The sequence below is a fragment of the Streptomyces sp. NPDC092369 genome (assembly GCF_044755245.1).
In the GTDB taxonomy this organism is placed as follows: domain Bacteria; phylum Actinomycetota; class Actinomycetes; order Streptomycetales; family Streptomycetaceae; genus Streptomyces.
In genome coordinates, this window is record NZ_JBIVQP010000002.1 from 704,130 (window position 1) to 759,676 (window position 55,547).

The following is a 55,547-nucleotide window of genomic DNA, read 5'->3' on the forward strand; positions in this document are numbered from 1 at the left end:
CACAGCGGCGCGACCCGCTGCGAGATCACCATCGGCGGCGTCCTGGACCGCGCCAAGCTGACGGTCACGGACAACGGCATCGGCGCCGCCACAGACGCAGACACCGCCACCGGCACCAGCACCGGCACCGAGGCCATCGGCTCCCCCACGGCCGGTGCCGCCGAGGGCATCGGCGGCACCGGCCTCAAGGGCCTCACGGAACGCCTCCGGGCGGCGGGCGGCTCCCTGACGGCCGGTCCGGCACCGCGCGGCGGCTTCACCGTCACCGCCGAACTCCCTGTGGAACCGGCCGACTTCACGTCCTTCGTGGTGACCGAGGCCGTGACTACGGTGCCCAGGGCGCTGTGACCACCCAGCTGACGTCGTCCGCCCACGAGGTGGCGCTGTCGAAGGCGTTCGACCCGCCGTTGCTCGCTATGTAGACGTTGTAGTTGTAGTGCCGCAGATATCTGGTCGGGTAGTTGTACGACGCGAACGACGTGCCCGTGCCGCTCTTCCCGGTCCCCGCGCAGAACGTGGCGTCCTGTCTGAACTGGGCCGTGCCGACCATGGGTTGGCGGTAGAGCTGGTAGTTGAAGTGGCGCAGGAAGTCGCCCGGGTAGTTCCGCGACTCGAACGAATAGCAGGCGCTGTTGGCGAGACCCCGGCGCACGATCCAGGTGGCGTCGCCCTTGTCGAGGGCCGAACTGCTCGACGTGATCGCGGAGACGACCGCCGCGTTGTTCTGGTGGCGGATGTAGTCGGCCGTGCAGCAGGCGGTCGTCGCGCGCAGCGAGATCTCCGAGCCGGCCGTCAGCGTGCCGGTGCTGCCGGTGGATCCGCCGTAGCCGACGGAGACGATGTTGGCCTGCACGGAGTTGTCGGCGGCGTCGGTCGGGATGCCCGCGGTCATGACGCCCTCGAAGAACGAGCCGATGGAGCCGTTGCTGTTGTCCCCGCCGGTGCCCAGGACGATCGCGCCCTCCTGGTGCATGGGTGAGTACCCACTCGTGGTGGGTTCGCCCCCGGAATAGGTGGTCGTGAGACTCCCCGACTGCGCGTTGCCGTATTTCAGCGCGAAATGGTTCTGGCCGTTGTTCTTCAGCAAAGCGGTGACGAACGGTATCGCCCCGGTACCGGTGTTCGCGGTGTTCTTGCTGTACCCGGCGTCCGACTGGAACAGCCCGTTCTCCAGGTCGGCCTGCACCCAGGGTCCCTGGCCGTAGCAGGGCGAGAACCAGCACTCGGTGCCGAAGTTGATGGCGTCCATGTGCCCGTTGCCGGTGTCCAGGTTGTTGGTCTCGGCGTTGCCGTAGTCGAAGCAGCAACTGCCGTTCACATGCGTGCCGGACGTCACCATGTACATCCCCTCGGCCGCGCCGTTGGTGGCCACGCCCGAGGTGGAGTTGTCGCGGTAGCCCATGCCGGCCGAGATCTCCAGGCCGTACACCTGGTGCCCGCCGGCCGTCACCGGCAACGCGTCCGCGGGCGCCCCGACATCGGCCGCCCCGGCGCCGCCCGCGCCCTCGATCGTGAGGTCGTTGTGACGTGCGGACTGGTCGTAGATCTTGGTGATGATGCAGGTCGTACCGGCACAGAACGAGTCCTGCGCCGCCGCGTCGGCGTATCCCCCGGCGGCCAGCAGCCCGATGTTCGCGGTGCCGCTGTCGGAGGCCCGCTGCACCTGGTAGAGCGAGCCGTTGTACGAGGAGTAGAGCGCCCTGACGAGACTGTGCGCGGCCACGCAGGGGGTGCCGGCGGCGGCGTAGATGTCACACGGCAGCGACGACGCGGCCTCGGCCTGCGGGACGCCGACGGCGAGCGCGACGACGGTCGCGAATACCGACAGCACGGCCAGGACCGCGGTTCTGATTCTTGGGAGCACAGTGCACCTCTTTCAACGCCTTGTCGAGATATCGAACTCCGTTCGACCGACATACCGAACCTGTTCGCGATCGAAATTGCGAAAGTTTTCGAAATCGGCAGTGTGCGGGAATTGCAGGGGTGATCGCCGAATGCCGAGGTGATTGTTTTCCCGCGACCGGAAGCCGTCAAGACGCGCGGAGTCGAACCAGGACGAGTTTTTAGGAACGGCCGGTGACCCGTACGGGCCTTACCCTTGCCCGGTGGATGAGATGCCCAAGGACCACCGGCCCGCCAAGTCCATCCGAGTGCTGCTCGCCGAGGACCAGGGCATGATGCGCGGCGCGCTCGCCCTGCTGCTCGGCCTGGAGGCGGACATCGAGGTCGTCGCGCAGGTCGGCGCCGGTGACGTGATCGTGGACACCGCGCTGATCCACCGCCCCGACGTCGCGCTGCTCGACATCGAACTCCCGGGCATGAGCGGCCTCGACGCCGCCGCCGAACTGCGCGACCAGGCCCCCGACTGCCGCGTCCTGATCCTGACCACCTTCGGCCGCCCCGGCTATCTGCGGCGGGCCATGGAGGCCGGAGCCGCCGGTTTCCTCGTCAAGGACGGCCCCGTGGAGGAACTCGCCGCAGCCATCCGCCGGGTGCTGACCGGCGAGACCGTGATCGACCCCGCGCTCGCCGCCGCCGCGCTGAGCGCCGGGCCCAATCCGCTCACCTCCCGCGAGTGTGACGTACTGAAGGCCTCGGTGGACGGCGCGACCGTCGCGGACATCGCCGGCAAGCTGCATCTGTCCGAGTCGACGGTCCGCAACTACCTCTCCTCCGCGATCGGCAAGACCGGCACCCGCAACCGGATGGAGGCGATGCGGGAGGCCCGGCAACAGGGGTGGCTGTGACGCGGGGCGTCAGCTCAGCGCCGTCGCCCCCCGCGCCATCACCCCAGCCCCGTCAGCTCTGCGCCGCCACCCCCGCGCCATCCCCCGCACCGCCACCCCCGCGCCATCACCCCCGCACCGTCACCTCGGCGCCGCCACCCCCGCACCATCGCCCCCGCCCCCTCAGCTAAGCGCCGTCACCTCCGCCGACTCGAACTCCGTGCCCTTCGGCGCCACGCACACGAACCAGTTGTACGGGGAGCCCTCGGCCGAGCGGATCGCCGGCTCGACATTGTCCGTCGCGTCGCTCGTGGGTGCCTTGGTGAGGGAGATGCCGTCGCCATCCTTGATGTGGCACAGGACCCGCTCGGCGGTCTTGGACACCGAACCGATGCCCAGCCGCACGGGGTTGTCGGCACCGGGCACCAGTGGCAGCGCGCCCGATGTGAGGTCCGTGTCCGCCATGGCGTCCGACGCGACGACCGTGTTCTCCAGCACCGGCGAGGTCGTGTCGCCGTAGCCGCGGTACACGAAGTACGCCACCTTGCCAATCAGGTCGGATGCCTTGCGGACGTCCGGCGCCGACTCCTCGTACTCGGCCATCGCCGTCAACTGGGCCTGCGCCTCCGCCTCGTCACGCGGCGCGCCCCAGACGTCGATGAACACCTTCCACTTCGTGCCCTGGTCGGTCCCGGTCGCCAGCGTGGTGCGGTGCGGTGCGTCCTGGAACGCGGCCGGCGTCGGAGTCGGCCGCTGTGTCACCGCCGGCGCCACCTGGTGGCCGTCCCCCGGCAGCCCCGCCAGCGCCAGCGTCGCCGTGGAGCCGACGATCGCCAGTGCCGTCGCCGTGGCCACCGCCCAGCGCCGGGCCCGGCGTCGGCGCCCGCCCCGGATGACCGCCTGGGTGGGGGCTATACCGACCTCGACCCCGTCCGCCGCGTCGGCCAGCAGAAGGGCGATGTCCCTGTCCGTCATGGTGTGACTCTCCCGGTCCGCGCTCATCACTTCCGCCGCCCTTCACCGCTCGTCACCGTGTCCGCCAGTCCCGGTATGGCGCGGAGTTTCGCGATCCCCTTCGCCGCGTTGGACTTCACCGAGCCGACCGAGCAGCCCATCGCCCGTGCCGTCTGGGTCTCGGTGAGGTCCTCCCAGTAGCGCAGGACCACCGCCTCCCGCTGCCGTGGCGGCAGCTTCGCCAGGGCCGTCAGCAGGGCGCCGCGGTCGTCGGCCTGGGCGATGCGGTCGCCGGTGTCGGCCACCTCGCGGGCCAGGCCCGAGTCGTCCCTGGGCGCCAGGAACTCCTTGAGTCGCTTTCGGTGCCTGCGCGCGTGCGCGTTGATCATCACGCGCCGTACATACGCCTCCGGGTCATCGGCCGAGTCGACTCTGCGCCAGGCCACATAGACCTGTTCGAGCGTCGACTGGACGAGATCCTCCGCGGCGTGCTGCTCCCCCGTGAGGAGAAATGCCGTCCGCAACAACCGCGGCCAGCGGCCGACGACAAAGCTCTGGAACTCCTCGTCCCGAGCCTGCTTGCGATCCCCCATGGGCACCTCCTAGATGTTCAAAGGAGTCCATGGACCACTCGAACCGTTGCCTCACTCAGCCGAACTCGTCGAAATCACCTCGGCCGAGTCTCCCCCCGACACCCTGCTCACCGGTGGTTTCCTCCTCGGCAGCCACGCCAGCATGAGCACCGCCCCCGCGAGCAGCACCCCCGCACTCGTGCGGAACACGAGCGCGTACCCCTCGGTCAGTGCCTCCGGCGTCAGGCTGTCCCCCGTCCGTGCCGCCGCGATCGTCGACATGACCGCGAGGCCGAGCGAACCGCCCATCGTGCGCGAGGTGTTGATGAGCCCGGAGACCAGGCCGGCCTCGCCGGGCGCCGCCCCCGACGTGGCGAGCGCGGCCAGCGGGGTCGCGGTCAGGCCCGCGCCCAGCATCATCAGGATGCCCGGGAACATGATCTCGGTGAGGTAGTCGCCCCGCGCTGTCATCGCCGACTGCCAGGCGAACCCGCCCGCCGCGATCAGGGTGCCGAGCGCGGCCACGTTGCGCGCGCCGAGCCTGGGCATGAAGCGGGGCGCGGACTTGGAGCCGATCAGTACCGCGAGCGAGCTGGGCACCAGGGCCAGACCGGCCTCCAGGGGGCTGTAGCCGAGCACGTTCTGGGCGTACAGGGTCATGAAGAACCACATGCAGAACATCGCGGAGCCGGTCAGGAACATCGCCCCGTTCGCCGACGACACCGCCCGCGCCCGGAAGAGTCCGAGCGGCATCAGCGGAGCCGCCGTACGCGCCTCGACCAGCAGGAAGAGCGCGACCAGCGCGATGCCGGCGAGCAGGGGTATCAGGGTGGCGGCCGCCGTCCAGCCTTCGCGCTCGGTCTGCGAGATGCCGTAGGCGAGGGTGGCGAGTCCGGCCGTGACCAGGACCGCGCCCGGCAGGTCGAGGCGCCGTCCGTCGCCGTTGCGGCTCTCCGCGAGCCACCGGGAGGCGCCGGCCAGCACGACCGCTCCGATCGGCACATTGATCAGCAGCACCCACCGCCACGAGAGCCCGTCCACGAGCGCTCCGCCGACGAGTCCGCCCGCGGCCCCTCCGCCCGCGCCCACCGCGGTCCAGGTCGCGATGGCACGCGCGCGTGCGGCGCCCTCCGGGACGGCAGCGGTGAGGATGGTCAAGGTCGACGGCGCGAGGACCGCGGCGCCCAGCCCCTGCACGGCCCGGGCGACCAGCAGCTCCGGCCCCTCCTGGGCGAGCCCGCCGCCCAGCGAGGCCAGCGTGAACAGGGCGAGCCCCACCAGGAACATCCGCTTGCGGCCGTACAGGTCGCCGGCCCGGCCGCCCAGCAGCATGAACCCGGCGAAGGCGATCGCGTACGCGTTGACCACCCACTGCAGCCCCTGCGCGCTCAGTCCGAGGTCGGTCCGCATGGACGGCAGCGCCACGTTCACGACGGACACGTCCAGTACGACCAGGAACTGCCCCGCGCAGGCGAGCGCCACCACCAGCCAGGTGGGCGGTGCGTTGCGGCGGGTTATTCGGGTGGCGTCAGCGGCTTCGAGCATGGGTGTCATACTCTCAACCCGCTTGCGCCCCTTGCATCGGGATTTCGCCGCACCCGTCCTGGACCTCTGGTCCTAGGGCCTGGAGACGGGCTTCCCGCCCACCCGCACGGCTGGTCGGCCGCGCCGACAGGCCCGGGTGCCATCGCCGTATATCCGATGACATTGAGTGTCATCACTAGGATGAGCGACATGGGTCGATGGATGCCGGACGCAGCGGGCCGACTGTCGCGGGCCGCGCTCGAGCTGTACGAGGAGCGCGGGTTCGAGGACACCACGGTCGCCGAGATCGCCGAACGGGCCGGTCTGACGAAGCGGACGTTCTTCCGGCACTTCCCCGACAAGCGCGAGGTGCTGTTCCCGCTCTCGGCCCGGATCCACCAGACGATCGTCGACGCCATGGCCGCCGCGCCGCCCGAGCTCTCGCCGCTCGCCGTCGTCCTGGAGGGGTACGGCGCCGCCGTGGACATGGTGAACACGGCGCATGCGAACGCCCGGCGCCGCCGGGCCGTCATCGTGGCCAATCCGGAGCTTCAGGAACGGCAGCTGACCAAGTTCGCCCAGACCAGTACGGCCGTGGCCGAGGCGTTGTGCGAGCGCGGTGTCGCGCCGCGGGCCGCCTTCCTGACCGCCCTGGCGGGTGCCGCCGCCTGGCGGGCCGCGCGCGAATGCTGGATCGAGGGTCCGGAGACGCAGGACCTGCACGCCCTGCTGCGCGAATGCGCGGAGGAGCTCAGGGCCGAGGTCGCGGCCCCGCTCGCGCCGTAAGCCAGGACGGCCGCCACCGCCGCACCTATCCCCACCACCGCCGTGCCTCTCCCCACCACTCCCGTCACCCATGACACCTGGTGTCATCACTGTTACGATGACACCAGGTGTCATCACTTGCCATGGGTTCGACCGAGAGGGTGCATCGCGTATGTCGGAAACGTTCGACGAGGCAACCACGCTCAAACGGCGAACTTTCGTCGCGGCGTCGACGGCGGTGGCCGGCCTCCCCCTGCTGACCTCGGATCGCCTGCCCGCGGCCCCCGCCGCGCCCACCCCGGCCGACCAGCTCTCCACCGTCCGTCTGACGGTCAACGGCGAGCAGCGCACCGCCCGGGTCGACAACCGCACCTCGCTCCTCGACCTGCTCCGCGAGCACCTGGACCTGCCCGGCACGAAGAAGGGCTGCGACCAGGGCGCCTGCGGAGCCTGCACGGTGCTGGTGGACGACCGGCGGGTGAACGCCTGTCTCACCCTCGCCGTGATGCACCAGGGCGCGGACGTCACCACGATCGAAGGACTCGCTCAGGGCGATCAACTGCACCCGCTGCAACAGGCGTTCATCGACCACGACGGCCTGCAGTGCGGCTACTGCACGCCGGGGCAGCTCATGTCGGGCGTCGCCTGTATCGCCGAGGGCCACACCGGCTCCCGGGCGGAGATCCGCGAGTGGATGAGCGGCAACCTCTGCCGGTGCGGGGCGTACACGAACATCGTCTCCGCCATTCAGCAGACGGCAAAGGAGGCATGACCGCATGCATCCCTTCGCCTTCAGCCGGGTCTCCACCACCGCCGCCGCGCTCAACGCCGGTGCCGGAAACGGCCGTTACATCGCCGGCGGGACCACACTGGTCGACCTCATGCGGGAGACCGTCGAGCGCCCCGCGCACGTGGTCGACATCAACGCTCTGCCGTACAAGGACATCACCGTCACCCGACAGGGGCTGCGCGTAGGCTCCTTGGTCCGGATGAGCGAGCTCGCCGCGCATCCGGAGGTGCGCGCCGGCTACCCCGTCCTCTCGCAGGCGCTCGAACTCGGCGCCTCGGCCCAGCTGCGCAACATGGCCTCCATCGGGGGCAACATCATGCAGCGGCCCCGCTGTCCGTACTTCCGGGACGTCCACTCCGCGTGCAACCGCCGTGACCCGGGCTCGGGTTGCGACGCCCGGGACGGTGACAACCGTATGCAGGCGATCCTGGGGACGAGCACCCACTGCGTGGCAACTCACCCCTCCGACCTGGCAGTTGCCCTCGTGGCGCTGGACGCCGTGGTCGAGGTGCGCGGTCTCGACGGTCCTCGCTCCATCCCCGTCCAGGACTTCTTCCTCCGCCCCGGGGACACACCGCAGAAGGAACACTCGCTCAGGTCCGGTGAACTCATCACCTCCGTGACCGTCCCCGCGGGAGCGCACACGCGCCGCTCGGGCTATCTGAAGGTCCGCGACCGGCAGTCCTACGAGTTCGCCCTCGCGTCGGCGGCGGTGGCGCTGGACATCAGGGGTGGCGTGGTGCGGGGCGCCAGGGTGGCCGTCGGCGGTGTGGCGACCGTGCCGTGGCGGCTGCCCAGGGTGGAGGAGGCGCTCGTCGGCAGGCGGCCGGGGCGCCGGACGTGGACGGACGCCGCGGCCCTCGCGGCCGAGGGCGCCGAACCGCTGTCCGAGAACGCCTTCAAGGTGCAGCTGGTCGAACGGACCGTGCGCCGCCAGCTCATGACGATCGGAGGACAGTGATGGCGACGACCGTCGTCGGGCAGCCGCTCTCGCGCGTCGACGCCCGCCGCAAGGTGACCGGCACGGCCACCTACACCGCCGAGCACCGCATCGAAGGCCTGCTGTACGGCGTGATCGTCAACAGCACGGTGACCCGCGGCACGGTGAGCCGCATCTCGGCGGACGCGGCGCTCGGCCACCCGGGTGTCCTGCGCGTCCTGACCGACTTCGGCAGCCTGCGACTTGCCCACCCCGTCGACCGGATCGCCTTCTACGGCCAGCCCGTCGCGGTCGTCGTCGCCAAGACCCTGGAGGCGGCGACCCACGGCGCCTCGTTGGTTGAGGTGACGTACGAACGGCAGGACGCGGTAACGGACTTCGACGCCCCCGGCATCCCCTCGCAGACACCCGCCGACGAGCCCGACTACAGCCGCGGCGACCCGGCGGGCGCGCTGGCTTCGGCGCAGGTGAAGGTGGACCTGGACCTCACCTCCGCCCGCGAGAACCACAACCCCATCGAACTGCCCTCGACCATCGCCCAGTGGCAGGACGGGCGCCTGACGCTCTGGGACAAGACCCAGTGGTCACAGGGCGCCGCGCGCACGGTGGCCGGCGCGCTCGGCATCGCGGTCGGCAACGTACGCGTGCACAACGAGTTCCTGGGCGGCGGGTTCGGCAGCGGAATCCAGACCTACGACCACGTCATGCTGGCCGCGTTCGCCGCGCGCGAGGTCGGCAGGCCCGTCAAGGTCGTACTGACGAGGCGGCAGTTCTACTACGGCACCGGGTACCGGCCGGCCAGCCGGCACCGGATGGCCCTCGGCAGCAACGCGGCCGGGCGTGTCAGCGCGCTCGTCTACGAGGTGCGGATCGAGAACGCGCGCTACCAGTCCTACACGGACGGCCTGACCGACCTGCCGCAGTTCCTCTACGGCGTCCCCAACACCCGTACCGCCTACCGGGTCACGCCCGTCGACGTCCAGTCCCCGTGCTCCATGCGAGGTCCGGGCGTGGTGCTCGGCAACTACGCCCTGGAAACGGCGATGGACCAGCTCGCGCACGAACTGGCCTTGGACCCGGTCGAGTTGCGGCTGCGGAACGAACCGACCCAGGACGAGGTCTCCCGACTCCCCTTCTCCACGCGGAAGTTGCGTGAGTGCTACGAGACCGGCGCACGCCGCTTCGGCTGGTCCCGGCGGCACGCCAAGCCTGGTTCGCGCACGGACGGCGACCTGCTCATCGGCATGGGGATGGCCACCGCGAGCTATCACAACAACCGGCGCGACTCCAGCGCACGGGCCCGGATCCACGCCGACGGCAGCGCCGAAGTCTTCGCGGCCTCCGCGGACATGGGCCCCGGCACCACCACCTCGGTCATGCAGGTCGCCGCGGACGCCCTGGGGCTGCCCGCCTCGGCGGTCACCTTCCGGCTGGGCGACTCCAGTTACCCCACCGCGCCCCTGCACGCCGCGGCCACCACCATGGCGAGCGTGGGGTCGGCCGTGCACACCACCGGCAACGCGCTGCGGGCGGAGTTCATCCGCAGGGCGGTGGCGGACCCCGAGTCGCCGCTCCACGGCGCGAATCCGGCGGATGTCCGTGTGAGCGACGGCCGGCTGTCGGCCACCGGTGGAGGCCGGGACAGCTACCGGGACATCCTGCGCCGCGCGGGTCTGCCCAGCCTCGACGTCACCGGCAGCTGGGGCCCGGGCGACGCCGATTCGAAGATCTCCACCTACGGCTACGGCGCCGTGTTCGCCGAGGTCTCCGTCGATCCCCTGCTGGGTCTCGTCCGGGTACGGCGGATCTTCGCGGCGTACGACGTGGGGCGGGTGATCAGCCCCAAGCTCGCGCACAGCCAGGCCATCGGCGGCATGGTCGGCGGCATCGGGATGGCCCTCCTCGAAGGCACCGTCACCGACCACCGCGACGGCCGCATCGTCAACGCGAGCCTCGCCGACTATCTGGTGCCGGTGAACGCCGACGTCCCCGACCTGGACGCCGCCTTCATCAACACCGAGGACCCGCAGGCCGACCCGATCGGCGTGAAGGGACTCGGCGAGATCACCATCGTCGGGGTGGCGCCCGCCATCGGCAACGCGGTCTTCAACGCGACGGGCAGACGCCTGACGGACCTGCCGATCCGCCCTGAGGCGCTGCTCTGACCCGCGTGGACGCCCTCGCGGCGCGGTGACGCGGACGCGGTCCTCCGCCAGGACCTGGCGGAGGATCAGATACCCATGACATGGTCAAGAATTGATTAGAGGCGCGAAGCAACGGAATAGTTGCCCATGCATACGAGGTTTACCAGGCACTTATCTCTCTGGAGGCCTCACCTCATGACCCACACGATCAACGAACCGCCCGCCCGGGCAGCCAGCGGGGCCGTGGTCCCGGTGCTCGCCTTCGCGGGCATCGTTGTCGCGGTGATGCAGACCCTGCTCGTCCCGGTCATCAAGGACCTGCCGCAGCTGCTGGACACCGCGCCCAGCAACGCGACCTGGGTCCTGACCTCGACGCTGCTCTCGGGCGCCGTCGCCACCCCGATCATGGGCCGGCTCGGCGACCTGTACGGCAAGCGGCGGATGCTGATCCTCAGCCTCTCCGTCATGGTGGTCGGCGCGCTGGTCAGCGCCCTCACCAGCGACCTGCTCACGATGATCGCCGGCCGGACCCTGCAGGGCTTCGCGATGGGCGCGATACCGCTGGGCATCGGCCTGATGCGCGACATGCTGCCCCGCGAGAAGCTCGGCTCGGCGATGGCCCTGATGAGCTCCTCGATCGGCGTCGGCGGCGGCCTCGCGCTGCCCGCGGCGGCCCTGGTCGCGCAGCACATGGACTGGCACGCCCTCTTCTACGGCGCCGCCGGCCTCGGCGTGCTCGCCATCGGCCTCACCCTCCTCGTCGTACCGGAGTCCCCGGCGCGCGCCGAAGGCACCTTCGACGTGCTGGGCGCGGTCGGCCTCTCCGCCGGACTGGTCCTCTTCCTGCTGCCGATCACCAAGGGCAGCGACTGGGGCTGGACGTCCACCACCACGCTCGGCCTGTTCGCCGCGTCCGCCGCCGTCCTGCTCCTGTGGGGCGTGATGGAGCTGCGCCTCAAGGCCCCCCTGGTCGACCTGCGCACCACGGCCCGCCCGGCCGTCCTCTTCACCAACCTCGCGTCGATCATGGTCGGTGTCAGCTTCTACGTCGTCTCGCTCGTCCTGCCCCAGCTGCTCCAGCTCCCCAAGGCGACCGGCTACGGCCTGGGCCAGTCGATGGTCAGCGCCGGCCTGCTGGTGGCACCCCTGGGCCTGACGATGATGTTCACGGCCCCGGTCTACGCCCGCCTCTCGGCGAAGTACGGCCCCAAGGTCACCCTCATCCTCGGCATGATCATCATCGGCATCGGCTACGGCGCGGGCATCGGCCTGATGAGCGCCGCCTGGCAGAGCCTGGTCATCGCGGTCGTCCTCGGCGCGGGCATCGGCCTCGCGTACTCCTCCCTCCCCGCGCTGATCGTCGGCGCGGTCCCGGCCTCGGAGACGGGCGCGGCCAACGGCCTCAACACCCTCATGCGTTCCATCGGTACGTCGGTGTCGAGCGCTGTCATCGGGATGGTGCTGGCGAACACCGCGAACAACGTCAATGGTGTCGCGATCCCGACCATGCACGGCTTCCGCGTCTCCTTCCTGATCGCGACCGGCGCGGTGGCGATCGGCCTGCTGATGGCCCTGTTCCTGCCCAAGCCCAACCGTGCCCCGCAGCTGAACTTCAGCAGCGAGGAGAAGACCAACCTGGAGCGCGCCGAGCAGATCCTGCGCGGCTTCCGCGGCCGGGTCCTGGACGCGGACGGCTCCCCGGTCGCCCGCGCCAAGGTCACGCTGATCGACCGCCGGGGACGGCAGGCGGGCGCGACGGTCTCCGACGAGGAGGGCGGCTACGTACTCGCCGTGCCGTCCGGGGGCGCGTACGTCCTGGCCGCACGGGCGGTGGGCCACGGCCCGCTGGCGTCGTCGGCGACGCACGGGGGCGAGGAGCGTCCGGTGGATCTGGACCTGTCGCTGCCTTCGGAGACGGTTCCGGCTCCCTGACGCGCGCCCGCTCGCTGATGGGACGCGGGCCCAGGAGAGCACCCCGTACGCCTGTCCGCACCCCCTGTCGCCTCCGCGGCAGGGGGTGCGGCAGCATGGGCGCCCCGGACACCCGTACGACCGAGAGGACCCTCATGCCCGCGGCCCCCAAACCCGAGATCCTGGCCGCGTTCGAGGCGGCGAAGGGGTTCATGCCCGTGGACGAGGGGCTCGCCCTGTACGGGGCCGCCGTCGAGGCGGGCGCGCTCGGGCTGCCGCTCCTCGAAGTGGGCACGTACTGCGGCCGTTCCACGATCCTGCTCGCCGACGCGGCCCGCGAGACGGGCGTCACGGCGCTCACGGTCGACCACCACCGCGGCAGCGAGGAGCAGCAGCCGGGCTGGGAGTACCACGACCCGGAGACGGTCGACTCCGAACTCGGCCTCATGGACACCCTGCCGACCTTCCGCAGGACCCTGCACCGGGCGGGCCTGGAGGACCACGTGGTCGCCCTGGTCGGCCGCTCCCCGCAGATCGCGAAGTTCTGGAACTCCCCCCTCGCCCTCGTCTTCATCGACGGCGGCCACACCGACGAACACGCCACCGCCGACTACGAGGGCTGGGCCCCGCACGTCGCCGAGGGCGGCCTCCTCCTCATCCACGACGTCTTCCCGGACCCCAAGGACGAGTTCACCGGCCAGGCCCCCTACCGCGTCTACCTCCGCGCCCTTGAGTCCGGCGCCTTCACGGAACTCCCGCCGACGGGCTCGCTGCGGGTGCTGCGGCGCACGTGACGCGGAAGCCGACTCAGGAGAGCCGCGCCACCGCCGTCCCGTAGAGCGCGGCCCGCTCCGGCGTCAGGTACCGCGAGACCCGGACCAGGAACCGGCCCCGGACGTAGTCGTACTCGGCGAGCGCGGGCATCGACGTGGTCACGCCCCGGATGTACTCCGCGCGTGCCTCCGCGTCCGCCGCATCCGCGAACACCTCGACGGCACCGCCCCGTTCGATGTCACCGGGACCCGCCCCGGTGACCTCGTTGGCGGCGACGAAGCTGTCCGAGAAGGTGACCTTGGACGTGTACTCATGGGGGCGACCGAGCAGGTGGTTCGGATCGTCGGCCGCGGTGACGGTCCCCGTCATGGTCGCCGTCCCCACGCTCCGGGACAGCTCCTGGAACACGGTCCGCGCGGTCGACGGCGCCCCCTTCGCCGGGCCGCGACCATCGGTCGTGGAGGCGGACGTGCCGGTGACCTGGCTGCCGCAGGCGCTGAGGGCGGCGAGCAGGAAGAGACAGGCCGCGGTGGTACGAGTGCTGTGCATCCACCGATGCTGACGATCCAGCCGCCTCCGCACGTCTGTGTAGCGGACCTGTGACGCTGTGTTCCCTTGTCCGTCGGGGTGTTCGGGCGGAGGCGGGACGGAACGCTCCCGGTACGGGGATCCCGACCACGCGTACGGACGGCCGCTAGGGTGGCTTCCGTGTCGTACGTAGGCCCGGACTTCGATCCTCCCCAGCCCCGCCGTTCCCGGCGCCGTCCCCTGACCGTCGCGTTCGCCGCGCTCGTGCCGGGGGCCCTGCTCGGATGGCTCGTGTACGAGGCGGTGGGGGGTTCCGGCGACGGCGGTGGGTCGGATCAGGCGGGGGTGGCGACGTCCAGCACCGCGTCGGCCTTCAGCAGCCCTGCCTCCGACTCCGCCTCCGCGCCCTCCCCGACCGACCCCGCGACGGACGACGACAAGCAGCCGGGGTCGAGTTCGACGCCCGGCACCTCCGCGCCCGCCGGATCGACCCCGCTCAGGGGCAAGGTCGTCGTCATCGACCCGGGGCACAATCCGACCAACTTCGAGCACACGGCCGAGATCAACCGCAAGGTGAACATCGGCACGAACTCGAAGGAGTGCGACACGACGGGGACGTCCACCAACTCCGGTTATCCGGAGGCCCGTTTCACGCTGGACGTCTCGCGGCGGCTGGCAACGCTGCTGGAGAAGCAGGGCGCCACCGTGAAGTTCACGCAGGACGGGGACCGGCCGTGGGGGCCGTGCGTGGACGAGCGGGCCGAGATCGGGAACAAGGCGAACGCCGACGCGGCGATCTCCATCCACGCGGACGGCGCCGCCGCAGGCAACCGCGGCTTCCACGTGATCCTGCCGGGCTCCGTGCACGCCGGCGCCGCCGACACCCGTAAGATCGTGGCCCCTTCGGCCGAACTCGGCGAGCGCGTCGCGGGCAACTTCCTTCGTGCCACCGGCAGCGCCCCGTCCAACTACATCGGTGACGGCACCGGACTGGTCACGCGCACGGACCTCGGGGGTCTCAATCTGTCAACGGTTCCCAAGGTGTTCATCGAATGCGGGAACATGCGCGATAGCAAGGACGCGGCACTGCTCACCAGCGGCGCCTGGCGACAGAAGGCCGCGCAGGGAATCTCTGAGGGAATCGTGAGTTTCCTGCGCGGTTCCTGATCGGCGGGCGGATCCCAGCGGACACCCAGGTCGGGTGGGCGATAGGGTCTACCGACGACGATGACGACCTACGAAGGACCTGAAGTGAATATCCGCTCCCTCACTCGGGGCGACGGCGTGGTGATCGGGGCAGCGGTATTGCTGTTCATCGCGTCGTTCCTCAAGTTCTACTCCGCCGACGGATTCAACCTCGACGCGAACGCGTGGGAAAACCTCGGCACGGGCCTCGGCGTGTACATGGGCGGAGTCATCGGCGCCGCCCTGATCGTCGTCAACCGTGCGCTGCCGCAACCGCGCAAGGTCCTCGGCCTGGACCTCGGCACGGTCGGTGTGGCGTTCACGGTCCTCGCCGCGTGGGCGATGTTCTGGACGCTGGTGGATGTCCCGGAGGGCGCGAGCGCGGCCATCGGTCTCATCCTCGGCTTCCTCGCCGCGCTCATCCTGGCCGGCGGCGCCATCGCCACCCCGCTCCTGCCCCCGCTGCAGGCGGCCCTGCTCCCGGCGCCCAGCCCCGCCGCGCCCCAGCCCTACGGCGCCCAGCCGCCCGGTGGTTACGGCTACCCGGGCGCGCAGCAGCCGCAGCCGGGCCAGCCCCAGCCCTACGGCGGTCAGCCGCAGCCGGGTCAGCCCTACGGTGGTCAGCCGGCGCCCGCCGCCCAGCCGCCGCAGCCGGCCGGGGAGTTCGCGCCGTTCTGGTTCGCCGTGCCGGTGCCGCGCCCGCTGTTCTCGGAGGACGGTTCGCCGTCGCCGATCGCCGAACTGGCGCCCGGCACGTGGTACTTGGCCGTCGAGCAGCGCGGTCCGAGCCTGGTGGCGCAGACGCAGGACGGCCGTCGTGGCGTACTGCAGGACACGAGCGGTATCCAGCGCGGCTGAGTCCCACCGCGGAGTTTCCCGACGGCCCCTCGCCCTTCCCGGCGGGGGGCCGTTGTCGTACAGTCGCCAGCGGTCACCCGGTATCTGACGGATCGTCAGGAGGCAGGCATGCGGCTCGGTCTGGCACTCGGCTACTGGGGGCGCGGCCCCTCCGCGGACCACGTACCGCTCGCCCAGGAAGCGGAGCGGCTCGGCTACGACTCCGTGTGGACCGCCGAGTCGTGGGGCTCGGACGTCTTCACGCCCCTCACCTGGATCGCCGCGCAGACCTCAAGGATCAAGCTGGGTACGGCGATCGCCCAGATGGCGGCCCGCTCCCCCACCACCACCGCGATGCACGCGCTCACCCTCGACCACCTCTCCGGCGGGCGGGTCATGCTCGGGCTGGGTCTGTCGGGGCCGCAGGTGGTGGAGGGCTGGTACGGGCGGCCGTTCCCCAAGTCGCCGCTGACCGCGACCAGGGAGTACGTCGAGGTCGTACGCCAGGTGCTGCGCCGGGAGGCGCCGGTCGAGCTGGACGGCCGCTTCCACTCCCACCCCTACCGCGGCGCGGACGGCACCGGTCTCGGCAAACCGCTGAAGCCGATCACCCACCCGCTCCGCCCCGACCTGCCGATCCTGCTCGGCGCCGAGGGCCCGAAGAACGTGGCCCAGACGACCCGGATCGCGGACGGCTGGCTCCCGTTGTACTGGTCGCCGAGCCGGCCCGAGGTGTACGGAACGACCGACTTCCCCGAGGGCTTCCTCGTCGCACCCATGGCACAGGTGAAGGTCTGCGACGACGTCGCCGAAGGCCTCCTCCCGGTCAAGATGATGCTCGGCTTCTACATCGGCGGCATGGGCCACGCGGCCCGCAACTTCCACGCCGACCTGATGGCCCGCATGGGGTACGAGGAGGAGGCCCGCCGCATCCAGGAACTGTTCCTCTCCGGCCGCCGCGAGGAGGCCGTCCTGGCCGTACCGGACGCCTTCGCCGACGAGATCTCCCTGGTCGGCCCCCGCGAACGCATCGCGGAACGACTGGAGTTGTGGCGCAAGGGCCCGGTGACGGACCTGCTGGCCCTGGCACCCGACCCGCACACACTGCGGGTCCTGGCGGAACTCAACTCCTAGGCGCCGAGGAACGGGGGCGTCACTCGGGCGGCATCGAACGGGTTTCCTACCGTCCGGGTTTCATATGCGATCCGGCGGCAATCCGGAAACCATGTCTCGATACAGAAGCGGCAATCGGGCCGGCGCGGTCATAGCGATCGTCGCCGACGTCATGGCCCTCATCCTGGGCCTGTGGATTCTGATGTACCTCCTGGACGCCAACCGGGCCAACGACCTGGTGCAGTTCGTCCACAACATCGCCTACTGGCTGGCCGGCTGGTCGCGCGACCTGTTCACCTTCGACGAGGCGTGGGCACGCGTGGTCGCGGGCTACGGACTGGCGGCGGTCGTCTACCTCTTCATCGGCCACGCCATCGCCGGACGCATGCAGCGCCACTGAGACGACAACGGCCTGACGTCTCAGTCGCAGCAGTCCGGGTCCAGCCCCCTGGGCAGGTGTTCACCGCCGAACACCGCGCAGGTGGCCTCGTGGCCGCCCAGTGCGGCGACCGCGAGGAGGAGCGAGCCGGCCGTCCAGGTGGTGAGTTCCTGGGGCCAGACCGTCTCGTCCTCGAAGACGTAGCCGGTCCAGTACAGGCCGGTCTCCGGATCGCGCAGGTGCTGGATCGACTGGAGGATCTCCAGCGCACGGTCGGACTCGCCCATCGCCCAGAGCGCGAGGGCGAGTTCGGCCGATTCGCCGCCCGTCACCCACGGGTTGGGGATCACACAGCGCACCCCGAGGTGGGGCACGACGAAGCGCTGCCAGCCCTCCTCTATCCGGGACTTGGCCTCCGTACCGGTCAACGCCCCGCCCAGCACCGGGTAGTACCAGTCCATCGAGTAGCGGTCCTTGTCGAGGAACCGCTCGGGGTGCCGGCGGATCGCGTGCCGCAGTGCACCGACCGCCAACTCCCAGTCGGGCTGCGGCTCTTCACGCTGTTCGGCGATGGCGAGCGCGCAGCACAGCGCGTGGTGGACCGAGGAAGAGCCGGTCAGCAGCGCGTCCGACGTGAAGGTGCCGTCGTCCTCGCCCTTCCAGCCGATCTGCCCGCCGGGCTGCTGGAGCCTGAGCACGTACTCGACGGCCGCGTACACGGTCGGCCACATGCGGTCCAGGAACGTGTCGTCGCCGGTGGAGAGGTAGTGGTGCCAGACGCCGACGGCCACGTACGCCACGAAGTTCGTCTCGCGGCCGCGGTCGGTGACGTCGGCGAAGTCCCCGTCGGCGTAGGCCGCGTACCAGGAACCGTCCCCGTTCTGATGCCGTGCGAGCCATTCGTAGGCCCGCTCGGCGGCCTCGTGCTCGCCGGCCGCGTCCAGGGCCATCGCGGCCTCGGTGTGGTCCCACGGGTCGAGGTGGTGCCCGCGGAACCACGGGATCGCCCCGTCCTCCCGCTGCACCGCGAGGACGCCGTGCACGGTCGCGGCGGCCTCCTGCGCGGTGAGGACCCCGGGCAGGACGAGGTGTTCTGTCCGGGGGGTGGTCACTTGGCGGCCGCCTCGGCGAGGCCGGGCAGGTGCGGCTTGGTCGCGTAGGCCACGAAGCTCTTGCCGATCAGCGGGTTCAGCGCCTGTTCGGCGACCCGGGTCGCGAGGGGTTTCTTCATGATGTCCCAGACCAGCAGCTTGTGGTACGCCTGCACGGGCAGCGCCTTGTCGTTGTCGACGCCGAACGCGCACTTCAGCCACCAGTACGGGGAGTGCAGGGCGTGGGCGTGGTGCGTGCCGTAGGGGCGCAGGCCCGATTCCCGCATCTTCGCGAGCAGTTCGTCGGCCTTGTAGATGCGGATGTGGCCGCCCTCGACCTCGTGGTAGGCGTCGGACAGCGCCCAGCAGACCTTCTCGGGGCCGTAGCGCGGGACGGTGATCGCGATCCGACCGCCGGGCTTCAACACCCGTACCATCTCGGCGAGTACGCCCTTGTCGTCGGGGATGTGCTCCATCACCTCGGAGATGATGACGACGTCGAAGGACTCGTCGGGGAAGGGCAGCGCCAGGGCGTCGCCCTCCATCGCGGTCGCGGTGGCGCCGGCCGGTGCCTCGCCGGCCTCCTCCATCGCCGCGAACCACTTGGCGACCTCGCGGATCTCCTCACCGTTCTGGTCCAGCGCGACGACCCGGGCGCCGCGCCGGTAGCACTCGAACGCGTGCCGGCCGGCTCCGCAGCCGAGGTCCAGGACGCGGTCGCCCGGCGCGAGCGGGAACCGGGAGAAGTCGACGGTCAGCACGTGGCCCTGCTTTCGGATGGGATGCCTGCAACACTGACGGCCGCCGGGCGGCCGGAGCTGTGGGCCGCGGCGGCGTCGATCGCCTCGCGGTAGCGGGCCACCGTCTCCTCGGCGGCCCGGGCCCAGGTGAAGCGGGCCAGCACCCGCTCCCGCCCGGCCCGGCCGAGCCGCGCGCGCAGCTCCGCGTCGCCCAGCAGCCGGCTCAGCCCCGCCGCGAGCGCCCCGGGATCCCCGGGCGGCACCGCGAGACACGTCTCTCCGTCAGGACCGGCCACCTCGGGAATCGCGCCGCCCGTCGTGGCGACCAACGGCGTCCCGGTGGCCATGGCCTCGGCCGCCGGCAGCGAGAAGCCCTCGTACAGGGACGGCACGCAGGCGACCTCCGCCGAGCGGATCAGGTCGACCAGTTCGGCGTCCGAGATGCCCTTGACGAACTCGACGGCGCCTTCGAGTCCGTAGCGCTCCATCGCCTGCGCGACGGGTCCCTCGGCGGGCCGCTTGCCGACGACGACGAGGTGCGCGTCGGGGTGTTCGGTACGGACCTTGGCGAGCGCCTCGACCAGGAAGACCAGGCCCTTGAGGGGCACGTCCGCGCTGGACGTGGTGACGATCCGGCCGGGCACGACGGGCACAGCGGGGTCGGGCGAGAAGAGCTCGGCGTTCGCGCCGATGTGGACCACGTGGACACGGTCGTCCCGCACCCCCAGCTGGTCGACGATCTCCCGGCGGGAGGTGCCGGAGACGGTGAGCACCGAGGGCAGCCGGCGGGCGACCCGGCGCTGCATGCGGGTGAAGGCGTACCAGCGCCGCTTGGACAGCCGCTGACGCAGGTTCTCGGCGGCGTCGATCTCCAACTGCCGGTCCACGGTGATGGGGTGGTGGATGGTGGTCACCAAGGGCGCCCCCACATCCCCCAACAGCCCGTAACCGAGGGTCTGGTTGTCGTGCACCACGTCGAACTCGCCGCGCCGGGCGCGCAGATGGCGGCGGGCCCGCAGGGAGAACGTCAGCGGCTCCGGGAAGCCGCCGGTCCACATCGTGCCGACTTCGAGGGCGTCGATCCAGTCGCGGTACTCGTCGCGCTTCGGGGTGCGGAAGGGGTCCGGCGAGCGGTAAAGGTCCAGGCTCGGCAGCTCGGTGAGGCTCAGCCGGCCCGCGTGGTCCTCGACCTCGTCGAGCACCGGGTAGGGCTGGGAGCCGATGACCTCGACACTGTGGCCGAGGCGGGCCAGTTCGCGGGAGAGGTGGCGGACGTAGACGCCCTGCCCGCCGCAGAACGGGTTCCCTTTATAGGTGAGGAGTGCGATGCGGAGCGGTCGCTCGCCGTCGGTGGCGGAGCCTTCCTGGAGACCCGCCTGACTGGCCTCAGCGGTCACTCTGAGCCCCCTTCTGCCTGCACTGTCCCGCGAGATTACGCCGGGACGCTAATCTAGAACAAGTTTCAGACTTGATCGTCCAGGAGGCTCTGAATCTACCGGCTGGTAGGGGCGCCGTGAGAAGTGGATCAGGTGATTCACACCACGGCGGAGCCCCTGTCATGATCGGTCCGATCACTCGCCCTCACCGACTGTCACGGAACGGGACCCATGCCTGCGGAACCCAAGCCGGCCAAGGCGGAGGCCAGAACCTCCCCGCCGCCCTCCCCGTCGTCGCCCCTGCCTTCCTCCCTGTCGTCCTCCGCGCCGCTGACCGAGCGCCAGGAGGCGCGTCGGCGCCGGATCCTGCACGCGAGCGCGCAGTTGGCCAGCCGGGGCGGTTTCGACGCGGTGCAGATGCGGGAGGTCGCGGAGTCCTCCCAGGTGGCCCTGGGCACCCTCTACCGGTACTTCCCGTCCAAGGTCCACCTCCTGGTCGCCACCATGCAGGACCAGTTGGAGCACATGCACGGCACGCTCCGCAAGAAGCCGCCCCAGGGCGAGACCTCGGCCCAGCGGGTCGCGGAGACCCTGATGCGGGCCTTCCGCGCGCTTCAGCGCGAGCCGCATCTGGCCGACGCGATGGTCCGCGCCCTGACCTTCGCCGACCGCAGCGTCTCCCCCGAGGTCGACCAGGTCTCCCGCCAGACGACGGTGATCATCCTGGACGCGATGGGCCTTGAGCACCCCACTCCCGAGCAGCTCTCCGCCGTCCGCGTCATCGAGCACACCTGGCACTCGGCCCTCATCACCTGGCTCTCGGGCCGCGCGTCCATCGCCCAGGTGAAGATCGACATCGAGACGGTGTGCCGGTTGATCGACCTGACGGAGACCGGGGGGCGGGAGTAGCCGCCGGCGGCGGTCAGGGTGTCGGCGTGGCTGTGCCGAGGTCGCACCTGCCGAATCCGAAGACCGCCACTCCCTTGAACCCATCACCCGCCTCTGCGGGCGGAAGGGCCGCCCACATCTCCTGCGGGTACGCCTCGCCGGACACGACACTCAACGTCCAGCCGTCCCGGTCCAACGCCCACGCGATCCCGCTTTCGTCCGCCAACGGTTCCTCAGCCGTCCAACCGCGGTCCTTCAACTCGGCAACGACCCGCTCGGCAGCCTTCCGGTCCGGCACGGTGTGGGTGCGCACCCGCGCGGCCACCTGGCACGGATGGCGCCGAAGCGCCGCCGACCGCTCGTCCGCGAAGGCCGGCCGCCCGAATCCCCCGGCGCGCAGGGCGGCCCGGACATCCCCCTGCACAGCGGAGACCGTCACCGTCCGCGCGCCCGCGTCCACCGCGGACGCATGGCTTTCGGAACCGCCACTCCCGTCCCCGCCTCCACCGCATCCCGCCAGCCCCACGACCACCACGGCCGTGACCGCCGCGGACAGCACCGCCCCCACCCCTCGCATGACTCTCCCGCCTCACAGATCACTCACAGTCGAGGTGGGAGTCTCGCACGTACGCGCTACTCCTCGGGCGGAAAAACCGGCTCCCCGCTCCCCAGCAACGTGATCACAATCGCCTCCACCGGACAGCTCTCCGCGGCCTCCAGAATGAGTTCGTTCGCGTCGGTCTCCCGTTCCAACGGGTGGGACTGCATGGCCGAGTCAAGACGGAACGCGCCCGTGGCGCGGTGGACGCACTGGGCCGAGCCGATGCAGATGGAGCGGTCGACCTCTACCTCCCAGCGGTCGCCCATACCGCTCACGCCTCCCAGCCGGCCGGCAGGTGGATCATCTTGTGTTCGAGGAACTCGCCGTAGCCTTCCGGACCGAACTCCCGCCCCAGGCCCGAGGACTTGTAGCCGCCGAAGGGGCCCAGCATGTCGAGGCTGAAGGTGTTGACGGAGTAGGTGCCGGTACGGACCTGGCGGGCGACGTCGATGCCGTGGGCCACGTCGGCTGTCCACACGCTGCCGGACAGCCCGTAGTCCGAGTCGTTCGCGATCTTCACCGCCTCGGTCTCGTCGCCGTACGGGAGCAGGCAGATGACCGGGCCGAAGATCTCCTCGCGGGCGATCCGCATGGAGTTGTCGACGTCACCGAAGAGGGTCGGCTCGACGTACCAGCCGCGGTCGAGGCCGGGTGGACGGCCGCCGCCCGTAAGGATCTTGGCGCCCTCCTCCTGGCCTATGCGGATGTAGTCGAGGTTGCGCTGCTGCTGCCGCCGCGCCACCAGCGGGCCCACCTGGGTCGCCGGGTCCAGCGGGTCGCCGACCACCAGCGCGCTCGCCGCCGCGGCGAAGGCGTCCGCGAACTCGTCGTAGCGCGAGCGGGGTACGAGGATGCGGGTCTGGGCCACGCAGGCCTGCCCGTTGTTCATCCAGGCGGCCGAGACGATGCCGGGGACGGACGTCGTGATGTCCGCGTCGGGCAGCACGACCGCCGCCGACTTGCCGCCCAACTCCAGTGTCACGCGGGTGAGATTGCGCGCGGCGACCTCCATCACGCGTTTTCCGGCCGGCACCGAACCTGTGAAGGAGACCTTGTCGATGCCGGGGTGCCCGACCAGGTACTCGCTGACCTCACGGTCGGCGGGCAGGATCGACAGCACGCCCTCCGGCAGGCCCGCCTCCTTCGCGATCTCGCCCAACAGATAGGCGTCCAGGGGCGATTCGGGCGACGGCTTGAGGATGACCGTGCAGCCGGTCAGCAGCGCGGGCGCGAGCTTGGCGGCGGCCACGAACTGCGGGACGTTCCAGGGGACCACGGCCGCGACCACCCCGACCGGCTCGCGCCGGACCAGGATCTTGCCGAGGACGCCGTCGCGGTACTCCTCGTACGTGAAGTTCCGCGCGACCGTGATCGCCGAGTCCCACACCATCATCGCGCCGAGCGCCTGCGCCAGGATGCTCCAGGAGTACGGCGACCCGTTCTCGGACGAGATCACGCGCGCGATCTCCTCGTGCCGTACGGCGATCGCGTCCTTGATCCGACTGACCACCTCGATCCGTTCGTCGAGGGTCATCCGTGGCCAGGGCCCCTGGTCGAAGGCCGTGCGCGCCGCCGCGACCGCCCGGTCCACGTCCGCGGGCGAGGCGTGCGGCACCCGCCCGATGACCTCCTCGGTGTGCGGCGAGACGACCTCGATGACGTCCTTGCCGAGGGGGTCGGTCAACTCCCCGCCGATGAACAGCTGTCCGTGTTCCACGAGCTCGGCCATGGCCGACCGCCTCCCCGGATCCTCGCCACTGAGTCTCCACTGAGTCCCTGACGATCCACTGAGTCTCTGACGATCCATCAGATACGCACTCAGTGGAACTGATACCAGTTCCACTCGGAGGAGTCCACGGAACGGGACGGACGGATGACTCGGGCTCCCATCGAAACTCGTTCTAGTTATAGTGGCCGGGACGCGGCGATAGGGGAACCCATGGTGGAGACGGCCGATCACGGCGGGGGCGTACGGTCGATCAAGGTTCCCATCCCGGACAACCCCCTCGGCCACACCCTCGTCTACGTGGTCGACACCGACCGCGGCCCGGTCCTGATCGACACCGGCTGGGACGACCCCGCCTCCTGGGACACGCTCGCCGAGGGGCTGACGGGGTGCGGTACCTCGGTGGACGAGATCCACGGTGTGGTCGTCACCCACCACCACCCCGACCACCACGGCCTTTCGGGCAAGGTGCGCGAGGCGTCCGGGAGTTGGATCGCGATGCACGCGGCGGACACCGCGATCGTGCGGCGGACGCGGGAGACCCGGCCGGGGCGCTGGTTCTCGTACATGGCCAACAAGCTGATCACCGTCGGCGCCCCGGAGGAGCACGTGGCGCCCCTGCGCGACGCCGCTCCGCGCAGCACCCTGCCGGGCTTCTCCCCCGCGCTGCCGGACCGCGAGATCGTCCCGGGCGAGCTGCTCGACCTCCCAGGCCGGCGGCTGCGCGCGATCTGGACGCCGGGCCACACTCCGGGGCACGTCTGCCTCCATCTGGAAGAGGCGCACCCGGCCCAACTCATCGGCAACGGACGCCTGTTCTCCGGCGATCACCTGCTCCCGGAGATCACCCCGCACATCGGCCTGTACGAGGATCCCGACGACGTCACGGTCACCGACCCGCTCGGCGACTACCTCGACTCCCTCGAACGCATCGGCCGCCTCGCCCCGGCCGAGGTGCTCCCCGCCCACCAGTACGCGTTCACCGACGGACCGGGCCGGGTACGGGAGTTGCTCGACCACCACGAGGAACGGCTCACCGGCCTGCGCGCCCTCCTCGTCGAGCCGCTCACCCCCTGGCAGGTCGCCGAGCGCATGGAGTGGAACCGGCCCTGGGCCCAAATCCCGTACGGATCAAGGAACATCGCGGTCTCGGAGGCCGAGGCGCACCTGCGGCGGCTGGTGAAGCTGGGGCGGGCCGAGGCGGTGCCGGGGACCGAGCCGGTGACGTACGTGGCCGTCTGACCTGAGCGCACAGGCGCACAGGCGACTCCCGGAGTGGTTGCTACGGGCGGGTACAGTGGCCCGGTCGTCATCACCCGTACGGGGGGAAGCCGGTGCAATTCCGGCGCTGACCCGCAACCGTGTGCCGGTCCGCGAGAGCCTGAGAGGCCCTGGGACCGGTGAGCCGGATCGCCCCGCGCGGATCGTGACCGGCTCAGGTGTGTCGGCAACCCGTCGGCGCACGGCACCGTCGAGGCATACGGAGCCGAGCCGCCCGGGGTGTCCCGTGCGCCTGCCCGGCTCCCGCAGGGGAGAGGCATCCGCCGATCATGAACGCCGTCCGCCGCACCGCCGCGGCCCTGGCCGCCGCCACAGCAGTCATCGGCTCCGTAACCGTCGGCACCGCAGTCATCGGCTCCGCAGTCGTCGGCTCCGCGGCACCCGCCCTCGCCGCGACGCCCTCGCCCTCGCCGTCCGTGGCGATTCCCGCCGGGCTCTACGGCACCGCCGACCCGACGTACGACGGCGTCTGGCGCCAGTCGCTCGCCCTGATCGCGCAGGACGCCGTGGGGGTGGTCCCGGCCGACAAGGCGGTGACCTGGCTGACCGGGCAGCAGTGCGCGAACGGTGCCTTCGGTGCGTTCCGCGCGGACGCCGGGAAGCCGTGCGCGGCCGACACCAACAGCACCGCCGTCGCCGTACAGGCGCTCGCGGCGCTAGGCGGTCATGACTCCGCGACCGACAAGGCGCTGGCCTGGCTGAAGTCCGTGCAGAACAAGGACGGCGGGTGGGGGTACGCGGCCGGCGGGGCCAGCGACGCGAACTCGACGTCCGTCGTCATCGGCGCGTTCGCCAAGGCCGGACTGAAGCCGCAGGACATCCGCAAGGGTGCCGCCTCCGGCAGCTCGGGCACGTCCCCCTACGACGCTCTCCTCAAGCTCGCCCTGCCCTGCACCGGAGCCGACGCGGGCGCCTTCGCCTACCAGCCGGACAAGAAGGGCGCGCTCACCGCCAACGCGGACGCCACCGCGGCGGCGGTCCTGGGCGCGCTCGGCAAGCCCATGACCGGCTCCTCCGGCAAGACCACCGCCGACGCCCAGACCCCGGCCGCCTGTACGAAGACCTCCGACCCCGAGCGGGCCGCGCTGAACGGCGCCGGTTATCTCGCCAAGGCCCTCGCCAAGGACGGCCACCTGACCTCCGCGCTGCCCGGCGCCGAGGACCAGCCCGACTACGGCAACACCGCCGACGCGGTCGTCGCGCTCACCTCGGCCGGCCTCACCGACCAGGCGAAGCCCGCCGTGCGCTGGCTGGAGGCGAACTCCGCGAAGTGGGCGGCGCAGGCCGGCCCCGCCGCGTACGCGCAGCTGATCCTCGCCGCCACCGACGCGGGTGCCGACCCCCGGGACTTCGGCGGGCAGAACCTGGTCGACCTGCTCGGCGCGACCGGCCCGACGCCGAAGAAGGCGTCCGACGCGGGGGCGACCGCCGGCGCCACTCCCGCCGCCGACTCGGCGGACGGGGACGACGGCACCCCGGTGGCCGTCTGGGCGATCGGCGGCGGCCTCCTGCTCGGCGCGCTCATCGGCGCCGCGCTGATGTTCCGCGGCCGACGGCGGCAGCAGCCGTGACCCGCCCCCGCACCCGGCACGCCCTGCGCCTCGCCGTCCTCCTCCTCGCCGTGGCCGCCGGCATCGGACAGGCGGCCCCCGCCCAGGCCGCCGGCTACCGCTACTGGTCCTTCTGGGACCGCGCCGGCGACACCTGGACCTATGCCACCCAGGGCCCCTCCACCGCCCGCCCGTCCGACGGAGACGTCCAGGGCTTCCGTTTCTCGGTCAGCGAGGACTCCTCGGACTCGGCACGCCCGCGCGGACCGGCGGTCTTCGCCGTCATCTGCGCGCGGACGCCCGCCAAGGACGGCGAGAAGCGCGTCGCGCTCGTCATCGACTTCGGTACGGCGGCGGACGCCCCGTCCGGCGAGACCCCGCCGGCCCGTCGTACGGCCTGTGCACGGGTGGCGTCCGACGCGACGACGGCGCAGGCGCTCGCCTCGGTCGCGAAGCCCCTGCGGTACGACACGGGCGCGCTGCTCTGCGCGATCGCGGGGTATCCGCGGACGGGGTGCGGGGAGCAGGTGTCGGCCGGCAAGAAGCCGACGGCCGAGGCGCGGAAGAAGGCGCCGAAGGACGACGACGGCGGACCCTCGGTCGGGCTGTGGGCCGGTGCCGGGGCCGTCGTCCTGCTGGGTACGGCAGCGGTGTGGCAGGCACGGCGACGCAGGCATGGCTGACGTCCGCGCACCACGCCTCGGGGCCCGCACCGCCGCCGGCCGCGGACTCCAACTCCACCCCGGCGCCTGGTGGTTGTGGGCCCTGTCCCTCGGCACCGCCGCCACCCGCACCACCAACCCGCTCCTCCTCGCGCTGCTCGTCGCGGTCTCCACGTACGTCGTGGCCACCTGCCGCCCCGACACCCCCTGGGCGCGCTCCTACACGGCCTTCGTCAAGCTCGCGCTGGCCGTCCTCCTCATCCGTCTCTTCTTCGCGGTCGCCCTCGGCTCCCCGATCCCCGGCACGCACGTGCTCGTCACGCTCCCCGAAGTCCCGCTCCCGCACTGGGCGCAGGGCATCCGGCTCGGCGGCGAGGTCACCGCGGAGGCGCTCGTCTTCGCGCTCTACGACGGTCTGAAGCTGGCCACGCTGCTGATCTGCGTGGGCGCGGCGAACGCCCTCGCCAACCCGGCCCGGCTGCTCAAGTCCCTGCCGGGCGCCCTGTACGAGATCGGCGTGGCGGTGGTCGTCGCCCTCACCTTCGCGCCGAACCTCATCGCCGACGTCCAACGCCTGCGCGCCGCACGCCGGTTGCGGGGCCGTCCGGACAAGGGCGTCCGCGGCCTGCTCCAGGTCGGACTCCCGGTCCTGGAGGGCGCGTTGGAGCGTTCCGTCTCCCTCGCCGCCGCGATGGACGCCCGTGGGTACGGCCGAACCGCCGACGTGCCCGCCCCGGTCCGCCGTACGACCGCCGCCCTCACCCTGGGCGGTCTGCTCGGCGTCTGCGCGGGAACGTACGGGCTGCTCACCGCCGAAGGGGGCACGTACGGGCTGCCGTTGCTGCTCGCGGGGCTCGCGGCGGCGCTCGGCGGGCTGCGGCTGGGGGGTCGGCGCAGCATCCGGACCCGTTACCGCCCCGACCGCTGGGGGCTGCGCGCCTGGCTGGTCGCCGGTTCCGGCGCGGCCGTCGCCGCGCTGCTCGCCCTCGCGGCGAGCGCCGATCCCGACGCGCTGCATCCCGGAGTCGTCCCGCTGGTCGCACCGACCCTCCCCCTGTGGCCGGCGGCGGCCGTACTCCTCGGCCTGCTGCCCGCGTTCATCGCACCCACGCCCACCCCCGCTTCCGCCCCCGAGGAGCCGTCGTGATCCGCTTCGAGGATGTCTCCGTCACCTACGACGGAGCCGCCGAACCCGCCGTGCGGGGCGTGGACTTCGAGGTCCCCGAGGGTGAACTCGTGCTGCTCGTCGGCCCGTCGGGCACCGGCAAGTCGACGATCCTCAACTCGGTCTGCGGCCTGGTCCCGCACTTCACCGGCGGCACCCTGCGCGGTCGCGTCACGGTCGCGGGGCGGGACACCCGTACGCACAAGCCGCGTGAACTCGCCGACGTCGTGGGCACGGTGGGCCAGGACCCGCTCTCCCACTTCGTGACGGACACCGTCGAGGACGAACTCGCCTACGGGATGGAGTCGTTGGGGCTGGCCCCGGACGTCATGCGCCGCCGGGTCGAGGAGACGCTCGACCTGCTCGGACTCTCCGACCTCCGCGACCGCGCCATCGCCACGCTCTCCGGCGGGCAGCGACAGCGCGTCGCCATCGGCTCGGTGCTCACCCCGCACCCCCGCGTCCTGGTGCTCGACGAACCGACCTCGGCCCTCGACCCGGCCGCCGCGGAGGAGGTCCTCGCGGTGCTCCAACGCCTCGTCCACGACCTCGGCACGACGGTCCTGCTGGCGGAGCACCGGCTGGAACGGGTCGTCCAGTACGCCGACCAGGTCGCCGTCCTGCCCGCCCCCGGCGCCGCCCCGCTGCTCGGCACACCGGCCGAGATGATGGCCGTATCGCCGGTGTATCCGCCGGTGGTGGGACTGGGACGGCTGGCGGGCTGGTCTCCGCTGCCACTGTCGGTGCGGGATGCGCGGCGGCGGGCCGGGGGTCTGCGGGAGCGGTTGGCGGACCGCGAGGTGCCGCCCGCCCCGGCGCCCGCCGCCTCCTCGACTCCCGCCCCCGCCGCCTCCTCGACTCCCGTCCCCCTCGCGGAAGTTCGCGCCCTCGCCGTCCGCCGCGCCCGCGTCCAGGCGCTCCGGCACATCGACCTCACCGTCTCCCCCGGCGAGACCGTCGCCCTCATGGGCCGCAACGGCGCCGGGAAGTCGACGCTCCTCGGGGCGCTCGTCGGACTGGTCGAGCCGAGTGGCGGGACGGTACGCGTCGGCGGCCTCACCCCGCACCGCACACGGCCCAAGGACCTCGTACGCAAGGTCGGTCTGGTCCCGCAGGAGCCGCGTGACCTGCTGTACGCAGACACGGTCGCCGCCGAGTGCGCGGCGGCCGACCGGGACGCGGGAGCCGACCCCGGCACCTGCCGTGCGCTGCTGTCGGACCTCCTCCCCGGTGTCGCCGACGACATCCACCCCCGCGACCTCTCCGAGGGCCAGCGGCTCACGCTCGCGCTGGCCGTCGTCCTGACCGCACGCCCGCCGCTGCTCCTGCTGGACGAGCCGACGCGGGGGCTGGACTACGCGGCGAAGGCGCGGCTCGTGGGGCTGTTGCGGTCGCTCGCCGCCGAGGGGCACGCGATCGTCCTCGCGACGCACGATGTGGAGCTGGCGGCCGAACTCGCCCACCGGGTCGTCCTGTTGGCCGAGGGCGAGGTGATCGCCGACGGCCCGACGACCGAGGTGGTCGTGTCCTCACCGTCCTTCGCCCCGCAGGTCACCAAGATCCTGGCGCCGCAGCAGTGGCTCACGGTCACACAGGTGCGGGAGGCGCTGACGTGACCCGGCCCGTCCGGCTCGGCCCCCGGTCCATCGCTGCCCTCCTCCTCGTCAGTGCCGTAGGCGTCGTCGGGTTCGGGTGGCCCTTTCTCGCGCCGCCCGGGTCGCAGGTGGGGGCGCATGCGCAGGACGCGCCCTGGCTGTTCGCGGGGCTGCTCGTGCTGCTGGTCGGGGTCGTCGCGGCGACGATCTCGGAGTCCGGGCTCGGGCCGAAGGCGGTGGCCATGCTGGGGGTGCTGGCGGCGACCGGGGCCGCGCTGCGGCCGATCGGGGCCGGGACCGCCGGGCTCGAGCCGATGTTCTTTCTGATGGTGCTGAGCGGGCGGGTGCTGGGGCCCGGCTTCGGGTTCACCCTCGGGTCGGTCACCATGTTCGCGTCCGCGCTGCTCACGGGCGGGGTGGGGCCGTGGCTGCCGTTCCAGATGCTCGCGATGGGGTGGTTCACGATGGGCGCGGGGCTGCTGCCGGGGCCCGACCGGCTGCGGGGCCGTACCGAGCTGGCGCTGCTGGCCTGCTACGGCTTCCTGGCCGCGTTCGCCTACGGCACGATCATGAACCTGGCGGGGTGGCCCTTCATGGGCGCGCTCGCCTCGGGCATCAGTTTCGATCCGCAGGCCGCGGTCCCGGCCAACCTCGCCCGTTTCGTCGCGTACTGCGTGACCACCTCGCTGGGCTGGGACCTGGGCCGGGCCGTCGTGACCGTCGTCCTCACCCTCACTGCCGGCCCGGCCGTGCTCAAGGCGCTACGCAGAGCCACCCGGCGGGCCGCGTTCGAGACCGCGGTCACATTCGACGCCGGTTGAGCGGTGAACCACCCCACATGACCCACATCACCAACTATCTCCTCTCGTAGGGCATATCGGACGCCATGGGCATGCCAGAATGCCCTCTGACCTGCGCTTTGAGAGCCAGGTCACAGCAGCACCCATTCCACTCGATTCGACCACAACTAGTAAAAGGGGTCATTGCGGACGCCTCTCAAGCCTGTTTCTCTGGACAACGTCGCACGGCGCCGACGAGCCCACTGGGCCTCGGCGCCGACGCATGCCGACGGTGTGCGCGACCGTCCCGTCCCCGAAGAAAAGGTTCCTCGTGATCGTCTCCCGCATCGCCCGCAGCATCGCGTCCCCGAAGAAGGCCCTCGCCTCCGCCGCCGTGGCCGCCGCCACCGCCGGCATGGTGCTGACCGCGGCTCCCGCTCACGCCGCGACCGCCGACTCGGCCACCGAGGCCAAGGCGATCGCGCACAAGCTGATCCCGAGCTCCGCGCAGTACAACGCCTTCAGCAACATCGTCGAGCACGAGAGCGGCTGGGACGTCGACGCCAGCAACGCCTCCTCCGGCGCGTACGGCCTGGTCCAGGCCCTGCCCGGCTCCAAGATGGCGTCGGCGGGCTCGGACTGGAAGACCAACGCCAAGACCCAGATCAAGTGGGGTCTCGACTACATGAACTCCCGCTACGGCAGCCCGGCCGGCGCGTGGGCCTTCTGGCAGGCGAACGGCTGGTACTGAGCCGTCCCCCAGAACCGAAAGAGTGCCTTCCAGGTCGGAGAGATCTGGGAGGCACTTCGTGGTTGTCTGGGGCGATGAGTGCCACTCCCGCCCCACCCGGTCCCGAGGAACGCGGCCTGCGGCTGGTGTTCGTGCTGTTGGGGCTCACCTTCGTCAGTGGGCTCATCGACGCCGTGGCCTATCTCGGCCTCGGCCATCTCTTCACCGCCAACATGACCGGCAACGTCGTGGTGCTGGGCTTCGCGGCGGCCGGGGCGCCCGGGTTCTCGGTGCCGCACACCGTGACCTCGCTGGGGTGCTTCCTGGTCGGCGCGGCGGTCGGTGGCCGGATGGAGAGGCGGTTGGGCGGTGGCCCGCGGCGGCGCTGGGCACGGCTCACACTGACCGCCGAGGCGCTGCTGGTCGGCGCGGCGGCGGTGGTCGCCTTCGCCGCCCCGGACGCGGGCGGCACCCGTTACACCGTGATCGCCCTCACCGCCTTCGCGATGGGCCTGCGCACGGCGACGGTCCGCAAGCTCGGCGTGACCGCCCTCCCGACCACGGTCGTCGTCACCACCACCCTGACGGGTCTCGCCGCCGAGTCGCCCGCGGGCGGCGGCCCGGGCACCCACGGCGCGCGCCGCACGGCCTCCGTGATCGCGCTCGCGGCCGGCGCCTGCCTCGGCGCCTGGTTGGTGATCCACCACGGCCTCGGCATCCCCCTGCTGGTCGCCGCGGCGCTGACCGGGGCACTGGCGCTGGTGGCCTCAGGGAGGGACTAATTGGGTTGAGCTCGGGGCGGTCATCATGGAACGTCTGTGCGGTGAACCTGGAGCTCCGCCCCTACGACCTCGCCTGGACCGACCTCGACCCGCGCACGCACGCCTTCGACCACGCCGACGCCCTGGGCACCGTCCGGAGCCTGGAACCGGCGAGCAGGATCCCGGTGCGGCCGGTCCAGAAACGTACGTCCGGACCCGTCGAGGCCGCCGAGCAGTACCGCACGCTCTGCCACTGGTCCCACCACGAGGGCTGGAGCTGGGCCGACGACATGACCGAGGCACTGGTCGAGCGGTACGGCAGGTGGAGCACCGGCTGGCGGTGGGCGCACGACGAGGGGGACCTGGGCGGCGGACCCGTCGGCGCCTGGTGCTGCACCCTGCACTCGATCGGCACCCCCGAGGAGACGCTGGAACGGGTCGCCGCCGCGCTGTGCGAGTGGCGGGAGTGGCTGGAGTTCCTGGCCGACTGGTTCGACCGCTACCCCTTGGAGGGACCGCCCGCCACCCATCGCCTGATCCTCCAGGTCGTGGACCGCACCGGCTCGGGAGACGCCTGGTACGCCCACTGCCGACAGGTCCTGACCTGGTACCTCACCCGCTGGGACACGGGCCCGGCGACGGCGCGGGCGCTGGTCGAGGAGGCGATCGGCGGCCGGTTCGAGAGCTGGATCGCGCCGGAGGGGAAGCTGGTGGACGAGGTGGCGGACCAGCTGGCCGCCGCGCTGGGCACCGGCGAGGGGGCCGACCCCGGCTACACCTACACCTCCGCCCGCATCCAGTCCCACCTCGACGAATGACGACCGACCCGCCCGGCGCCCCGCTCGCCCCCGTCACCCCGGACCACCTCCGCGCCTGGCTCACCCTCCGCGCCCAGATCCCCTGGCACCGGGCCCGCCCGGTCACCCTCCCCGCCCGCCACCCGGTCCGCGACGGCGCCGTCCACGACATCCGCACCCACGACCACGCCCGTTCCCCGCACCGCGCCCATTCCCTGCTGACCGCGCTCGCCCTGGCCCGCGCGGACGCCGCATCCGGTACGCCGCTGACGTTCGCGACGCTCAGCGCGTGGCAGCGGCATGTCCTGGACGTCCCCGAGGCCCCGTTCCGCCGACACCCGGCCTACGCGAAGGCGGGCCGCGAGCGCTACGGCACCGGCGCGGACCTCCCGGCCCTCCTCGACGCCTGCCTCGCCGAGACCGAGGCCGAGACCTCGCCCCTCCCTCTCACCGCCCGCGCGGCCCGTGCCTACCTCGACGTCTGCTTCTTCCACCCCTTCGACGACGGCAACGCCCGTTCGGCCTTCCTGACCCTCACGTACGTCCTGGCGCGCGCCGACGTCACCCTCGAACAGGTCGGTCCCGTCCGCCGCGTCCAGCGTCACGCCGATGACCCCGAGGGCGCCCTCGCGCTCGCCGACCTGCTGGCCGTCCTCATTGGCCAGTAGCCTCGCCCGTCACCGTCTCCAGCACTCGAACCACACCCGTTTGCCGCCCCCGCTCACCCGCTCCGCACCCCACTTGTCGGCCACGGCATCGAGCAGTACGAGGCCGCGAGCGCCCTCCGCGTCCATGGACAACTCGGCCGCCATCAGCGGCAGTTCAGGCACCCCGTCGGACACCTCCACCCTCATCCCGGCCGCGACCCGCAGCATCAGCACGGTGCAGCGGCGGTCCGGGACATGGCGGACGACGTTGGTGATGAGCTCGCTGACGCCCAACTCCGCGGCGTCACACAGCTCCAGCAGCTCCCACTCGTCGAGCAGTGAGCGCACGATACGGCGAATGTGACGTACCGAGTGCTCACCTACGGTCAGGCGCATCCGGTACGTGGGGGGAAGGTATCCGTTCACATGACGAGAGTGACGCCACCCGACTACCCTGGGCTACCGAAAGGACACAACCGGTCCGATTGTGGGCCGAGTTGCCTGAGAGGGGCCTCGCGTGACCAACATCAACGTCCTCGACCCCGGCGCCTCGCCACTCGACTACTACGGCTACGAACTGCGCCGGTATCGCGAGACGGCGGGCCTCACCCAACGGCAGCTCGGTGACATCGTCAACTACACGGGATCACTGGTCGGCCAGATCGAAACGGCGAGGAAGCTGCCGACGCGGGAGTTCAGCGAACGGGTGGACGCGGCGTTGGGGACGGGCGGGTCGTTGTCCCGGCTGGTGGAGCTGGTGCTGCGAAGTCAACTTCCGGCGTGGTTTCAGCAGGTTGCGGAGCTGGAGGTGCGGGCGACTGAGATCTGTAGTTTCCACACGCACCTGGTCCACGGGCTTCTGCAGACCAAGTCCTACGCGCATGCCGTGCTCGGAGTGCTCGACAACACGAACCTCGACGACCGCACGGCCGTCCGGTTGGCGCGGCAGAGCATCTTCGAGAAAGAGGCTCCGCCGGTCTACTGGCTGGTGCTCAGCGAAGCCGCGCTCCACCAGGAAATCGGTGGTCCCGAGGTCATGCGAGTTCAACTGGCGCACCTGTTGTCCTTCGAGCACAACTCCAGGATCAACATCCAGATCCTGCCGTTCTCGGCCGGGACGCACGCGGGACTACAAGGCTCGTTCGACATCTTCCGCTTCGCGAGCGACCCGACCATCGTCTATACCGAGGGCTACGGCAGTGGCCATCCAACCGCAAACCCAGACACCGTCAAGGACTGCTCACTCCGTTACGATCATCTACGAGCCGCCGCGCTGTCTTTGAAGGACTCGGCGGAGCTGATCCGGCGAGTGATTGAGGAACGCTATGGGGAACAACGCGACTCAGTGGCGTAAGTCCAGCTACAGCGGTGATCAGGGCGGTTCCTGCGTCGAATGCGCGCCTCTCGGCGGAATTGCATGGCGCACGTCCTCGTACAGCAGCGACCAAGGGGGCGAGTGCGTTGAGTGCGCACCCCTCGGCGACATCGCCTGGCACACCTCCAGCCACAGCGGTGACCAAGGCGGCAACTGCATCCAGGTAGCCGAAACCCCCTGCGCAACCATCGCCGTCCGCGACTCAAAGAACCCGGCGGGACCGATCCTCACGATCGACCCCGCCGCCTTCACCACGTTCCTGAACTGGACCTCTACAGCCGCTGAATGATCGTGCCCGTGGCCAGACCGCCACCCGCGCACATCGTCACCAGCGCGAACTCCTTGTCCGCGCGCTCCAGTTCATGAAGTGCCGTCGTGATGAGACGGGCCCCGGTCGCTCCCACCGGGTGCCCGAGCGCGATTCCGCCGCCGTTGACGTTGACCTTCTCCAGGTCCTGCTCGAAGACCTGCGCCCAGCTCAACACCACTGACGCGAACGCCTCGTTGATCTCGACGACGTCGATGTCCTTCAACGTCATGCCCGCCTTGCCGAGCACGGCCCGCGTGGCGTCGATCGGCCCGTCGAGGTGGAAGTGCGGGTCGGAACCCACCAGCGCCTGCGCCACGATCCGCGCCCTCGGCTTCAGCTTCAGGGCGCGAGCCATCCGCTTCGACGCCCACATGATGGCCGCCGCACCGTCCGAGATCTGCGACGAGTTGCCCGCCGTGTGGATCGCCGTCGGCATCACCGGCTTGAGGCGGGCCAGCGCCTCCATGGACGTGTCGCGCAGGCCCTCGTCCTTGTCGACGAGCCGCCACATGCCCTGACCGGCCCGCTGCTCCTCCTCCGTGGTGGGCACCTGGACCGCGAACGTCTCCCGCTTGAAGCGTTCCTCGGACCACGCGTTGGCCGCGCGCTCCTGGGAGATGAGGCCGAGCGAGTCGACGTTCTCCCGGGTCAACCCACGGTGGCGGGCGATGCGTTCGGCCGCCTCGAACTGGTTGGGCAGGTCGACGTTCCACTCGTCTGGGAACGGTTTGCCCGGGCCGTGCTTGGAGCCCGAGCCGAGCGGTACGCGGGACATCGCCTCGATGCCGCAGCTGATGCCGACGTCGATGACACCGGCCGCGATCATGTTGGCGGTCATGTGCGAGGCCTGCTGCGAGGAGCCGCACTGACAGTCCACGGTCGTCGCCGCGGTCTCGTACGGCAGGCCCACGGTCAGCCAGGCCGTACGCGCGGGGTTCATGGACTGCTCGCCGGCGTGGGTGACGGTGCCGCCGACGATCTGCTCGACCGCGTCGGCGGGAATGCCGGTGCGGCCCAGGAGTTCGCGGTAGGTCTCGCCAAGAAGGTAGGCGGGGTGCAGATTGGCGAGCGCGCCGCCGCGCTTGCCGATGGGGGTGCGTACGGCTTCGACGATCACGGGTTCCGCGGCCATGGGGGTGGATCCTCTCCATCCGGTACCCGCGCGGCGCGGGCGTCCCGGCCCACCCGCCACGCAGAACTAGTACGTGTTCTAGTTCTTTGTGCAGTCTGCTGACAGTCCGTCCGTAACCGCAAGGGGCGTGCAGGTAATTAGGGCTGCCATACCCCTTGCCTCTTGTAGAACCCGTTACTACCTTCACGGCAATTCCTGATGGACCGTCAGACTTCAGCTGGAGTCACCCATGCCCTGTCCAGCTCTCCCCGACGGGTTCGACCTCACCGATCCCGACGTGCTGCACCACCGCGTGCCCCTGCCGGAGTTCGCCGAACTGCGCCGGGTCGAACCGGTCTGCTGGATCCCCCAGCAGGCGGGCATCGCCGGCTTCCAGGACGAGGGCTACTGGGCCGTGACCCGGCACGCCGACGTCAAGTACGTGTCCACGCACCCCGAGTTGTTCTCCTCGACCACCAACACGGCGATCATCCGCTTCCACGAGCACATGGAGCGCGACGCGATCGACGCCCAGCGGCTGATCCTGCTGAACATGGACCCGCCGGAACACACCCGGGTCCGCCAGATCGTGCAGCGCATCTTCACCCCGCGGGCCATCCGCGCCCTGGAGGACCGCCTGCGCGACCGCGCCCACGCCATCGCGGCCAACGCCCGTACCCACGCGGGCCCGTTCGACTTCGTCACCGAGGTCGCCTGCGAACTGCCCCTCCAGGCCATCGCCGAACTCATCGGCATCCCGCAGGACGACCGCACCAAGATCTTCGACTGGTCCAACAAGATGATCTCGTACGACGATCCGGAGTACGCGATCACCGAGGAGGTCGGCGCCGAGTCGGCCACCGAACTGATCGCCTACGCGATGAACATGGCCGCCGACCGCAAGCAGTGCCCGGCCAAGGACATCGTCACCACGCTGGTGGCCGCGGAGGACGAAGGCAACCTGAACTCCGACGAGTTCGGCTTCTTCGTACTGATGCTGGCGGTGGCCGGGAACGAGACGACCCGCAACGCGATCACGCACGGGATGCACGCCTTCCTCACCCATCCCGACCAGTGGGAGCGGTACAAGCGGGACCGACCGGCGACGGCGGCCGAGGAGATCGTGCGCTGGGCCACCCCGGTCAACGCCTTCCAGCGCACCGCGACCCAGGACACCGAACTCGGCGGGAAACTCATCAAGAAGGGCGACCGGGTCGGCGTCTTCTACGCCTCCGCCAACCACGACCCCGAGGTCTTCACCGACCCCGACACCTTCGACATCACCCGCGACCCCAACCCCCACCTCGGCTTCGGCGGGGGCGGCCCGCACTACTGCCTGGGCAAGTCCCTGGCCGTCCTGGAGATCGACCTCATCTTCAACGCGATCGCCGACGCCCTCCCGGACCTCACCCTGGCCGGCGACCCCGACCGGCTGCGCTCCGCGTGGATCAACGGCGTGAAGCACCTTCAGGTCCGGACGGGCTGACGCACACCGGCACCGAACTCGGGTCGGCGGCCTTCCCGGCGCCGCCGGCCCGTCCCGCGAGGCGTGCCCGCGGACCCTGGAGCAGGTAGGACAGCCCGAACCCGGCGCCGACGACCGCCGCGCCGCCCGCCGCGTCCAGCACCCAGTGGTTGCCGGTCGCGACGATCGCCGAGACGGTGAAGAACGGGTGCAGCAGGCCCAGCGCCTTCATCCACCACTTCGGCGCGATGATCGCGATCACGACACCGCACCACAGCGCCCAGCCGAAGTGCAGGGACGGCATCGCCGCGTACTGGTTGGTCAGCGCCGTCAGGGTGCCGTAGTCCGGCTTGGAGAAGTCCTGGACGCCGTGCACGGTGTCGATGACGCCGAGACCGGGCAGCAGGCGCGGCGGGGCCAGCGGGTAGAGCCAGAAGCCGACCAGCGCGAGCAGGGTCGCGAAGCCCAGGGACGTACGGGCCCAGCGGTAGTCGACCGGGCGGCGCACATACAGGACGGCCATGACGCTCAGCGGCACGACGAAGTGGAACGACTCGTAGTAGAAGTCGAAGAAGTTCCGCAGGAAGTCGACCTTCACCACCGCGTGGTTGGCCCAGTGCTCGATGTCGATGTGCAGGAAGCGCTCGATGTCGAGGATCTGGTGCCCGTGCTCCTCCGCCCGCACCCGGCCGGCCGAGTTGGAGCCGCCGGTCGCCGCGAGCCGGACCTTCTGGTAGGCGGCGTAGGTGACGCGGATGAGGAGCAGTTCCAGCAGCAGGTTCGGGCGGGTCAGCACCCGGCGCAGGAACGGCAGCAGCGGGACGTGCTTGAGCCGGGCCGGCACGGGGGCGGCGTACTCGGTGGGGATCGGGGCGCGGTAGTACGGCGAGGTGCGCGACAGGAACGGGATGACGGTGGCCGCGGCGAGGGCGGCGAGCAGGACGACGTTGTCGCGCAGGGCGTACACCGCCGACATGTTCGGCAGCATCATCTTGGCGGGCAGCGTCATCACCAGGACGACGGCGACCGGCCACACGTACCGGTCGGAGGCGCGCTTGCCGACCCGTCCGACGACCGCGAGCAGCACCCACAGCAGCTGGTGCTGCCAGGTGGTCGGGGACACGGCGATGGCCGCGCAGCCGGTGACGGCGACCGCGAGGAGGAGCTGTCCGTCGCGCGCGTAGCGGACCGCGCGCCGCACACCGAGGACGGCGACGGCGGCGCCGAGCGTGAGGAACAGGCCGATCTCCAGCGGCCCGGACAGACCCAGGCGCAGCAGGGCGCCGTGCAGGGACTGGTTGGCGAGGTCGTCGGCGGGGCCGCCGAGACCGGTGCCCGCCATGTGGTGCACCCAGTAGGTGTACGAGTCGTGCGCCATCGCGGCCCAGGCGATCGCCGTACAGGCGGCGAAGGTGACCCCGGCGGAGACGGCGGCGCGGCGGCGGCCGGTGAACCACAGGAGCGGCGCGAAGAGCAGCACGGTCGGCTGGAGGGCCGCGGCGACGCCGATCAGCAGGCCGCCGGTCCGCTCGCCGCGGACGGTGAAGCAGCCCAGCAGCACGAGCAGGACCGGGATGATGCTGGTCTGGCCGAGCCACAGCGTGTTGCGCACCGGCAGCGACAGCATGAGCAGGCTGATCGCGACGGGCGCGGCCAACAGCGAGCTGCGACGGGTGACCGGCTTGGGCAGGGCGCGGGCGGCGATCAGCCCGAGGGCGACGACCAGGAGCAGCGTGCCGAAGGTCCAGCCCCAGCCGAGGGCCTGTTCGGCGGCCTTGGTCAGCGGCTTCAGGACGAGACCGCCGAAGGGCGTACCGGTGAAGCGCGTCGAGTCGTACAGCGACCCGTTCACGTGCAGGACGCCGTTGGTACCGACCCAGGTCTCCAGGTCCGTCAGCCGGTCGCCCTCGGGGGTGCTCAGGACGACGACGACCTGGCGGACGGCCAGTATCGCGGCGACCAGCCACAGACCCATGCGTGCCGCCCGCAGCCGCCCTCTGACGGCTCCGGCGGCCGTCGCCCGGAAGGCATCCGCCGGTCGCCCGCTGTGCTCCACGTTCGCCACGCCTCGTAGGCCTCCCGCCCCGTTTTCTGTGTGCCCCCACAGAGAGACGCAGGCTACCCCGGCTTCACCTGTCGTCCGTTCTCCTTTTGTCTGGACGACGATAGTGCGCCGGAGGTTGGGTTGCCTCGGCGGGACGCGAGATGGATCACAGTGGCGTCCGCCGGGAACCGCTCGGGGGCGGGTGAGCGGCACTGCGCACACGCCCTTTTGCTGCCCTGCGCAATCAAGTGCATACGGCACGTATACGCCCCGACCGCCCCTATGGTCGGTCGGATATGTCCCTCCTGCAGACAACACCCAGTCCCCCGTCCGAGTACCCCGCCCCCGTTCGCCCTACCGACGCCCCCGACGTCACCGTCACCGATCCCGCGCTGGTCCGGCGGGCCGTGAAGGCCGCCGCGCTGGGCAACGCGATGGAGTGGTTCGACTTCGGCGTCTACAGCTACATCGCGGTGACGCTGGGCAAGGTGTTCTTCCCGTCCGGGAATCCCACCGCCCAGCTGCTGTCCACCTTCGGCGCCTTCGCCGCGGCCTTCCTGGTCCGCCCGCTCGGCGGCATGGTGTTCGGCCCGCTGGGCGACCGGATCGGCCGCCAGAAGGTCCTCGCGCTCACGATGATCATGATGGCCGCGGGCACGTTCGCGATCGGCCTGATCCCGTCGTACGGGTCGCTCGGCGTCGGCGCCCCGCTGCTGCTCCTGGCCGCACGCCTGGTCCAGGGCTTCTCGACCGGCGGTGAGTACGCGGGCGCGTCCACCTTCATCGCGGAGTACGCGCCGGACAAGCGGCGCGGGTTCCTGGGAAGCTGGCTGGAGTTCGGCACGCTGGCCGGTTACGTCGGCGGCGCGGGCCTGGTCACGCTGATGACGGCGCTGCTGTCCACGGACGACCTGACGTCCTGGGGCTGGCGGATCCCGTTCCTGATCGCGGGCCCGATGGGCATCATCGGCCTGTACCTGCGGCTGCGCCTGGAGGAGACCCCGGCCTTCGCCGCCGAGGTCGAGAAGTCCGAGGCGAACCGCCCGAAGGTGCCGCTGCGCGAGATGGTGACGGGCCAGTGGCGGGCGCTGCTGCTGTGCGTGGGCCTGGTCCTGGTCTTCAACGTCACCGACTACATGCTGCTGTCGTACATGCCGAGCTATCTCACCGGTGAACTCAAGTACGACGAGACGCACGGCCTGCTCGTGGTCCTGGGCGTGATGGCGCTGATGATGGTCGTCCAGCCGTTCGCGGGCGCCCTGACCGACCGGATCGGCCGCCGCCCGGTGATCGCGGCCGGCTGCGCGGGCTTCCTGCTGCTGTCCGTCCCGGCGCTGCTGCTGATCCGCCAGGGCGGCCTGGGCGCGGTCGCGCTCGGCATGGCCGCTCTCGGCCTCCTCCTGGTCTGCTTCACGGCCGCGATGCCGTCCGCGCTCCCGGCCCTGTTCCCCACCCGGGTGCGCTACGGCTCCCTCTCCATCGGCTTCAACGTGTCGGTGTCCCTGTTCGGCGGCACGACCCCGCTGGTGGTGACGGCCCTGGTGGGCGCGACCGGCGACCTGATGATGCCCGCGTACTACATGATGGCGGCGGCCGTGATCGGCGGCTTCGCCGTCTGGCGCATGACCGAGTCGGCGGGCCGCCCCCTCCCGGGCTCGGCACCCTCGGTGGAGCCCCGCTGACCGGTACGGCGGTCACGGGGACCGGCGCAGCCCGCGCGAGTGGCGAGGCGCCTGACGGGGAACCCGCACAGGGCAATGTTCGTTAGCGCACCTAGTTAGAAACTCTAATGAGACATCCGCGAGGCCACGGGAGGCACGGACTCATGAGCGAGTCGCAGGTCTGGGACGCCGTCGACGACTACTTCACCGCCCATCTCACCCCGGAGGACGAGGCCCTGACGGCGGCCACGCGGGACAGCGAGGAGGCCGGTCTGCCGCAGGCCGCGGTGACCGCCCCGCAGGGCAAGCTCCTGCAGCTCCTCGCCCAGATCCACGGCGCCGGCAGGATCCTGGAGATCGGCACCCTGGGCGGCTACAGCACCATCTGGCTCTCCCGCGCGCTGCCCGCCGACGGCCGGCTGATCTCCCTGGAGTTCAGCGCGAGGCACGCCGAGGTCGCGACCGGCAACATCGCGCGGGCCGGCCTCGACCACCTCGTCGAGGTGCGGGTGGGCCCCGCCCTGGAGTCGCTGCCCAAGCTGGCCGAGGAGAACCCGGCCCCCTTCGACCTGGTCTTCATCGACGCCGACAAGGGCAACAACGCGCACTACGTCGAGTGGGCGCTCAAGCTGACCCGCCCGGGCAGCCTGATCATCGTCGACAACGTCGTCCGGGAGGGCCGGGTCACCGACCCGGACAGCACCGCCGCGGACGTGGTCGGCACCCGCGCCGCCATCGAACTGATCGGCGCCCACCCGAAGTTGAGCGCCACGGCGATCCAGACGGTGGGCACGAAGGGGTACGACGGGTTCGCGCTGGCGCGGGTGCTGGCGTAGGGGTCGGCGCCCGCGCGGCTTCCGGCCGGTGCGGGGCTCAACCCTCGTGGTAGAAGCCGACGTTGACGCTGCGCGGGGCGGTGCGGTCCTGGACGACGATCTCGCCGCTGCCGCCCCGGGGCAGGGTCACGCTGCCGCCGTACACGAGGGGCTGCGCGTACTCCCCCACGATCAGGCGGACTTCGGAGGACGGGTCGGGCTGCGAACCGCGCAGCCAGGAGACCTGCCAGACGCCCTCGGGGCCGCACAGGAACTCCAGATGGACGCGGGAGACGAACAGCCAGTCGTCCGGCGTCACCAGCCGGCACACGGACTTGTCGCGCCCCACCCGGAGCACGGCACCGGGTTCGCTCTGCGCATCGGCCATGAGCATGCCGGCCGTGGCCCCCTCTTCCGTCCCGGAGACGGTGGCCATGGTGAGTTCGAGCACGCGGCGCTCCTCGTGAAGTGTCCTTATGCAGCCGCCGCATGATAAATCGCCCGGCCATGTCGCGTCCGGCACAATGGACTCATGACCGAGCGAAAGCCTCCCGGCGTACCGTTCGAATCCTGGGTGGACAAGCAGATCCGCGACGCGGAGGCGCGCGGTGACTTCTCCCAGCTCCCGGGCGCGGGCAAGCCCCTGCCGGGCGGCGCGGACACGACGTACGACGAACTCTGGTGGGTGAGGCAGAAGCTGGCCCGCGAGGGCTTCTCGGTCCTGCCGCCCACCCTGGCCCTGCGCAAGGAGGCCGAGGACGCGCTCGCGGCGGCGTACGCGGCTCCTTCGGAGCGGATCGTGCGGAAGATCATCACCGAAGTCAACGTCAAGATCCGCGAGATGATGTACAAGCCGCCGCCCGGCCCTCCCCTGGGCAAGAAGCCCTACGACGTCGAGGACGTCGTCCGCGAGTGGCGCGAGCGCCGGGCGGGGGACGGGTCGGGCGGGACGGCCGGACCGGGTGGACCGGTCGGACCGGGCGGGTCAGGCGTGTAGCAGCCGCTCGGCGATCTCGCGGTAGTCCCGCAGGGCCAGCCGGAGTTGCTCGGTGTCGGAGTGGTCGTCGGACGTGGCGTCACCCTCCTGCCAGGACCTGCGCAGGGTGCGGCGGCGCTGGGTCAGCGCGTCCGTGTAGCGGCCGGTGATCTCCTCCACGACGTGGTCGGCTTCCTCGACGGCCGTACGAGGGTCGTCGACGAACCCGGACAGCGCGTGCTGGAGCCGCTCGGCGAGCTTGTCGGTCTCGTCCTTCGGGAGCAGGGGGGACGAGGACGAGGACGGCGTCGAGGACGAAGTCGACGGCGGGGTCGAGGACTTCGGGCGCGAGGATGTCTGCGCCGGGTCCCTGCCGTCGGTCGACTGCGTGGATGTCGGTGCGGGTGTCCCCGTGCGGTCGGGGGTGTCCGTACGCGTGGAGGTGGAGGTGGGAGTGGGTGCGGGGACCCTGCTCTCATCGGTGCGGGCGGACGTCTTGGTCTCGTCCGTACCCGTACGCGTCTCCGAACGGTCCGACCGGTCCGAGCGCGCGGACGTCGGTATCGGCGTCGGTGCGGCTGCGGGCGTGGAACCGGGCGTGGACGCGGGTGTGGAACTCTTGGTCTCGTCGGCCATGGTGGTGTCAACCGCCCTTGATCGTCTGTTCCTTGTCGGATGAGGTGTCGTGCGATCGCCTGGCCGTCTTGCCAGGGAGCTTGTCGGACAGCTTGTGAGACGTCCCGTCGTGGGACGTGCCCCGCGCGGTGCGGGCGCCGTCGATGAGCGACTCGAAGAGCGCGCGGGCCTCGACCATCGCCTCGCGCAGTTCCTCGGTGTCGGCGCGGGTGTCGTCGGCGCGGGCCACGCTGTGCACGTGGCGGTAGCCGTTGACGTCGGACGCGTGGTGGACGGAGAGCGCGGCGAGCTGCTCCTCGTACTGGGCGCCGTCGGGGAAACCGCGGACGGTGGCGAGTTCGCCGAGCAGCTGGTCCGCGTCGGCGACGGCCTCCCGGGGCGAGTCGACGAACCGCTCCTGCGCGGCCGCCCAACGGGCCTCGAACTGCTCACGCCGGGCCGGCTCCAACGGCTGCTCGCGCAGCGATCCGTGCCGCTCAACGCGCTCTGCGAGCTCACGTTCGGCGGCCTTGGTGTCGCCGTCGTGGCGGGTCACCGCGCGGTCGTACTCGGGACCGAAGCGGTGCTTCAGATCCCGACCACCGACGCCGCCGCGGCTACGCAGGGTGAGGGCGGCCGCAACAACGACCACGACCGCCACGATCACGATAACGATGATGATCATGCCTGTGGACATGGGTGCCTTCCGGATGCTTCGGCCCAACGGGCCGGTTCTCTCTCCGGGTTGCCCGGAACCGGGCACTCAAACTGCACGGGCCCGGACGTCGAGGTGGCGCCCTGCCGGCCGGCGTCCAGGCCGGGTCGTCAACTGATCCGCGGTGCTGATCCGTTGTGGGGCTGTTCGCTGTCCGAGCCGCAGAGTTCGTTGGTGAGTTCGGTGACCAGTTGGGTGAGGTCGGTGGGGCGGTCGGGGGTCCACCAGTCGCCCAGGAGGGTGGCGAGGGATTCCTCTCGGGCCTTGGAGAGGTGGTCGGCGGTTTCTCGGCCCTCGGGGGTGAGGACCAGGTCCAGGCCCTCCCGGGTGGCGAGGCGGCGTTCCTCCACCTGGCGGGCCGCGGCGAGGATGACCGGCAGGGGTACCGTGCCGCGTTCGGCGAGGACCGCCGGTTCCGCCCAGCCGTTGCGCCGGATGCGGAGCAGCAGCCAACTGGCGGCCGGGAGAAGGTCGTAGCCCGCCCGCTCGGTGATCTGCTGGTAGATCTCGCGCCGGCCGTCCCGCGTGCCGAGCACGGACAGGGCGCGGCACACCTCGTCGTAGGAGGAGCGCTCGACCGGGTTGCTGGCGAGCGTCTCCGTGAGGTCGGGCGCGGTGACCGAGCCGCGCAGGCGGTCCTCCTTGAGGAACCACGCCAGGACGAAGCCGAGGAGGGCGACGGGGGCCGCGTACAGGAACACGTCCGTGATCGAGGACGCGTACGCGTGAATTGCCGGGTCCCGTAGCGCCGGCGGCAGGGATCCGATGCCTCTCGGGTCGGACTTCAAGGTGTCCGCCGAGATGCCCGTGGGGAGGCGGGTGTCCTGGAACGCGTCCGTGAGTTTGTCGGACAGGCGGCTCGCGAAGACCGTGCCGAAGATGGCCACGCCGAAGGACGCGCCGATCGAGCGGAAGAAGGTCGCGCCCGAGGTGGCGACGCCGAGATCCTCGTACGAGACCGAGTTCTGCACGATGAGGACCAACACCTGCATGACCAGGCCGAGTCCGAGGCCGAAGACGAAGAAGTACGCGCTCATCTCCGCCGTCGAACTGTTCTCGTCGAGGCGGTGGAGGAGGAGCAGGCCGACCGTCGTGACGCCTGTGCCCGCTACCGGGAACACCTTCCAGCGGCCGGTCCGGCTGACGATCTGCCCGGACGTCGTGGACGACAGCAGCAGGCCGATCACCATCGGCAGCATGTGCACGCCCGACATGGTCGGCGTGATGCCGTGCACCACCTGGAGGAACGTCGGCAGATACGTCATCGCGCCGAACATCGCGAACCCGACGATGAAGCTGATCACCGCGGAGAGGGTGAAGGTACGGACGGTGAAGAGCTTGAGGGGCAGGACGGGTTCCGCGGCCCGCCGCTCCACCCGCACGAAGACCACCGCCAGGACCACTCCCAGCACCGCCAGGCCGATGATCTGCGGCGAGCCCCAGCCCCACGTCGTGCCGCCCAGCGAGGCGACCAGCACCAGACAGGTCGCGACGGACGCGATCAGGAACGTACCGAGGTAGTCGATGACGTGCCGCGTCGACTTGCGCGGGATCCGCAGCACGGTCGCGATCACCGCGAGGGCGACCAGTCCGACGGGCAGGTTGATGTAGAACACCCAGCGCCAGCTGAGGTGTTCGGTGAACAGCCCGCCGAGCAGCGGGCCCAGCACACTCGTCGCCCCGAACACCGCGCCGAACAGCCCCTGGTAGCGCCCGCGTTCGCGCGGCGACACGATGTCCCCGACGATCGCCATCGACAGCACCATCAGGCCCCCGCCGCCGAGCCCCTGCAGCGCGCGGAAGCCGATGAGCTGGGGCATGTTCTGCGCCATTCCGCACAGCGCCGAACCGATCAGGAAGATCACGATCGCCGTCTGGAAGAGCCGCTTGCGCCCGTACTGGTCACCGAGCTTGCCCCACAGCGGGGTCGCGGCGGTCGACGCCAGCAGATACGCGGTGACCACCCAGGACAGGTGCTCAAGCCCGCCGAGGTCGCTGACGATGGTGGGCAGCGCGGTCGACACGATCGTCTGGTCGAGGGCGGCGAGCAGCATGCCGAGAAGCAGGGCACCGATGGAGACCAGCACGTTGCCGGACACGGGTTCCCCGGCGGCACTGCCCTTCTCGGGAGCACTGCCCCGCATCGGTGCGTCTCGCATATTTCCCGTCATACCGTGCGCATCCTCGGCCATGAAGACCTCCAGCGGCTCTCGTTACACAGCGCCCTCGGCACAGCACCCTCGCCCTCGCCTTCCCCTCCATGGTGATCGGTGTGAACCGTTATGGCCTGTCGAGTCCCGTTGACGCCCGATTTACCGGGACCCTCCCCGGGGGCCGACCGACAGCGACTGTGGAGAGGGTCTGCATAATCTCTGGAGTTCGTGGGGGAACTGCGGAGGGAGGGACGACGCGTGACAGAGCCGACAGGCCACGAGTGCCCGGAGTGCGGGGCACCGAGAGGGGCCGACAACACCCCGTCGTGCGGCTGCACACAGCGGGCGTCCGACGCCCTGCGCGATGCCCGCACGGCGGAGGCGGCCGCGGCGGAGGACTTCGACCCCCTCCGCATACGGCCGTACGTGGAGTTGGCGGGCGAGGACGGCGTGGGCAAGGAGGTCCCCTCGGCGTTACCGGCCGAGGAGACGGTGACGTCACCGGCCGAGGAGACCGTGCCGTTGCAGGCCGTGGACGCCACGTCCCTGCTGCCGCCGGTACCGCCGGTGCCGCCTTCGGGCGAGGAGCCGCCCGACTACGGGGACGAGGCCGAGGAGGACGCCGGGCCCGTACGTCGGCGCCGTACCGTCCTGCTCGCGGCCGGCGGCGCCGTCGTCGCCGTGGTGGCCGCGACCGGGCTGGCGAGCGGGTTCCTGTCGTACCAGACGCCGTCCCGCGACAACGCGGCCTCGGGCGGGGTACGGGCGAGCGTGCCGGACGCGTCGAGCGCGACGGCGTCCGTGTCGCCCGCGCAGGAGACCGGGTCCCCGTCGCCGACGTCCGCGCCGCCGTCACCCTCCGCCAGCACGAGCCCGACGCCCTCGACGTCCCCGTCGGCCACCGCCGTCTCCCCGACGCCGACCCGGTCGACCGAGCCCACCGGCACACCCTCGACCGTCGGAGCGACCGGGACGATCCAGGAGGGCGGCGCCGACAGCAGCACGCCACCGGTGCTGCGACGCGGCGACCACGGCGCCGAGGTGGTCGAACTCCAGGAACGGCTCGGCCAGTTGAACCTGTACGTCGGCAAGCACGACGGCGACTTCAGCACGACGGTGGAGAGTTCGGTACGGACGTTCCAGCTCGCCAGGGGCATCAGCGCGGACGAATCCGGGGTGTACGGGGCGGCTACGCGGGCGAAGCTGGAGTCCGAGACGACGGAGCCGTAGCCCCGCAGTCGCAGTCGGCCCGGGCGGGGACCAGCAGGTGATGGACGTAGGCGGGCGGCAGGTTGGACAGGACGATCTCGCTGCCCACCACGTGCGGGGCTATGGCCTCGCGCAGCACGTGCCGGGAGCGGGCCTGTCCGGGATCGAGCAGCTGCCCGGCCCGGCCCCCGACGTAGCTGAAGAAGGAGAGCCGGCCGCCCGGCCTGAGCGACGACAGGAGTTGGCCGACGATCGCTTTGACCTGTGCGGGCGGGAGGTTCGCGAAGGGCAGCCCGCACACGATGTTGTCGTAGTCGCCGAGCCGCTGGTCCTGGACGAAACCGTGGTGCAGGCGGGTGCGGTGGGCGATGGCGGCCAGTCGTGTGTCGTGCCGCAGGGCCGAGGCCAGGTGGTCGACGAACGGGCCGTTGGCCTCCACGAGTTCGAGCGTGTCGTACGGGCCCAGACGCTGGGCGAGGTGCCGGGTGACGGCTCCGGTTCCCGGTCCGACCTCCAGCACGGCGCGCGGCCGGTGTGCGCTGCCGGGTCGGATGTGCCGGGTGAGCGCCCGGGACAGGGCGGCCCCGCTGGGCACCAGGGATCCGGTCGTTCTCGCCGTGCGGGCGAACTGCAGGAGGAAGGCCATGGCTTCCGCCAGAGCGGCCGGCGCGGTGGGGATGGTCACGTGGGCACCTTCGCCTTGCTGATCGGACAGGGTGAGCTGAGACCGGGGACGGGGCAGGTCATGCCACCGCCGGATCGGGAGCGTGCAGGGCCGCGAGAGCCTGTGTCACGGCGGTGGTGACCTTCGGGTCGTGCGCGGCCTGCTTCCCGTCGAGGGTGCGCAGGCTCAGCACGGGGGTGGGGGCCGCGGTGGTGCGGGCGCCGGCGGCGCGAAGGATCGCCTCCAGGTGGTCCTCGGCGCCATGGGAGCCGTAGCCGATGACCAGGCCGGTGGCCGGCTTGCCGGCGAGGGGGGCGTCGCCGCGGGGACGGGAGAGCCAGTCGAGGGCGTTCTTCAGGGCGGCCGAGATGCTGGCGTTGTTGACCGGGCTCAGGACCAGCAGACTGTCGGCGGCGGCGACCTGGGCGCGCAGGGCGGCCACGGCGGGCGGGGCCGGGTCGGTGTCCAAGTCCTCGTTGAACAGCGGGAGTCGGTCCAGGCCGGTGGCCAGGACGACTTCGTGCTCCGGGTGGTCCTGCGCTACGGCGGCGTGGGCGACCTGGGTGGTGACGGCCTCGGCGCGCAGGCTCCCGGACAGGACCAGCGTGCGGTGACGGGTGGCGGACGACTGTGACATGAGAGCGAACTCCAGGGGGAGGAAGGGAAGGAGCAGGAGAGGGAGGACAGGGCAGCTCAGGGCGAGCCGGAGAAGCGCCATGGGGCGGGGGCGGCGGACGGGCCGGCGGGGACGGGCGGGCCTGCGAGGTCAGTGGGCCGCGTCGGCGATGGCGTCCAGCGTGCGCAGCGTCTCCACGGACAGGCCGATCGCGGCGGCGGCGATGTTCTCGGCGAGGTGGGCGCGGGTGGAGGTGCCGGGATCAGCAGCATCGTGGGAGAGCGGTGCAGCAGCCACGCCAGAGCGATCTGCCGCGGAGTGGCCCCGAGGTCGGCCGCGACCTGTTCCAGCGCCTTGGCCTGCAGCGGCCGGAACCCGCCCAGCGGCCAGAAGGGCACGAACGCGATGCCCTGCTCGGCGCACCGGTCCACCAGGGCGTCGTCCTGGCGGAAGGCGACGTTGTAGTGGTTCTGCACCGCGACGACGGGTGCGATCCGCTGCGCGGCCTCGACCTGCTCCGCGCTGACGTTGCTCACGCCGAGGTTGCGGATCAGGCCCTGTTCGCGCAGCTCGGCCAGGACCGTGAACGGCTCGACGATGTCGTCCCCCGCCAGGGTGTCGGTCATCCGCAGATTCACCAGGTCCAGCGCCTCAAGACCCAGGTGGTCCAGGTTGTCGTGGACGGCCTGCACGAGCTCCGGCCGCGACAGCGCCGCGGGCCACCCGCGCTCGGCCGTGCGGCGCGCGCCGACCTTGGTGGCGATGTGCAGACCCTCGCGGTAGGGGTGCAGGGCCTCACGGACCAGCTCGTTCACCACGTGCGGGCCGTAGTAGTCGCTGGTGTCGAGGTGGGTGATCCCCGCCTCGACGACGGCGCGCAGCACGGCCAGGGCCTCGTCGCGGTCACGCGGCGGGCCGTAGGCCATCGGCCCGGCCAACTGGAGGGCGCCGTAGCCGACGCGGGTCACGCTCAGGGTCTCGGACAGGCGCAGGGTGCCGCCGGGAAGTACGTCGCTCATAGCGAGCTCCTTGCTGAGAACACACTCGGGGGTGGTGTCTCAACCGTGCCGCCGCGACGACGGAATCAACAGTCGATCACGGTGAACCCGCGTCGAACCTCCAACGAGGCGGCTTCACTCTGACTGTACTTCCGTCATGCATCGATCTGACCGACACATCGTGCATCACCACCTTGCCGCTCAGGTCGGGATCAGGCGGCCGTCGCGGAGTCGGGTGCCCGCCTGCTTGAGGCGGTGCAGGACCGGGACGACGTCGACCTGGTGGACCGCGTCGAGGGCGCCGACCTTGGTGGTGACATAGGCGAAGAGATCGTCCATGGTGCGGCAGGTGACGGTCACCAGGAGGTTGGCGGATCCGGTGACCGCGGCGGCGAAGGTGGTCTCGGGATGGGCGGAGAGCATCTCGCCGGTGGCGTTCAGGCGGCCGGGGGCGACGGTGAGCCACAGGTAGGCGGGGGCGTGGAAGCCGAAGCGCGGGTACGCCAGGTCCACGGCGACGCGCAGGGCCCCCGCCGCGAGCAGTTCCTCCAGGCGCGCGGAGACCCGGGACTTCGACCAGCCGCAGGCGCGGGCGAGTTCGACCACACCGGCGCGTCCGTCGCGGGCGAGTTCGGCCATCAGCGGGGCGTCCTGGTCGCGGGGGGCCACGTCGTCGCGGAGTTCCGGGTCGGTCGTTCCGGCGGTGGCGCGCCGCTGCGGGTCGGAGGCGTGCAGCAGTGCCGCCTGGTCGTCGGTCAGAGGGTCGTCGAAGGCGAGCCACTTGGCGCGGGTGCCCAGGTACATGTGCATGACCGCACAGGCGTCGAAGCCCAGGACCTTGGCGGTGCGCGGCAGGCGTTGCAGCACTGATCCGCCCTGGTCGCGCAGCCCGGTGCGGGCCTGGCACACGACCTCGGAACCGCCGGAGGTGACGCTGACGTAGGAGGTGTCCTCGCGGGCGGCCAGCGCGTCCGCCAGGGCGTCGGTGGCGTCAGGACGGCACTGGACCCGGACCAACCAGGTCTGGTCGCCGTACAGCCCGTGTCGGGGCAGGGCGCGCACGCGGACGGCTCCGTCGGCGACCAGGGCGCGGTAGCGGCGGGCCACGGTCTGCTCGGAGACCTCGGCCACCTCGGCGATCCGCCGGAAGGAGGCCCGCCCGTCGCGCAGCAGGCATTGAACGATCCGCCGGTCGATCACATCCATGACGGAATTATAGAGAGACTCGATCGATGGACATGGAGCTTCAGCCGCAATATGGCGGTCTGGCTGGGAGCACGAAGTGGGCCGGGCGGACAGTGGTGCGATGACCGAATCCCCACGCACCGAGGAGGTCGACGTCATGCGCGCCGTCACGTTCACCCAGTTCGGTGGCCCGGATGTCCTCACGGTCGACGAGCGCCCGATCCCCGAGGTCCCTGCCGGGCACGTACGGGTCAGGGTCCAGGCGGCCGCCGTACACCCCTTGGACGTGGTCGCCAGGGCCGGCTGGCTGGGCCCGATGGTGCCCCCGGGACCGACGTACGTGCTCGGTGTCGACGCCGCCGGCACCGTCGACGCGATCGGGCCCGGGACGTCCGGCTTCGACGTCGGGCAGCCCGTGCTGGCGATGTCGAACTGGCCGGAGACCAAGGTCGGCACTCAGGCGGAGTTCGTGGTGCTGCCCGCGGCCTTCCTCGCGCCCGCCCCGGCTGGCGTGGCACCGGCCGCCGCGGCGACGCTGCCGCTCAACGCCCACGCCGCGGCGCAGGCGCTGCGGATCCTCGGACTGGGGGCCGGTGATCGGATCGCCGTCACCGGAGCGGCGGGCGCCATCGGCGCTTTCGCGGTCCAGTTGGCCCGACACCAGGGCCTGGACGTGGTCGCCGTCGCCGCGCCGGAGGACGAGCCGTACCTCACCGGTCTCGGGGCGACCTTCGTAGCCCGTGGCGCGGATCCTGCCGACGCGGTGCGCAAGTCCGTGCCGAGCGGGGTCGACGGACTCCTCGACGCCGCGTCGGTCGGGTTCGCGGCGATCGGGGCCGTGCGCGACGGCGGTCTCTTCGTCGCGGTGACGCCGCCCGGTGTTCCGCCGTCGGAGCGCGGTATCGGGGTCGGCCTGGTGCAGGCACGTGCGGACGGCGCCGAACTCACCGAACTGGTGGGCCTGGTGGAGAGCGGCCGACTGGACCTGCGCGTCGCCAGGACGTTCCCGTTCGAGCGCGCCGCGGAAGCGCACACGATACTGGCGAAGGGCGGCTTCCGAGGCGGCATCGTGCTCGTCACGGCCCCCGATCCGAATCCGGAGACCGCCTGAGCCAGATCGCGTACGGCGCCGGACGATGACCCCCAAGGCCACACCGGGACCGGCGCCCATCCGGAGACCGCCCGCGCCACATCGCGCACGCCACGAATCCGGAGACCGCCCAAGCCCGATCACGCACAGCTCCGGACGATGACCTCCAAGGCCACACCGGGGTCGGCGCCGATCCGGAGACCGCCTGAGCCGCGCCTAAGCCACATCGCGCCCGGCGCCGATCCAGAGACCGCCCAAGCCACCCCGTACCCAGCGTCGCCCCCGCGCCCCCAGTCCGAGACCCCTACGCCACGTAAAGCCGGATCCCGCCGCCCGCGACGCCTTCGACCCGTACCTGCGTCAGATCCCGCACCACGACGTCCGGCTCATGGAAGTCGGCCCGGGGACCCACCCCCACCACCCGCATCCCCGCGGAGCGCCCCGCCGCGATGCCCGCCGCCGAGTCCTCGAAGACGATGCAGTCGGCGGGGTCGACGCCCAGTTCGGCCGCGCCCTTGAGGAAGCCTTCGGGGTCCGGCTTGCTCGCGCCGACCGACTCGGCGGTGACGCGGATGTCCGGGAGCGCGAGGCCGGCCGCGGCCATGCGGGCCGTCGAGAGGGCCACGTCGGCCGAGGTCACCAGGGCGTGCGGGAGGCCCGCAAGGGACGCGAGGAACTCCGCGGCGCCCGGGACGGGGACGACACCGTCCAGGTCGGCGGTCTCCTCGGCCAGCATGCGCGCGTTGTCGGCCATGTTCTGCTCCATGGGCCGGTCGGGCAGCAGGACCGCCATCGAGGCGTACCCCTGGCGGCCGTGGACCACCTTCATGACCTCGTCCGCGTTCAACCCGTGCCGCTCCGACCAGCGCCGCCAGCAGCGCTCGACGACGGCGTCCGAGTTGACGAGGGTGCCGTCCATGTCCAGCAGGAGGGCGCGGGCGGTGAGGACGGTGGGCACGGTGGTGGCCGTCATCGGCAGCTCCAAGGCGGCGGGAAGGGGCCTGCGGGTCGGACCCCCGGAGGGACAAAGCGCCCCGCCCGCCGGTCAGGGAGAACGGGCGGGAGCCACTTTGTTCATCCACGGTACAAAACATCTCCCGCATCCGCCACCGACTCGGGAAACAGTTCACCGAACGTTCAGCTCGGCCGACCCCTGCCCCGAACCCCCGCCCCCGAACCTCAGCCCGTGACCGCTTCCCACAGGCTCCACACCCCGAGCGCCAGCATCAGCAGCGCCGCGACCTTCGTGATCAGCACCAGCGGCACCCGCTTCATCAGCGCCTTTCCGCCGACGATGCCGAGCCCGGCGACCGCCCAGAGGCCGAGCAAGGCACCGAGACCCACAGACAGCGGATCGTCGTAGCGGGCGGCCAGGTTCGCCGTCATGATCTGCGTGAGATCTCCGAACTCGGCGACCAGGATGAGCATGAATCCGGTGCCCGCAACCTTCCAGAAGGACTGGTTCTCGGGCTTGCGGATCTCCTCTTCGCCCTCGTCCTTCTTCATCAGCAGCACGGCCGCACCCCCCAGGAAGAGCACACCGGTGATCGCGTGCACGAGCTGCTGCGGGAGGAGGGTCAGGACGCTGCCCGCGGCGACAGCCAGCGCGACATGCAGCGCGAAGGCGGCGGCAACGCCCGCGAAGACGTACGAGGCGCGGTAACGGGTACCCAGGACAAGCCCGGCGAGTGCGGTCTTGTCGGGCAGTTCGGCCAGGAAGACGACACCGAAGACGACTGCCGTCACGGTAAAGCTGATCAAGGTTCCTCAATCGGTCGGGGCTGCCCCACCGAGAGTGCGATTGCTGTCCGCGGACACCTCGGCATGACAGCGCACACGAAAAACGACTAGTGCACTGCTTGCCGAAGGTCTCGCTGGCCGATCCGTCCGCAGCGATCGCGACGAACCTGCCTCTGGGCGCCGGCTCAGACGAGCTGAGCAGTATGTCGACGGTCCAGCGAAGAGCTACTCCCCTTCTGCGCCGTCCACTGTACGCGACCGGCGCACACGGCAGAAGTTCGACCGTGCACCTTGTCATGTCATGTACGCGTCACTAGCTTCTTACCCAACGCACACCCCACCGCAACACGGCACCGCGAGCATTCCCTCGCTCGCACTCCAACGTCCCCCCACCCCAAGGGAGTTCGTATGCCGAAGTTCTACGCGCGTCGACGGCTGAGCATACTCGCGGCGTTCACCGGACTCATAGCCTCCGTCGCTCTGTTCAACGGTCCGAACGCCTCCGCCGCCCTCCCCACCCCCGTCAGCGCCTCCACCGCCCGCACCTACCTCGCCTCCCTCACCGTGGCGACCGAGGTCAGGACCGGCTACGCCCGGGACCTGTTCCCGACCTGGATCACCATCAGCGGCACCTGCAACACCCGCGAGTACATCCTCAAGCGGGACGGTACGAACGTCGTCACCGACTCCGCCTGTGCCTCCACCAGCGGCAGCTGGTACTCCCCCTACGACGGCGCCACCTGGACCGCCGCCTCGGACGTCGACATCGACCACCTCGTGCCGCTGGCCGAGGCCTGGGACTCCGGCGCCCGCAACTGGACCACCGCCCAGCGCCAGTCCTTCGCCAACGACGTCACCCGCCCGCAGCTCCTCGCGGTCACGGACAACGTCAACCAGTCCAAGGGCGACCAGGACCCGGCCACCTGGATGCCGTCCCTCACGTCCTACCGCTGCACCTACGTCCGCGCCTGGGTGCAGGTGAAGTACTACTACGACCTCTCCGTCGACTCGGCCGAGAAGTCCGCGCTCACGAGCTACCTCTCCGGCTGCTGATCCGGCGACGGCCGCTGATTCGGTAACGGTGATCGCCGGACACTGTCCGCCCTCCCCCGTCGTTCAATACCGTACGGTGCGACGGAGGAGGGGCGATCATCGTGGCCGAACTGCGCCTGGGACCACTGCTGAGGTATGCCGACGGCTCGTCCGCGACCGTATGGGTCGAGGCGAGCCGACCGTGCACCGCCGAGGTGCGCTGCGCGGACGGCAGCGCCGGA

Annotated in this window: 56 protein-coding genes, 1 pseudogene and 1 riboswitch (2 of these 58 cut by a window edge); of the genes and pseudogenes, 33 read left to right on the top strand and 24 right to left on the bottom strand. The window is 71.1% G+C overall.

What is annotated here, in order from left to right:
* Positions 1-348 carry the end of a sensor histidine kinase gene (locus tag ACIQI8_RS12825; RefSeq protein WP_402348233.1) on the top strand. It extends 993 nt beyond the left edge of the window, so 348 of the gene's 1,341 nt are visible here — the last part of the coding sequence; the start codon falls outside the window, past its left edge; its stop codon occupies positions 346-348.
* Here the strand turns inward: ACIQI8_RS12825 and ACIQI8_RS12830 are convergent.
* Positions 326-1,864 carry an alpha-L-arabinofuranosidase B gene (locus tag ACIQI8_RS12830; RefSeq protein ID WP_402348236.1) on the bottom strand — a complete coding sequence of 513 codons (1,539 nt, stop codon included), beginning with the start codon at positions 1,862-1,864 and terminating at the stop codon, positions 326-328. The two genes, ACIQI8_RS12825 and ACIQI8_RS12830, sit on opposite strands and share 23 nt — an antisense overlap.
* 250 nt (positions 1,865-2,114) lie before the next feature.
* Between ACIQI8_RS12830 and ACIQI8_RS12835 the strand changes: the two genes are divergently transcribed.
* Positions 2,115-2,747, top strand: coding sequence for a response regulator (locus ACIQI8_RS12835; protein WP_402350405.1), 633 nt, complete (start codon positions 2,115-2,117; stop codon positions 2,745-2,747).
* Positions 2,748-2,909: 162 nt separating this feature from the next.
* Here ACIQI8_RS12835 and ACIQI8_RS12840 read toward each other — a convergent pair whose 3' ends face one another.
* Genes ACIQI8_RS12840 through ACIQI8_RS12850 form a run of 3 tightly spaced genes read right to left on the bottom strand, consistent with a single transcriptional unit; the run spans position 2,910 to position 5,806 of the window.
* Positions 2,910-3,701, bottom strand: a complete 792-nt coding sequence (locus tag ACIQI8_RS12840; protein ID WP_402348239.1) for a hypothetical protein — start codon at positions 3,699-3,701, stop codon at positions 2,910-2,912.
* A 26-nt stretch (positions 3,702-3,727) separates the two neighbouring features.
* Positions 3,728-4,273, bottom strand: coding sequence for a SigE family RNA polymerase sigma factor (locus ACIQI8_RS12845; protein WP_402348242.1), 546 nt, complete (start codon positions 4,271-4,273; stop codon positions 3,728-3,730).
* Between the two features lie 51 nt (positions 4,274-4,324).
* Positions 4,325-5,806, bottom strand: a complete 1,482-nt coding sequence (locus ACIQI8_RS12850) for an MFS transporter (protein WP_402348244.1) — start codon at positions 5,804-5,806, stop codon at positions 4,325-4,327.
* Between the two features lie 180 nt (positions 5,807-5,986).
* Between ACIQI8_RS12850 and ACIQI8_RS12855 the strand changes: the two genes are divergently transcribed.
* The 6 genes from ACIQI8_RS12855 (at position 5,987) to ACIQI8_RS12880 (ending at position 13,120) form a co-directional block, all read left to right on the top strand.
* On the top strand, positions 5,987-6,562 hold the full coding sequence (locus tag ACIQI8_RS12855; protein WP_402348247.1) for a TetR/AcrR family transcriptional regulator: 576 nt from the start codon (positions 5,987-5,989) through the stop codon (positions 6,560-6,562).
* Between the two features lie 151 nt (positions 6,563-6,713).
* A complete protein-coding gene (locus tag ACIQI8_RS12860) occupies positions 6,714-7,313 on the top strand; it encodes a (2Fe-2S)-binding protein (protein WP_402348250.1) in 600 nt (199 codons plus the stop codon).
* Between the two features lie 4 nt (positions 7,314-7,317).
* Positions 7,318-8,292 carry an FAD binding domain-containing protein gene (locus ACIQI8_RS12865; protein WP_402348253.1) on the top strand — a complete coding sequence of 325 codons (975 nt, stop codon included), beginning with the start codon at positions 7,318-7,320 and terminating at the stop codon, positions 8,290-8,292.
* On the top strand, positions 8,292-10,436 hold the full coding sequence (locus tag ACIQI8_RS12870) for a xanthine dehydrogenase family protein molybdopterin-binding subunit (RefSeq protein WP_402348256.1): 2,145 nt from the start codon (positions 8,292-8,294) through the stop codon (positions 10,434-10,436). Before ACIQI8_RS12865 ends, ACIQI8_RS12870 begins: the two co-directional genes overlap by 1 nt.
* Before the next feature lie 174 nt (positions 10,437-10,610).
* Positions 10,611-12,347, top strand: a complete 1,737-nt coding sequence (locus tag ACIQI8_RS12875) for an MFS transporter (RefSeq protein WP_402348259.1) — start codon at positions 10,611-10,613, stop codon at positions 12,345-12,347.
* Positions 12,348-12,481: 134 nt separating this feature from the next.
* Entirely contained in the window at positions 12,482-13,120 is a 639-nt protein-coding gene (locus tag ACIQI8_RS12880; RefSeq protein WP_402350409.1) for a class I SAM-dependent methyltransferase, read from the top strand.
* A 13-nt stretch (positions 13,121-13,133) separates the two neighbouring features.
* Here the strand turns inward: ACIQI8_RS12880 and ACIQI8_RS12885 are convergent, their stop codons facing one another.
* A complete protein-coding gene (locus tag ACIQI8_RS12885) occupies positions 13,134-13,649 on the bottom strand; it encodes a hypothetical protein (protein WP_402348262.1) in 516 nt (171 codons plus the stop codon).
* A gap of 159 nt (positions 13,650-13,808) precedes the next feature.
* On the opposite strand from ACIQI8_RS12885, the gene ACIQI8_RS12890 reads away from it, so the two are divergent.
* The 4 genes from ACIQI8_RS12890 (at position 13,809) to ACIQI8_RS12905 (ending at position 17,163) form a co-directional block, all read left to right on the top strand.
* Entirely contained in the window at positions 13,809-14,795 is a 987-nt protein-coding gene (locus ACIQI8_RS12890; RefSeq protein WP_402348265.1) for an N-acetylmuramoyl-L-alanine amidase, read from the top strand.
* A gap of 84 nt (positions 14,796-14,879) precedes the next feature.
* A complete protein-coding gene (locus tag ACIQI8_RS12895; RefSeq protein WP_402348268.1) occupies positions 14,880-15,671 on the top strand; it encodes a hypothetical protein in 792 nt (263 codons plus the stop codon).
* A 108-nt stretch (positions 15,672-15,779) separates the two neighbouring features.
* Complete coding sequence (locus ACIQI8_RS12900; RefSeq protein ID WP_402348271.1) at positions 15,780-16,784, top strand: LLM class F420-dependent oxidoreductase; 1,005 nt, start codon at positions 15,780-15,782, stop codon at positions 16,782-16,784.
* 91 nt (positions 16,785-16,875) lie between these two features.
* Positions 16,876-17,163 carry a hypothetical protein gene (locus tag ACIQI8_RS12905; RefSeq protein ID WP_401727677.1) on the top strand — a complete coding sequence of 96 codons (288 nt, stop codon included), beginning with the start codon at positions 16,876-16,878 and terminating at the stop codon, positions 17,161-17,163.
* A gap of 20 nt (positions 17,164-17,183) precedes the next feature.
* On the opposite strand, the gene ACIQI8_RS12910 is transcribed toward ACIQI8_RS12905, so the two are convergent.
* The 3 genes from ACIQI8_RS12910 to ACIQI8_RS12920 are packed head-to-tail and all read right to left on the bottom strand — an operon-like array spanning position 17,184 to position 20,370.
* Positions 17,184-18,254: a prenyltransferase/squalene oxidase repeat-containing protein gene (locus tag ACIQI8_RS12910; protein WP_402348274.1), complete on the bottom strand. Its 1,071-nt coding sequence runs from the start codon at positions 18,252-18,254 to the stop codon at positions 17,184-17,186.
* Positions 18,251-18,994 carry a class I SAM-dependent methyltransferase gene (locus tag ACIQI8_RS12915; protein WP_402348276.1) on the bottom strand — a complete coding sequence of 248 codons (744 nt, stop codon included), beginning with the start codon at positions 18,992-18,994 and terminating at the stop codon, positions 18,251-18,253. Before ACIQI8_RS12915 ends, ACIQI8_RS12910 begins: the two co-directional genes overlap by 4 nt.
* Positions 18,988-20,370: a glycosyltransferase family 4 protein gene (locus tag ACIQI8_RS12920; protein ID WP_402348279.1), complete on the bottom strand. Its 1,383-nt coding sequence runs from the start codon at positions 20,368-20,370 to the stop codon at positions 18,988-18,990. Before ACIQI8_RS12920 ends, ACIQI8_RS12915 begins: the two co-directional genes overlap by 7 nt.
* Positions 20,371-20,580: 210 nt before the next feature.
* Between ACIQI8_RS12920 and ACIQI8_RS12925 the strand changes: the two genes are divergently transcribed.
* Positions 20,581-21,258, top strand: coding sequence for a TetR family transcriptional regulator (locus ACIQI8_RS12925; RefSeq protein ID WP_402348282.1), 678 nt, complete (start codon positions 20,581-20,583; stop codon positions 21,256-21,258).
* 13 nt (positions 21,259-21,271) lie between these two features.
* Here ACIQI8_RS12925 and ACIQI8_RS12930 read toward each other — a convergent pair whose 3' ends face one another.
* Genes ACIQI8_RS12930 through ACIQI8_RS12940 form a run of 3 tightly spaced genes read right to left on the bottom strand, consistent with a single transcriptional unit; the run spans position 21,272 to position 23,567 of the window.
* Positions 21,272-21,814, bottom strand: a complete 543-nt coding sequence (locus ACIQI8_RS12930) for a hypothetical protein (protein ID WP_402348285.1) — start codon at positions 21,812-21,814, stop codon at positions 21,272-21,274.
* A 56-nt stretch (positions 21,815-21,870) separates the two neighbouring features.
* Positions 21,871-22,104, bottom strand: coding sequence for a ferredoxin (locus ACIQI8_RS12935; RefSeq protein ID WP_402348288.1), 234 nt, complete (start codon positions 22,102-22,104; stop codon positions 21,871-21,873).
* 5 nt (positions 22,105-22,109) lie between these two features.
* Positions 22,110-23,567, bottom strand: a complete 1,458-nt coding sequence (locus ACIQI8_RS12940; protein ID WP_402348290.1) for an aldehyde dehydrogenase — start codon at positions 23,565-23,567, stop codon at positions 22,110-22,112.
* A gap of 210 nt (positions 23,568-23,777) precedes the next feature.
* Between ACIQI8_RS12940 and ACIQI8_RS12945 the strand changes: the two genes are divergently transcribed.
* From ACIQI8_RS12945 to ACIQI8_RS12990, 10 genes are all read left to right on the top strand, one after another.
* Positions 23,778-24,806: an MBL fold metallo-hydrolase gene (locus tag ACIQI8_RS12945; protein ID WP_402348293.1), complete on the top strand. Its 1,029-nt coding sequence runs from the start codon at positions 23,778-23,780 to the stop codon at positions 24,804-24,806.
* Positions 24,807-24,888: 82 nt separating this feature from the next.
* Positions 24,889-24,980, top strand: a riboswitch (cobalamin riboswitch).
* Between the two features lie 134 nt (positions 24,981-25,114).
* Positions 25,115-26,416 (top strand): prenyltransferase/squalene oxidase repeat-containing protein, encoded by a 1,302-nt coding sequence (locus ACIQI8_RS12950; protein WP_402348295.1) that lies wholly within the window; start codon positions 25,115-25,117, stop codon positions 26,414-26,416.
* Positions 26,413-27,078, top strand: a complete 666-nt coding sequence (locus tag ACIQI8_RS12955) for an SCO2322 family protein (RefSeq protein WP_402348298.1) — start codon at positions 26,413-26,415, stop codon at positions 27,076-27,078. Before ACIQI8_RS12950 ends, ACIQI8_RS12955 begins: the two co-directional genes overlap by 4 nt.
* Complete coding sequence (locus tag ACIQI8_RS12960; protein WP_402348301.1) at positions 27,071-28,204, top strand: energy-coupling factor transporter transmembrane component T; 1,134 nt, start codon at positions 27,071-27,073, stop codon at positions 28,202-28,204. The genes ACIQI8_RS12955 and ACIQI8_RS12960 overlap by 8 nt, the downstream gene beginning before the upstream one ends.
* Entirely contained in the window at positions 28,201-29,838 is a 1,638-nt protein-coding gene (locus ACIQI8_RS12965) for an ABC transporter ATP-binding protein (protein ID WP_402348304.1), read from the top strand. The genes ACIQI8_RS12960 and ACIQI8_RS12965 overlap by 4 nt, the downstream gene beginning before the upstream one ends.
* Positions 29,835-30,638 carry an ECF transporter S component gene (locus tag ACIQI8_RS12970; RefSeq protein ID WP_402348307.1) on the top strand — a complete coding sequence of 268 codons (804 nt, stop codon included), beginning with the start codon at positions 29,835-29,837 and terminating at the stop codon, positions 30,636-30,638. The genes ACIQI8_RS12965 and ACIQI8_RS12970 overlap by 4 nt, the downstream gene beginning before the upstream one ends.
* 289 nt (positions 30,639-30,927) lie before the next feature.
* On the top strand, positions 30,928-31,347 hold the full coding sequence (locus tag ACIQI8_RS12975) for a lytic transglycosylase domain-containing protein (RefSeq protein WP_401727691.1): 420 nt from the start codon (positions 30,928-30,930) through the stop codon (positions 31,345-31,347).
* Positions 31,348-31,421: 74 nt separating this feature from the next.
* Positions 31,422-32,108, top strand: a complete 687-nt coding sequence (locus ACIQI8_RS12980) for a YoaK family protein (RefSeq protein ID WP_402348310.1) — start codon at positions 31,422-31,424, stop codon at positions 32,106-32,108.
* Between the two features lie 41 nt (positions 32,109-32,149).
* A complete protein-coding gene (locus tag ACIQI8_RS12985) occupies positions 32,150-32,905 on the top strand; it encodes a hypothetical protein (protein ID WP_402348313.1) in 756 nt (251 codons plus the stop codon).
* Positions 32,902-33,552, top strand: a complete 651-nt coding sequence (locus tag ACIQI8_RS12990) for a Fic family protein (protein WP_402348316.1) — start codon at positions 32,902-32,904, stop codon at positions 33,550-33,552. Before ACIQI8_RS12985 ends, ACIQI8_RS12990 begins: the two co-directional genes overlap by 4 nt.
* Positions 33,553-33,561: 9 nt before the next feature.
* On the opposite strand, the gene ACIQI8_RS12995 is transcribed toward ACIQI8_RS12990, so the two are convergent.
* Positions 33,562-33,879: an ATP-binding protein gene (locus tag ACIQI8_RS12995; protein ID WP_402348319.1), complete on the bottom strand. Its 318-nt coding sequence runs from the start codon at positions 33,877-33,879 to the stop codon at positions 33,562-33,564.
* 169 nt (positions 33,880-34,048) lie between these two features.
* On the opposite strand from ACIQI8_RS12995, the gene ACIQI8_RS13000 reads away from it, so the two are divergent.
* Together ACIQI8_RS13000 and ACIQI8_RS13005 are read left to right on the top strand one after the other, a co-directional pair.
* Entirely contained in the window at positions 34,049-34,885 is an 837-nt protein-coding gene (locus ACIQI8_RS13000) for a helix-turn-helix domain-containing protein (protein WP_402348321.1), read from the top strand.
* Positions 34,857-35,195 carry a DUF397 domain-containing protein gene (locus ACIQI8_RS13005; RefSeq protein ID WP_402348324.1) on the top strand — a complete coding sequence of 113 codons (339 nt, stop codon included), beginning with the start codon at positions 34,857-34,859 and terminating at the stop codon, positions 35,193-35,195. The genes ACIQI8_RS13000 and ACIQI8_RS13005 overlap by 29 nt, the downstream gene beginning before the upstream one ends.
* Here ACIQI8_RS13005 and ACIQI8_RS13010 read toward each other — a convergent pair.
* A complete protein-coding gene (locus tag ACIQI8_RS13010; RefSeq protein WP_123999548.1) occupies positions 35,179-36,348 on the bottom strand; it encodes a steroid 3-ketoacyl-CoA thiolase in 1,170 nt (389 codons plus the stop codon). The two genes, ACIQI8_RS13005 and ACIQI8_RS13010, sit on opposite strands and share 17 nt — an antisense overlap.
* Positions 36,349-36,577: 229 nt before the next feature.
* Between ACIQI8_RS13010 and ACIQI8_RS13015 the strand changes: the two genes are divergently transcribed.
* Positions 36,578-37,813, top strand: a complete 1,236-nt coding sequence (locus tag ACIQI8_RS13015; RefSeq protein ID WP_402348329.1) for a cytochrome P450 — start codon at positions 36,578-36,580, stop codon at positions 37,811-37,813.
* Here ACIQI8_RS13015 and ACIQI8_RS13020 read toward each other — a convergent pair.
* Positions 37,776-39,857 (bottom strand): bifunctional glycosyltransferase 87/phosphatase PAP2 family protein, encoded by a 2,082-nt coding sequence (locus tag ACIQI8_RS13020; protein ID WP_402348332.1) that lies wholly within the window; start codon positions 39,855-39,857, stop codon positions 37,776-37,778. The two genes, ACIQI8_RS13015 and ACIQI8_RS13020, sit on opposite strands and share 38 nt — an antisense overlap.
* Before the next feature lie 275 nt (positions 39,858-40,132).
* Between ACIQI8_RS13020 and proP the strand changes: the two genes are divergently transcribed.
* Positions 40,133-41,518 carry a glycine betaine/L-proline transporter ProP gene (proP, locus tag ACIQI8_RS13025; RefSeq protein WP_402348335.1) on the top strand — a complete coding sequence of 462 codons (1,386 nt, stop codon included), beginning with the start codon at positions 40,133-40,135 and terminating at the stop codon, positions 41,516-41,518.
* A 143-nt stretch (positions 41,519-41,661) separates the two neighbouring features.
* Positions 41,662-42,333 carry an O-methyltransferase gene (locus ACIQI8_RS13030; protein ID WP_402348338.1) on the top strand — a complete coding sequence of 224 codons (672 nt, stop codon included), beginning with the start codon at positions 41,662-41,664 and terminating at the stop codon, positions 42,331-42,333.
* 37 nt (positions 42,334-42,370) lie between these two features.
* Here the strand turns inward: ACIQI8_RS13030 and ACIQI8_RS13035 are convergent, their stop codons facing one another.
* Positions 42,371-42,763, bottom strand: coding sequence for a hypothetical protein (locus ACIQI8_RS13035; protein ID WP_402348341.1), 393 nt, complete (start codon positions 42,761-42,763; stop codon positions 42,371-42,373).
* An 81-nt stretch (positions 42,764-42,844) separates the two neighbouring features.
* Between ACIQI8_RS13035 and ACIQI8_RS13040 the strand changes: the two genes are divergently transcribed.
* Entirely contained in the window at positions 42,845-43,309 is a 465-nt protein-coding gene (locus ACIQI8_RS13040) for a DUF1992 domain-containing protein (protein ID WP_402348344.1), read from the top strand.
* Here ACIQI8_RS13040 and ACIQI8_RS13045 read toward each other — a convergent pair.
* The 3 genes from ACIQI8_RS13045 to ACIQI8_RS13055 form a co-directional block, all read right to left on the bottom strand.
* Entirely contained in the window at positions 43,298-43,924 is a 627-nt protein-coding gene (locus ACIQI8_RS13045; RefSeq protein WP_402348347.1) for a hypothetical protein, read from the bottom strand. The genes ACIQI8_RS13040 and ACIQI8_RS13045 overlap by 12 nt on opposite strands.
* A 7-nt stretch (positions 43,925-43,931) precedes the next feature.
* Complete coding sequence (locus tag ACIQI8_RS13050; protein WP_402348350.1) at positions 43,932-44,600, bottom strand: hypothetical protein; 669 nt, start codon at positions 44,598-44,600, stop codon at positions 43,932-43,934.
* Between the two features lie 128 nt (positions 44,601-44,728).
* Positions 44,729-46,777 carry a DHA2 family efflux MFS transporter permease subunit gene (locus tag ACIQI8_RS13055; RefSeq protein WP_402348353.1) on the bottom strand — a complete coding sequence of 683 codons (2,049 nt, stop codon included), beginning with the start codon at positions 46,775-46,777 and terminating at the stop codon, positions 44,729-44,731.
* Between the two features lie 252 nt (positions 46,778-47,029).
* On the opposite strand from ACIQI8_RS13055, the gene ACIQI8_RS13060 reads away from it, so the two are divergent.
* Complete coding sequence (locus ACIQI8_RS13060) at positions 47,030-48,001, top strand: peptidoglycan-binding protein (protein ID WP_402348356.1); 972 nt, start codon at positions 47,030-47,032, stop codon at positions 47,999-48,001.
* On the opposite strand, the gene ACIQI8_RS13065 is transcribed toward ACIQI8_RS13060, so the two are convergent.
* The 4 genes and pseudogenes from ACIQI8_RS13065 to ACIQI8_RS13080 form a co-directional block, all read right to left on the bottom strand.
* Positions 47,961-48,665 (bottom strand): class I SAM-dependent methyltransferase, encoded by a 705-nt coding sequence (locus tag ACIQI8_RS13065; RefSeq protein ID WP_402348359.1) that lies wholly within the window; start codon positions 48,663-48,665, stop codon positions 47,961-47,963. The two genes, ACIQI8_RS13060 and ACIQI8_RS13065, sit on opposite strands and share 41 nt — an antisense overlap.
* A 58-nt stretch (positions 48,666-48,723) precedes the next feature.
* A complete protein-coding gene (locus ACIQI8_RS13070) occupies positions 48,724-49,281 on the bottom strand; it encodes an NADPH-dependent FMN reductase (protein WP_402348362.1) in 558 nt (185 codons plus the stop codon).
* Positions 49,282-49,410: 129 nt separating this feature from the next.
* Positions 49,411-50,279, bottom strand: a pseudogene (locus tag ACIQI8_RS13075) (oxidoreductase).
* A 180-nt stretch (positions 50,280-50,459) separates the two neighbouring features.
* Complete coding sequence (locus ACIQI8_RS13080; protein WP_402348365.1) at positions 50,460-51,464, bottom strand: Lrp/AsnC family transcriptional regulator; 1,005 nt, start codon at positions 51,462-51,464, stop codon at positions 50,460-50,462.
* 100 nt (positions 51,465-51,564) lie between these two features.
* Here ACIQI8_RS13080 and ACIQI8_RS13085 point away from each other — a divergent pair, with 100 nt between their 5' ends.
* Positions 51,565-52,554, top strand: coding sequence for an NADP-dependent oxidoreductase (locus ACIQI8_RS13085; RefSeq protein ID WP_402348368.1), 990 nt, complete (start codon positions 51,565-51,567; stop codon positions 52,552-52,554).
* A 283-nt stretch (positions 52,555-52,837) separates the two neighbouring features.
* Here ACIQI8_RS13085 and ACIQI8_RS13090 read toward each other — a convergent pair whose 3' ends face one another.
* Positions 52,838-53,506 carry an HAD family hydrolase gene (locus ACIQI8_RS13090; RefSeq protein ID WP_402348371.1) on the bottom strand — a complete coding sequence of 223 codons (669 nt, stop codon included), beginning with the start codon at positions 53,504-53,506 and terminating at the stop codon, positions 52,838-52,840.
* Between the two features lie 206 nt (positions 53,507-53,712).
* Entirely contained in the window at positions 53,713-54,294 is a 582-nt protein-coding gene (locus ACIQI8_RS13095; protein ID WP_402348374.1) for a TMEM165/GDT1 family protein, read from the bottom strand.
* Between the two features lie 387 nt (positions 54,295-54,681).
* Here ACIQI8_RS13095 and ACIQI8_RS13100 point away from each other — a divergent pair, with 387 nt between their 5' ends.
* Both ACIQI8_RS13100 and ACIQI8_RS13105 read left to right on the top strand, forming a co-directional pair.
* Positions 54,682-55,326 (top strand): HNH endonuclease family protein, encoded by a 645-nt coding sequence (locus ACIQI8_RS13100; protein WP_402348377.1) that lies wholly within the window; start codon positions 54,682-54,684, stop codon positions 55,324-55,326.
* A 101-nt stretch (positions 55,327-55,427) separates the two neighbouring features.
* Positions 55,428-55,547, top strand: partial view of an alkaline phosphatase D family protein gene (locus tag ACIQI8_RS13105; RefSeq protein ID WP_402348380.1) — the start only. The gene runs 1,533 nt beyond the window's last position; the window shows 120 of its 1,653 coding nt (coding positions 1-120); the start codon lies at positions 55,428-55,430; the stop codon falls past the right edge of the window.

Bases quoted from the DNA above. Each gene is read 5' to 3' on its own strand.
- ACIQI8_RS12835 (WP_402350405.1), top strand. From the start codon at position 2,115: ATGCCCAAGGACCACCGGCCCGCCAAGTCCATCCGAGTGCTGCTCGCC.
- ACIQI8_RS12840 (WP_402348239.1), bottom strand. From the start codon at position 3,701: ATGACGGACAGGGACATCGCCCTTCTGCTGGCCGACGCGGCGGACGGG.
- ACIQI8_RS12845 (WP_402348242.1), bottom strand. From the start codon at position 4,273: ATGGGGGATCGCAAGCAGGCTCGGGACGAGGAGTTCCAGAGCTTTGTC.
- ACIQI8_RS12850 (WP_402348244.1), bottom strand. From the start codon at position 5,806: ATGACACCCATGCTCGAAGCCGCTGACGCCACCCGAATAACCCGCCGC.
- ACIQI8_RS12855 (WP_402348247.1), top strand. From the start codon at position 5,987: ATGGGTCGATGGATGCCGGACGCAGCGGGCCGACTGTCGCGGGCCGCG.
- ACIQI8_RS12860 (WP_402348250.1), top strand. From the start codon at position 6,714: ATGTCGGAAACGTTCGACGAGGCAACCACGCTCAAACGGCGAACTTTC.
- ACIQI8_RS12865 (WP_402348253.1), top strand. From the start codon at position 7,318: ATGCATCCCTTCGCCTTCAGCCGGGTCTCCACCACCGCCGCCGCGCTC.
- ACIQI8_RS12870 (WP_402348256.1), top strand. From the start codon at position 8,292: ATGGCGACGACCGTCGTCGGGCAGCCGCTCTCGCGCGTCGACGCCCGC.
- ACIQI8_RS12875 (WP_402348259.1), top strand. From the start codon at position 10,611: ATGACCCACACGATCAACGAACCGCCCGCCCGGGCAGCCAGCGGGGCC.
- ACIQI8_RS12880 (WP_402350409.1), top strand. From the start codon at position 12,482: ATGCCCGCGGCCCCCAAACCCGAGATCCTGGCCGCGTTCGAGGCGGCG.
- ACIQI8_RS12885 (WP_402348262.1), bottom strand. From the start codon at position 13,649: ATGCACAGCACTCGTACCACCGCGGCCTGTCTCTTCCTGCTCGCCGCC.
- ACIQI8_RS12900 (WP_402348271.1), top strand. From the start codon at position 15,780: ATGCGGCTCGGTCTGGCACTCGGCTACTGGGGGCGCGGCCCCTCCGCG.
- ACIQI8_RS12905 (WP_401727677.1), top strand. From the start codon at position 16,876: ATGTCTCGATACAGAAGCGGCAATCGGGCCGGCGCGGTCATAGCGATC.
- ACIQI8_RS12925 (WP_402348282.1), top strand. From the start codon at position 20,581: ATGCCTGCGGAACCCAAGCCGGCCAAGGCGGAGGCCAGAACCTCCCCG.
- ACIQI8_RS12930 (WP_402348285.1), bottom strand. From the start codon at position 21,814: ATGCGAGGGGTGGGGGCGGTGCTGTCCGCGGCGGTCACGGCCGTGGTG.
- ACIQI8_RS12935 (WP_402348288.1), bottom strand. From the start codon at position 22,104: ATGGGCGACCGCTGGGAGGTAGAGGTCGACCGCTCCATCTGCATCGGC.
- ACIQI8_RS12940 (WP_402348290.1), bottom strand. From the start codon at position 23,567: ATGGCCGAGCTCGTGGAACACGGACAGCTGTTCATCGGCGGGGAGTTG.
- ACIQI8_RS12945 (WP_402348293.1), top strand. From the start codon at position 23,778: ATGGTGGAGACGGCCGATCACGGCGGGGGCGTACGGTCGATCAAGGTT.
- ACIQI8_RS12950 (WP_402348295.1), top strand. From the start codon at position 25,115: ATGAACGCCGTCCGCCGCACCGCCGCGGCCCTGGCCGCCGCCACAGCA.
- ACIQI8_RS12960 (WP_402348301.1), top strand. From the start codon at position 27,071: ATGGCTGACGTCCGCGCACCACGCCTCGGGGCCCGCACCGCCGCCGGC.
- ACIQI8_RS12980 (WP_402348310.1), top strand. From the start codon at position 31,422: ATGAGTGCCACTCCCGCCCCACCCGGTCCCGAGGAACGCGGCCTGCGG.
- ACIQI8_RS12990 (WP_402348316.1), top strand. From the start codon at position 32,902: ATGACGACCGACCCGCCCGGCGCCCCGCTCGCCCCCGTCACCCCGGAC.
- ACIQI8_RS13005 (WP_402348324.1), top strand. From the start codon at position 34,857: ATGGGGAACAACGCGACTCAGTGGCGTAAGTCCAGCTACAGCGGTGAT.
- ACIQI8_RS13010 (WP_123999548.1), bottom strand. From the start codon at position 36,348: ATGGCCGCGGAACCCGTGATCGTCGAAGCCGTACGCACCCCCATCGGC.
- ACIQI8_RS13015 (WP_402348329.1), top strand. From the start codon at position 36,578: ATGCCCTGTCCAGCTCTCCCCGACGGGTTCGACCTCACCGATCCCGAC.
- proP (WP_402348335.1), top strand. From the start codon at position 40,133: ATGTCCCTCCTGCAGACAACACCCAGTCCCCCGTCCGAGTACCCCGCC.
- ACIQI8_RS13030 (WP_402348338.1), top strand. From the start codon at position 41,662: ATGAGCGAGTCGCAGGTCTGGGACGCCGTCGACGACTACTTCACCGCC.
- ACIQI8_RS13040 (WP_402348344.1), top strand. From the start codon at position 42,845: ATGACCGAGCGAAAGCCTCCCGGCGTACCGTTCGAATCCTGGGTGGAC.
- ACIQI8_RS13045 (WP_402348347.1), bottom strand. From the start codon at position 43,924: ATGGCCGACGAGACCAAGAGTTCCACACCCGCGTCCACGCCCGGTTCC.
- ACIQI8_RS13050 (WP_402348350.1), bottom strand. From the start codon at position 44,600: ATGTCCACAGGCATGATCATCATCGTTATCGTGATCGTGGCGGTCGTG.
- ACIQI8_RS13055 (WP_402348353.1), bottom strand. From the start codon at position 46,777: ATGCGAGACGCACCGATGCGGGGCAGTGCTCCCGAGAAGGGCAGTGCC.
- ACIQI8_RS13070 (WP_402348362.1), bottom strand. From the start codon at position 49,281: ATGTCACAGTCGTCCGCCACCCGTCACCGCACGCTGGTCCTGTCCGGG.
- ACIQI8_RS13080 (WP_402348365.1), bottom strand. From the start codon at position 51,464: ATGGATGTGATCGACCGGCGGATCGTTCAATGCCTGCTGCGCGACGGG.
- ACIQI8_RS13085 (WP_402348368.1), top strand. From the start codon at position 51,565: ATGACCGAATCCCCACGCACCGAGGAGGTCGACGTCATGCGCGCCGTC.
- ACIQI8_RS13090 (WP_402348371.1), bottom strand. From the start codon at position 53,506: ATGACGGCCACCACCGTGCCCACCGTCCTCACCGCCCGCGCCCTCCTG.
- ACIQI8_RS13100 (WP_402348377.1), top strand. From the start codon at position 54,682: ATGCCGAAGTTCTACGCGCGTCGACGGCTGAGCATACTCGCGGCGTTC.